Source organism: Methylobacterium sp. WL8 (assembly GCF_008040045.1).
Lineage (GTDB): Bacteria > Pseudomonadota > Alphaproteobacteria > Rhizobiales > Beijerinckiaceae > Methylobacterium > Methylobacterium cerastii.
Genome location: NZ_VRVF01000002.1, coordinates 113,486 through 163,775, shown reverse-complemented (window position 1 = coordinate 163,775; position 50,290 = coordinate 113,486). Strand labels below are relative to the sequence as shown.

At 71.9% G+C, this 50,290-nt stretch carries 48 protein-coding genes (1 of these 48 only partly in view); 31 read left to right on the top strand and 17 right to left on the bottom strand.

Features of this window, described 5'->3' with window-relative positions:
- Positions 1–31 precede the first annotated feature (31 nt).
- The 5 genes from lptF to rsmA all read left to right on the top strand — a co-directional run bounded on the left by lptF (position 32) and on the right by rsmA (position 7,330).
- The gene (lptF, locus tag FV234_RS01585; RefSeq protein WP_147765304.1) at positions 32–1,189 is read left to right on the top strand and encodes an LPS export ABC transporter permease LptF; all 1,158 of its coding nucleotides are present in this window, start codon (positions 32–34) and stop codon (positions 1,187–1,189) included.
- A gap of 6 nt (positions 1,190–1,195) precedes the next feature.
- Entirely contained in the window at positions 1,196–2,284 is a 1,089-nt protein-coding gene (gene lptG, locus FV234_RS01580; protein WP_147765305.1) for an LPS export ABC transporter permease LptG, read from the top strand.
- Between the two features lie 94 nt (positions 2,285–2,378).
- The gene (locus FV234_RS01575) at positions 2,379–4,982 is read left to right on the top strand and encodes an LPS-assembly protein LptD (RefSeq protein WP_147827905.1); all 2,604 of its coding nucleotides are present in this window, start codon (positions 2,379–2,381) and stop codon (positions 4,980–4,982) included.
- Positions 4,983–5,061: 79 nt separating this feature from the next.
- A complete protein-coding gene (gene pdxA, locus FV234_RS01570; RefSeq protein ID WP_147827904.1) occupies positions 5,062–6,180 on the top strand; it encodes a 4-hydroxythreonine-4-phosphate dehydrogenase PdxA in 1,119 nt (372 codons plus the stop codon).
- 286 nt (positions 6,181–6,466) lie between these two features.
- Complete coding sequence (rsmA, locus tag FV234_RS01565) at positions 6,467–7,330, top strand: 16S rRNA (adenine(1518)-N(6)/adenine(1519)-N(6))-dimethyltransferase RsmA (RefSeq protein WP_147827903.1); 864 nt, start codon at positions 6,467–6,469, stop codon at positions 7,328–7,330.
- Positions 7,331–7,364: 34 nt separating this feature from the next.
- Here the strand turns inward: rsmA and FV234_RS01560 are convergent, their stop codons facing one another.
- The 3 genes from FV234_RS01560 to FV234_RS01550 all read right to left on the bottom strand — a co-directional run bounded on the left by FV234_RS01560 (position 7,365) and on the right by FV234_RS01550 (position 10,576).
- On the bottom strand, positions 7,365–8,348 hold the full coding sequence (locus tag FV234_RS01560) for a TIM44-like domain-containing protein (protein ID WP_147827921.1): 984 nt from the start codon (positions 8,346–8,348) through the stop codon (positions 7,365–7,367).
- A 160-nt stretch (positions 8,349–8,508) separates the two neighbouring features.
- On the bottom strand, positions 8,509–9,600 hold the full coding sequence (locus tag FV234_RS01555; protein WP_147827902.1) for an ATP-binding protein: 1,092 nt from the start codon (positions 9,598–9,600) through the stop codon (positions 8,509–8,511).
- A 343-nt stretch (positions 9,601–9,943) separates the two neighbouring features.
- Positions 9,944–10,576 carry a helix-turn-helix transcriptional regulator gene (locus FV234_RS01550; protein WP_147764353.1) on the bottom strand — a complete coding sequence of 211 codons (633 nt, stop codon included), beginning with the start codon at positions 10,574–10,576 and terminating at the stop codon, positions 9,944–9,946.
- A 199-nt stretch (positions 10,577–10,775) separates the two neighbouring features.
- Between FV234_RS01550 and FV234_RS01545 the strand changes: the two genes are divergently transcribed.
- Entirely contained in the window at positions 10,776–11,123 is a 348-nt protein-coding gene (locus FV234_RS01545; RefSeq protein ID WP_147750332.1) for a DUF952 domain-containing protein, read from the top strand.
- Positions 11,120–12,211 carry a quinone-dependent dihydroorotate dehydrogenase gene (locus FV234_RS01540; RefSeq protein ID WP_147827901.1) on the top strand — a complete coding sequence of 364 codons (1,092 nt, stop codon included), beginning with the start codon at positions 11,120–11,122 and terminating at the stop codon, positions 12,209–12,211. The genes FV234_RS01545 and FV234_RS01540 overlap by 4 nt, the downstream gene beginning before the upstream one ends.
- Positions 12,212–12,282: 71 nt before the next feature.
- Here the strand turns inward: FV234_RS01540 and FV234_RS01535 are convergent, their stop codons facing one another.
- Complete coding sequence (locus FV234_RS01535) at positions 12,283–12,564, bottom strand: hypothetical protein (protein ID WP_147827900.1); 282 nt, start codon at positions 12,562–12,564, stop codon at positions 12,283–12,285.
- Positions 12,565–12,725: 161 nt separating this feature from the next.
- On the opposite strand from FV234_RS01535, the gene FV234_RS01530 reads away from it, so the two are divergent.
- Genes FV234_RS01530 through FV234_RS01520 form a run of 3 tightly spaced genes read left to right on the top strand, consistent with a single transcriptional unit; the run spans position 12,726 to position 16,200 of the window.
- Complete coding sequence (locus tag FV234_RS01530; RefSeq protein WP_147827899.1) at positions 12,726–15,035, top strand: FdhF/YdeP family oxidoreductase; 2,310 nt, start codon at positions 12,726–12,728, stop codon at positions 15,033–15,035.
- Positions 15,032–15,355: a hypothetical protein gene (locus FV234_RS01525; protein ID WP_246686098.1), complete on the top strand. Its 324-nt coding sequence runs from the start codon at positions 15,032–15,034 to the stop codon at positions 15,353–15,355. The genes FV234_RS01530 and FV234_RS01525 overlap by 4 nt, the downstream gene beginning before the upstream one ends.
- Positions 15,356–15,414: 59 nt before the next feature.
- Entirely contained in the window at positions 15,415–16,200 is a 786-nt protein-coding gene (locus FV234_RS01520) for a class I SAM-dependent methyltransferase (protein WP_147827898.1), read from the top strand.
- A 28-nt stretch (positions 16,201–16,228) separates the two neighbouring features.
- On the opposite strand, the gene FV234_RS01515 is transcribed toward FV234_RS01520, so the two are convergent.
- The 3 genes from FV234_RS01515 to FV234_RS01505 all read right to left on the bottom strand — a co-directional run bounded on the left by FV234_RS01515 (position 16,229) and on the right by FV234_RS01505 (position 19,952).
- The gene (locus tag FV234_RS01515) at positions 16,229–16,762 is read right to left on the bottom strand and encodes a hypothetical protein (RefSeq protein WP_238270208.1); all 534 of its coding nucleotides are present in this window, start codon (positions 16,760–16,762) and stop codon (positions 16,229–16,231) included.
- A gap of 6 nt (positions 16,763–16,768) precedes the next feature.
- A complete protein-coding gene (locus FV234_RS01510; RefSeq protein ID WP_147827918.1) occupies positions 16,769–18,865 on the bottom strand; it encodes a M48 family metallopeptidase in 2,097 nt (698 codons plus the stop codon).
- Positions 18,866–19,067: 202 nt separating this feature from the next.
- Positions 19,068–19,952, bottom strand: coding sequence for a CoA ester lyase (locus tag FV234_RS01505; protein WP_147750328.1), 885 nt, complete (start codon positions 19,950–19,952; stop codon positions 19,068–19,070).
- A gap of 200 nt (positions 19,953–20,152) precedes the next feature.
- Here FV234_RS01505 and FV234_RS01500 point away from each other — a divergent pair, with 200 nt between their 5' ends.
- Entirely contained in the window at positions 20,153–20,482 is a 330-nt protein-coding gene (locus FV234_RS01500) for a hypothetical protein (protein ID WP_187273544.1), read from the top strand.
- Positions 20,483–20,504: 22 nt separating this feature from the next.
- Here the strand turns inward: FV234_RS01500 and FV234_RS01495 are convergent, their stop codons facing one another.
- The gene (locus tag FV234_RS01495; protein ID WP_147827916.1) at positions 20,505–21,782 is read right to left on the bottom strand and encodes an MATE family efflux transporter; all 1,278 of its coding nucleotides are present in this window, start codon (positions 21,780–21,782) and stop codon (positions 20,505–20,507) included.
- A gap of 77 nt (positions 21,783–21,859) precedes the next feature.
- Complete coding sequence (locus FV234_RS01490; RefSeq protein WP_147754779.1) at positions 21,860–22,201, bottom strand: DUF6460 domain-containing protein; 342 nt, start codon at positions 22,199–22,201, stop codon at positions 21,860–21,862.
- A gap of 232 nt (positions 22,202–22,433) precedes the next feature.
- Between FV234_RS01490 and FV234_RS01485 the strand changes: the two genes are divergently transcribed.
- The 4 genes from FV234_RS01485 to FV234_RS01470 are packed head-to-tail and all read left to right on the top strand — an operon-like array spanning position 22,434 to position 27,143.
- Positions 22,434–23,390 (top strand): alpha/beta hydrolase, encoded by a 957-nt coding sequence (locus FV234_RS01485; protein WP_147764359.1) that lies wholly within the window; start codon positions 22,434–22,436, stop codon positions 23,388–23,390.
- A gap of 41 nt (positions 23,391–23,431) precedes the next feature.
- Positions 23,432–26,047: a ligase-associated DNA damage response DEXH box helicase gene (locus FV234_RS01480; RefSeq protein ID WP_187273546.1), complete on the top strand. Its 2,616-nt coding sequence runs from the start codon at positions 23,432–23,434 to the stop codon at positions 26,045–26,047.
- 32 nt (positions 26,048–26,079) lie between these two features.
- Positions 26,080–26,793, top strand: coding sequence for a ligase-associated DNA damage response endonuclease PdeM (gene pdeM / locus FV234_RS01475; RefSeq protein ID WP_147827914.1), 714 nt, complete (start codon positions 26,080–26,082; stop codon positions 26,791–26,793).
- Between the two features lie 50 nt (positions 26,794–26,843).
- On the top strand, positions 26,844–27,143 hold the full coding sequence (locus tag FV234_RS01470) for a GIY-YIG nuclease family protein (protein ID WP_147754047.1): 300 nt from the start codon (positions 26,844–26,846) through the stop codon (positions 27,141–27,143).
- A gap of 62 nt (positions 27,144–27,205) precedes the next feature.
- Here FV234_RS01470 and FV234_RS01465 read toward each other — a convergent pair whose 3' ends face one another.
- Both FV234_RS01465 and FV234_RS01460 read right to left on the bottom strand, forming a co-directional pair.
- On the bottom strand, positions 27,206–27,880 hold the full coding sequence (locus FV234_RS01465) for an aldolase (RefSeq protein WP_147827897.1): 675 nt from the start codon (positions 27,878–27,880) through the stop codon (positions 27,206–27,208).
- A 24-nt stretch (positions 27,881–27,904) separates the two neighbouring features.
- Entirely contained in the window at positions 27,905–28,912 is a 1,008-nt protein-coding gene (locus FV234_RS01460) for a LacI family DNA-binding transcriptional regulator (RefSeq protein WP_147827896.1), read from the bottom strand.
- A 168-nt stretch (positions 28,913–29,080) separates the two neighbouring features.
- Between FV234_RS01460 and FV234_RS01455 the strand changes: the two genes are divergently transcribed.
- The 6 genes from FV234_RS01455 (at position 29,081) to FV234_RS01425 (ending at position 36,687) form a co-directional block, all read left to right on the top strand.
- Positions 29,081–30,397, top strand: coding sequence for an MFS transporter (locus tag FV234_RS01455; protein ID WP_147754050.1), 1,317 nt, complete (start codon positions 29,081–29,083; stop codon positions 30,395–30,397).
- A gap of 42 nt (positions 30,398–30,439) precedes the next feature.
- Complete coding sequence (ltnD, locus tag FV234_RS01450; protein WP_147827895.1) at positions 30,440–31,357, top strand: L-threonate dehydrogenase; 918 nt, start codon at positions 30,440–30,442, stop codon at positions 31,355–31,357.
- 218 nt (positions 31,358–31,575) lie between these two features.
- Positions 31,576–32,370: a 2-oxo-tetronate isomerase gene (gene otnI, locus FV234_RS01440; RefSeq protein ID WP_147827894.1), complete on the top strand. Its 795-nt coding sequence runs from the start codon at positions 31,576–31,578 to the stop codon at positions 32,368–32,370.
- Positions 32,367–33,659 carry a 3-oxo-tetronate kinase gene (gene otnK, locus FV234_RS01435; RefSeq protein WP_147827893.1) on the top strand — a complete coding sequence of 431 codons (1,293 nt, stop codon included), beginning with the start codon at positions 32,367–32,369 and terminating at the stop codon, positions 33,657–33,659. The genes otnI and otnK overlap by 4 nt, the downstream gene beginning before the upstream one ends.
- An 88-nt stretch (positions 33,660–33,747) precedes the next feature.
- Positions 33,748–34,728 (top strand): D-erythronate dehydrogenase, encoded by a 981-nt coding sequence (gene denD / locus FV234_RS01430; RefSeq protein ID WP_147827892.1) that lies wholly within the window; start codon positions 33,748–33,750, stop codon positions 34,726–34,728.
- A gap of 93 nt (positions 34,729–34,821) precedes the next feature.
- Positions 34,822–36,687, top strand: coding sequence for a glycoside hydrolase family 15 protein (locus FV234_RS01425; protein WP_147827891.1), 1,866 nt, complete (start codon positions 34,822–34,824; stop codon positions 36,685–36,687).
- 74 nt (positions 36,688–36,761) lie between these two features.
- Here FV234_RS01425 and dut read toward each other — a convergent pair whose 3' ends face one another.
- Positions 36,762–37,235 carry a dUTP diphosphatase gene (dut, locus tag FV234_RS01420; RefSeq protein ID WP_147827890.1) on the bottom strand — a complete coding sequence of 158 codons (474 nt, stop codon included), beginning with the start codon at positions 37,233–37,235 and terminating at the stop codon, positions 36,762–36,764.
- A gap of 99 nt (positions 37,236–37,334) precedes the next feature.
- Between dut and FV234_RS01415 the strand changes: the two genes are divergently transcribed.
- The 3 genes from FV234_RS01415 to FV234_RS01405 all read left to right on the top strand — a co-directional run bounded on the left by FV234_RS01415 (position 37,335) and on the right by FV234_RS01405 (position 39,365).
- Complete coding sequence (locus tag FV234_RS01415; protein WP_147827889.1) at positions 37,335–38,099, top strand: DUF429 domain-containing protein; 765 nt, start codon at positions 37,335–37,337, stop codon at positions 38,097–38,099.
- Positions 38,100–38,110: 11 nt separating this feature from the next.
- The gene (locus FV234_RS01410; protein WP_147827888.1) at positions 38,111–38,635 is read left to right on the top strand and encodes an NUDIX domain-containing protein; all 525 of its coding nucleotides are present in this window, start codon (positions 38,111–38,113) and stop codon (positions 38,633–38,635) included.
- 64 nt (positions 38,636–38,699) lie between these two features.
- Complete coding sequence (locus tag FV234_RS01405; protein ID WP_147754358.1) at positions 38,700–39,365, top strand: carbonic anhydrase; 666 nt, start codon at positions 38,700–38,702, stop codon at positions 39,363–39,365.
- Between the two features lie 136 nt (positions 39,366–39,501).
- Here FV234_RS01405 and FV234_RS01400 read toward each other — a convergent pair whose 3' ends face one another.
- Positions 39,502–40,227 (bottom strand): DUF4142 domain-containing protein, encoded by a 726-nt coding sequence (locus tag FV234_RS01400; protein ID WP_147827887.1) that lies wholly within the window; start codon positions 40,225–40,227, stop codon positions 39,502–39,504.
- Between the two features lie 235 nt (positions 40,228–40,462).
- On the opposite strand from FV234_RS01400, the gene FV234_RS01395 reads away from it, so the two are divergent.
- The 5 genes from FV234_RS01395 to nudC all read left to right on the top strand — a co-directional run bounded on the left by FV234_RS01395 (position 40,463) and on the right by nudC (position 44,670).
- Positions 40,463–41,557: an acyltransferase gene (locus tag FV234_RS01395; protein ID WP_238270198.1), complete on the top strand. Its 1,095-nt coding sequence runs from the start codon at positions 40,463–40,465 to the stop codon at positions 41,555–41,557.
- A gap of 84 nt (positions 41,558–41,641) precedes the next feature.
- A complete protein-coding gene (locus FV234_RS01390) occupies positions 41,642–42,505 on the top strand; it encodes a universal stress protein (RefSeq protein WP_147827886.1) in 864 nt (287 codons plus the stop codon).
- Positions 42,506–42,596: 91 nt separating this feature from the next.
- Positions 42,597–43,229 carry a hypothetical protein gene (locus tag FV234_RS01385; protein ID WP_238270194.1) on the top strand — a complete coding sequence of 211 codons (633 nt, stop codon included), beginning with the start codon at positions 42,597–42,599 and terminating at the stop codon, positions 43,227–43,229.
- Positions 43,230–43,337: 108 nt separating this feature from the next.
- Complete coding sequence (locus FV234_RS01380; protein ID WP_147827911.1) at positions 43,338–43,751, top strand: HIT domain-containing protein; 414 nt, start codon at positions 43,338–43,340, stop codon at positions 43,749–43,751.
- Positions 43,752–43,758: 7 nt separating this feature from the next.
- Positions 43,759–44,670, top strand: a complete 912-nt coding sequence (gene nudC, locus FV234_RS01375) for an NAD(+) diphosphatase (RefSeq protein WP_147827885.1) — start codon at positions 43,759–43,761, stop codon at positions 44,668–44,670.
- A gap of 83 nt (positions 44,671–44,753) precedes the next feature.
- On the opposite strand, the gene FV234_RS01370 is transcribed toward nudC, so the two are convergent.
- Together FV234_RS01370 and modC are read right to left on the bottom strand one after the other, a co-directional pair.
- The gene (locus FV234_RS01370; protein WP_147827884.1) at positions 44,754–46,496 is read right to left on the bottom strand and encodes a GGDEF and EAL domain-containing protein; all 1,743 of its coding nucleotides are present in this window, start codon (positions 46,494–46,496) and stop codon (positions 44,754–44,756) included.
- A 370-nt stretch (positions 46,497–46,866) separates the two neighbouring features.
- Positions 46,867–47,967, bottom strand: coding sequence for a molybdenum ABC transporter ATP-binding protein (gene modC / locus FV234_RS01365; protein ID WP_147827883.1), 1,101 nt, complete (start codon positions 47,965–47,967; stop codon positions 46,867–46,869).
- 62 nt (positions 47,968–48,029) lie between these two features.
- Here modC and FV234_RS01360 point away from each other — a divergent pair, with 62 nt between their 5' ends.
- Positions 48,030–48,686 (top strand): glutathione S-transferase, encoded by a 657-nt coding sequence (locus tag FV234_RS01360; RefSeq protein ID WP_147827882.1) that lies wholly within the window; start codon positions 48,030–48,032, stop codon positions 48,684–48,686.
- A 26-nt stretch (positions 48,687–48,712) separates the two neighbouring features.
- Here the strand turns inward: FV234_RS01360 and modB are convergent, their stop codons facing one another.
- On the bottom strand, positions 48,713–49,405 hold the full coding sequence (gene modB, locus FV234_RS01355; RefSeq protein ID WP_147827881.1) for a molybdate ABC transporter permease subunit: 693 nt from the start codon (positions 49,403–49,405) through the stop codon (positions 48,713–48,715).
- Positions 49,406–49,495: 90 nt separating this feature from the next.
- The gene (locus tag FV234_RS01350) at positions 49,496–49,702 is read right to left on the bottom strand and encodes a hypothetical protein (RefSeq protein WP_147752447.1); all 207 of its coding nucleotides are present in this window, start codon (positions 49,700–49,702) and stop codon (positions 49,496–49,498) included.
- Positions 49,703–49,904: 202 nt separating this feature from the next.
- Between FV234_RS01350 and FV234_RS01345 the strand changes: the two genes are divergently transcribed.
- Positions 49,905–50,290, top strand: the 5' end (the start) of a protein-coding gene (locus tag FV234_RS01345; protein ID WP_147752448.1) for a 50S ribosomal protein L11 methyltransferase. 550 nt of this gene lie beyond the right edge of the window; 386 of the gene's 936 nt are visible here — the first part of the coding sequence; its start codon is at positions 49,905–49,907; its stop codon lies beyond the right edge, outside the window.

Here is a 50,290-nt window from a genome sequence, read left to right as displayed (position 1 = left end):
GCGCTGTGATGAGGGCGGCGGGGATGATTCGATGACGCAGATCGCGCGCTACATCTTCCGCATCGCGCTCGCGGCGTTCCTCGCCTGCCTGGTCGGCCTCGTCGGCACGATCTGGGTAACGCAGGCGCTGCGCGAGCTCGACCTGATCACGGCCAAGGGCCAGACCGTGCTGGTCTTCCTGTTCATCACCGGCCTGTCGCTGCCGACGCTGGTGGTGGTGATCGCGCCGGTCGCGTTGTTCATCGCCGTCGTCTACGCGCTGAACCGCCTCAACGGCGATTCGGAGCTGATCGTGATGTCGGCGGCCGGGATGAAGCCGAGGGCGATCCTGCGGCCCTTCCTCACGCTGGCCTTCGCGGTGAGCGCGCTCGTCGGCTTCATCACCATCGTCGTGATGCCGGCGAGCTTCCAGGAGCTGCGCGACGTGATCACCCGCGTGCGCGGCGACTTCATCGCCAACGTCGTCAAGGAAGGGCAGTTCACCCAGCTCGACAACGGCATCACCTTCCACTTCCGCGAGCGCGGCCCCGGCGGCGCCCTGCTCGGGCTGTTCATCCAGGACCGGCGCGAGGCCGGCAAGACCAAGGTCTACCTCGCCGAGCGCGGCAACGCGATCGACGTGGACGGCGGCAGCTACCTCGCCCTGCAGAACGGCAGCGTGCACCAGCAGCAGAAGGACAGCCGGGATTCTTCGATCCTGACCTTCGAGCGCTACACGATCGACCTCGCGGCCTTCGCGCCGCCGGACGCCGACACGGTGTACAAGCCGCGCGAGCGCTCGACCGCGCAGCTGCTCTTCCCCGACAAGAGCGAGGGCTATTTCAAGCTGCAGAAGGGCCGCTTCCGGGCCGAGCTGCACGACCGGCTCTCGGCCTGGCTCTATCCGCTGGCACTGGTCTTCATCGCCTTCGCCGCGCTCGGCGACCCGCGCACCACGCGCCAGGGCCGGGCCGGCGCGATGGCCGGCGCGGTGCTGGCGGTGGTCGCGCTGCGCATCGCCGGCTTCACCGCAACCAGCGCGGCGACCCGCAGCGCCGGCGCGGTGGTGGCGATCTACGCGGTGCCGCTGCTGGCGATCGCGCTGTCGTCGCTCGTGATCTTCCAGGGGCCCGCGGTGCGCGGCCTCAACGCCCGGATCGTATCCGCCCTGCGGGGGCGCTTCCGCGCACCCCGGCTCGCCGCCGGCTGAGCCGTCATGCTGATCGGCTTCACCCTCGGGCGCTACTTCGCCGCCCGCTTCGCGCGCACCGTGCTCGGCGTGTTCATCACCGTCTTCGCGCTCGTCTACACCCTGGATTTCGTCGAGCTGCTGCGCCGCGCCGGCGACGCGGAGGGCGCGTCCACAGGTTTGATGGCCCAGCTCTCGCTCTACCGCACGCCGGCGGTGGCCGAGGGCGTGCTGCCCTTCGCGGTGCTGTTCGGCTCGATGGCGGCCCTGCTCCAGCTCTCGCGCAAGCTCGAGCTCGTGGTGGCGCGCGCCGCCGGGATCTCGGCCTGGCAGTTCCTGCAGCCGGGCTTCTTCGTGGCGCTGGCGCTCGGCGCCTTCACGGTCGGGGTCTACAACCCGGTCTCGGCGATGATGAAGCAGCGCTCCACCGAGATCGAGGCGAAGATCTTCGCCAAGTCGACCAAGGCCTCCTCGGGCAAGGACCTGTGGATCCGCCAGAAGAGCCTCGACGGCGGCGCCATCATCCGCGCCGAGACCGCGATCGAGGGCACGACGACGCTGGCCGGCGTCCAGGTCTTCACCTTCGACGCGGAAGGCCGCTTCGTCTCCCAGATCGTCGCCGCGCGGGCGAGCCTGCACGACGGCTACTGGGAGCTCACGGACACCCGGGTGCTGACGCCAGGCGCCCCGCCGGATTCGTTCGGCACCTACCTCATCGCATCGACCCTCGACCCGAGCCAGGTGCGGCAGCGCTTCACCCCCCCGGAATCCGTGCCATTCTGGCAACTACCCGACACCATCGCACGCACCGAGCGGGCGGGGTTGGATGCCACCCGCTACCGTCTCCAGTATGATGTGCTCTGGGCCAGGCCGATCCTCTTCCTGGCCATGGTGCTGGTGGCGGCAACCGTTTCCTTACGGTTCTTCCGCTTTGGTGGTGTGGGAAAGCTGGTGCTCGGCGGGGTCGCGGCGGGGTTCGCCCTGTACGTCGCCCGCCAAGTGATGGAAGGCCTCGGAGCCTCCGGGATCGTCGCGGCGCCGGTGGCGGCGTGGTTCCCGGCCGTGGTAGGAAGCCTTCTCGGTACGCTCACGCTTCTGTACCAGGAAGACGGCTGACGCCCGCGCCTCGGATGCGGGTATCGGACGTGGGCGCGGGAGGCGGACGTGGACGGAAACGTGGCGGCGGTCGTCACCGGAGTTGGGACAGGCGTTGCGTAAGGTCGCCGACATCGCGAAGGTCCTCGGGCTGCTGACGCTCCTCTGCGCCGCGGCGCCGATCGGCGGCACCGTGCCCGCCGACGCCCAGGGCCTGCCGGGCGCAGCCAAGCCTTCGGCCGGCAAACCCGTGGCCGGAAAGCCCGGCGACAAGCTCCTCGTCGAGGCCGACGAGTTGATCTACGACAACGACAAGAACACCGTCACCGCCCGCGGCAACGCCGAGTTGCATTACGGCCCGCGCACGCTGCAGGCCGACCGCGTCCGCTACGACCGAGCGTCGAGCCGCGTCTTCGCCGAGGGCAACGTTCGCCTGACCGACCAAGACGGCGCGGTCGTCACCGGCGAGAAGATGGAGCTGACCGACGACTTCAAGAGCGGCTTCATCGACAGCCTGCGCATCCAGCAGACGGTGGTGAAGAAGGGCGAGACCATCCGCACGCGGTTCTCGTCCCCGCGCGGCGAGCGCCTCGAAGGCGAACAGACCAGCTTCGACTACGGCACCTACACCGCCTGCGAGCCCTGCCGCGACCACCCGGAGAAGCCGCCGCTGTGGCAGGTGCGCGCCGCCAAGATCATTCACAACAACGAGACGCACACGATCTACTTCGAGGATTCGACGGTCGAGATCGCCGGCATCCCGGTGGCGTACCTGCCGTACTTCGAGTCCGCCGACCCGACGGTGAAGCGCAAGAGCGGCTTCCTCACCCCGCGCTTCATCAACTCGACGGCGCTCGGCACAGGCCTGACGGTGCCGTACTTCTTCAACCTCGCGCCGGACTACGACCTGACCCTGTCGCCGTCCTTCCTGAGCCGCCAGGGCGTGCTCGGGCAGGGCGAGTTCCGCCAGCGCCTCGACAACGGCAGCTACAACCTGCGCGTCTCCGGCATCTTCCAGACGACACCCTCGGCCTTCCTGCCGGGGCCGCTGGGCGCCGGCGACCGCGACTTCCGCGGCTCGATCGAATCCAAGGGTCGGTTCTACATCAACGAGAATTGGCGCACCGGCTGGGACCTCGTCGGCGTGACCGACAAGTGGTTCCTCGACAACTACCGGATCCGCAACCAGTCGATCACGACGGACTACTTCCGTGAGGCGGTGTCGACCGCGTACCTGATCGGTCAGGGCGACCGCTCGTACTTCGAGATGCGCGGCTACTACTTCAAGGGCCTGTCGAGTTTCGACTGGCAGAAGGAGCAGCCCCTCGTCCTGCCGGTGATCGACTACGACAAGCGCATCAACGGCCCGGGCGAGCTCGGCGGCGAGGTCCGCTTCCAGGCCAACATCACCAGCCTGACCCGCGAGGCGACCGACTTCCAGGGCCTGCCGCGCACCGGCACCTACCTGTTCAGCCCGAGCGTCAACGGCATTAGCTATCCGCTCTACGAGACCTGCACGACCTTCAACCGCAACACCTGCCTGGTGCGGGGCCTGGCAGGCACGGACACCCGCGCCTCGGCCCAGCTCTCCTGGCGCCGGACCTTCATCGACGACCTCGGCCAGGCGATCACGCCGTTCGCGTACCTGCGCACCGACGCGTTCTTCGTGAACCCGAGCCTGTCGGGCTACCAGAACGCCCTGGTGCCGCAGATCGCCTCGGTCGACGACGGCTTCACCGGCCGCGTGATGCCGGCGGTCGGCATCGACTATCGCTATCCCTTCGTCAGCGACTTCGGGCCGCTCGGCGTCCACACCCTCGAGCCGATCGCCCAGGTCATCGCCCGGCCGTCCGAGAACCGGATCGGCCACCTGCCGAACGAGGACGCGCAGAGCCTCGTCTTCGACGACACCTCGCTGTTCCAGTGGGACAAGTTCTCCGGCTACGACCGGGTCGAGGGCGGCGTGCGCACCAACCTGGGCGCGCAGTACTCGGTGGTCACCGCCTCGGGCTGGTACGCGAACGCGATGTTCGGCGAGTCGATCCAGATCGCGGGCGTCAACTCGTTCCGCCGCGGCGACATCGCCAACGTCGGCCTGAACTCAGGCCTGGAAACCGCGGCCTCCGACTTCGTCGGCCGCGTCCAGGTCTCGCCGAACCAGAACATCAGCCTGATCACGCGCGCCCGCTTCGACCAGGCGGACTTCAAGGTGAACCGCTTCGAGACCGGCATCACCGCCCGGTTCGCGCCGTTCCTGCCGCTGTCGCTCTCGGCGTTCTACTCGTACTACGAGGCGCAGCCGCTGCTCGGCTTCAGCCATCGCCGCGAGGGCATCACCGCGACGGCGACCTACAACATCACCCCGAACTGGTTCGTCACCGGCTCGGCGCTCGTCGACCTGACCCACTACCTCGACACCCGGACGCTCTATTCCGAGGCGCTGACGAGCTACATCGCCAACCCCGTCGGCAACCTGCCGACCTACCAGAACCCGGGCCGGTTCTACCTCTCCGGCATGAGCGTCGGCGCCGGCTACCAGGACGAGTGCACCACGGTCTCGCTCAACTACATCGTCTCGCCGATCGCCACGGTGACCGGCGTCTCCGAGCGCAACCAGACCGTGCTGCTGCGCGTCGAGCTCAAGACCCTGGGCGAGGCGGACCTGCGCCAGAACGTCGGCACCGCCACCACGGCGGACGGCATCGCCTCGGCGCATTGACGGCTAAGACGCACGGGCTCGCGGCGATGGGAGGCTCCTGCTAAGGCAGGCCTCCCGCCGCGAAACCCCGCCGACCCCGATGCTCCCCCTCGCCTTGACGCTCGGAGACCCTGCCGGGATCGGACCGGAACTGGTGCTTGCGGCCTGGCTCGCCAGCACGCCCGCCGACCCACTCCCCGCCTTCTTCCTCGTGGCAGACCCGGCCTTCGTCGAGCGGACCGCGAACCGCCTTGGCCTCGCCGTGCCGATCGCCGAGATCGACCCCGAGACCGCGACCGAGGTGTTCCCCCGCGCGCTCCCCGTGGTGGCGCTGCCGAGCGGGAACGAGACCTTCGCCGAGCCCGGCGTCCCGGATTCGGTTACGGCCGGCGCGACGATCGAGTCCATCACCGCCGCCGTCGGCTTCGTCCGCACGGGCCGGGCGGCGGCGGTCGTCACCAACCCGATCGCCAAGTTCGTGCTGACCTGGGCGGGGTTCGCCCATCCCGGCCACACCGAGTTCCTGGCGGCGCTCGCGGTCGCCCCCGGCCGGTCGCCGCCGCGCCCGGTGATGATGATCTGGAGCGAGACGCTCGCAGTGGTGCCGGTGACGATCCACGTGCCGCTGCGCGACGTGCCCGGGCTGCTGACGCAGGACCTCGTGGTCGAGACCGCCCGCATCGTCGCCCGAGACCTCGCCGAGCGCTTCGGCCTCGAAGCGCCCCGGCTGGTGCTCGCCGGCCTCAACCCGCATGCGGGTGAATCCGGGACGATCGGCCACGAGGACCGCGACGTGCTGGCGCCGGCGGTGGCGCGGTTGCGCGCCGAGGGCATCGACATCCGCGGGCCGCTTCCCGCCGACACGCTGTTCCACGAGCGGGCGCGACGGACCTACGACGTGGCGCTGTGCCCGACCCACGACCAGGCGCTGATCCCGGTGAAGACCATCGCCTTCGACGACGGCGTCAACGTCACCCTCGGGCTGCCCTTCGTGCGCACCTCGCCGGACCACGGCACCGCCTTCGACATCGCCGGCAAGGGCCTCGCCCGCCCCGACAGCCTGATCGCCGCGATCCGGCTCGCCGACCGCCTCGCCCGCACCGCGGCGGCGCGGGCCGGCGGCGCGGGCCGCACCGCCGACATCATTCCGCTGAACGCCTACGTCGGCCGCCCGCGCTCGATGCCGGCCGCGCATTTCGATGCGGAGGACGAGTTGTGAGCTGGTCCTTGCCAGGCGGTGCGCCCGCTTCCGCGCGCATCCCCTCTCCCCGCGCGCGGGGAGAGGGCTTTGCCGACCTCGTCGTCGGCAAAGCGAGGCGGCAGCCGATGGTGAGGGGGCGACGCCGGTTGAGGCTCTTCCGGAAGCGCCCCCTCACCGCCGCTAAGGCTTCGCCTCCTCTTCCCGGCCGCACGGCAAGGTGCGGCCGGGCCTCTCCCCCCGCGCGGGGAGAGGGGACGCGCGCACCTTCCAACGCCTTCGCGATCTTTGACAAGCGAACCGCCCGATGACCGCCTCCGACGGCTTGCCCCCCCTGCGCGAGGTGGTGGCGCGGCATGGGCTGGAGCCGAAGAAGGCGCTCGGGCAGAACTTCCTCTACGACCTCAACCTCACCGGGCGCATCGCCCGCGCGGCCGGGCCGCTCGCGGGCGTCACCGTGCTCGAGGTCGGGCCGGGACCCGGCGGGCTGACGCGGGCGCTGCTCGCGGAGGGGGCCGCGCGGGTGATCGCCGTCGAGCGCGATCCCCGCGCGCTGCCGGCGTTGGCCGAGATCGCGGCGCATTACCCGGGTCGGCTGACGGTCGTCGACGCCGACGCCCTCGCCTTCGACCCCCGGCCCCTCGTCTGCGACGGGCCGGCGCGGATCGTGGCGAACCTGCCCTACAACGTCGGCACCGCCCTGCTCACCGGCTGGCTCGACGACGCGGCCTGGCCGCCGTGGTGGGATAGCGCTACGCTGATGTTCCAGCGCGAGGTCGCCGAGCGCATCGTCGCCGACGAGACCGAGCGCGCCGATTACGGCCGCCTCGGCGTGCTCTGCGGCTGGCGCACGCAGAGCGACATCCTGTTCGACGTGGCGCCCTCCGCCTTCGTGCCGCCGCCGAAGGTGACGTCGAGCGTCGTCCGAATCGTCCCGCGCGCCGTCCCCCTGCCCTGCCGGGCGCGGGCGCTGGAAACGGTGACGCGGGCGGCCTTCGGGCAACGCCGAAAGATGCTGCGCCAGAGCTTGAAGAGCCTGACGCCGGAGCCGACCGCGCTGCTGGCCGAGGCCGGCATCGCAGAGACCGCGCGGGCCGAGGAGGTGCCGGTGGCGGGCTTCGTGCGGCTCGCCAACCTGTGGGACGCGCAGAAGAAAGCCGGCGCCCCGTGAGGGACGCCGGCCCGTTTCTCCGATTCGTGCCGCGTTAGCGGGTCTGCTGGATCGCCGAGAGGATCCACGGACGGCCCGGGTTGCGCGCGAAGGTCCAGAGCTCGGTCGCCTCGCCCGGCTCGGTCTCGACGACGCGGTTGGTGTTCCGGTCGATCGTCTCGTCCTTGAGCGTGTAGCGCATCGCCACCGTGGCGAATTCCTGCGCGCCCTCGCCCCAGGCCTCCGACAGGTCGCCCTGCTGGAGCTTCACGTCCGTAATGCGGTTGACGACGCCGCGGGCCTTGTTTCCGCGCAGCTCCTCCTCGAAGTAGCCGGCCATCTCCGGCGTCGCGAGGTTGCGCAGGCCGACCATGTTCTCGTGGGAATAGGCGTCCTGCACCTCGCCGAGCAGGCGCTCGAACGACTGGAAGTCGTTCGGGCCGATCTGCACCGGGCGCTGCTGCGGCGGGCGCTGGGCGCCGCCGAGCATGCCACCGGCGCCCGCAGCACCGCCGGGGCCAGCGTTGCTGCCCCCCGCTGCGTTCGGGTCGAGGCCCGAGCGCGCATAGGGCGCGCCCGCCGTCGCCGGCTCGCCGTTGCGGCGGCGGAACCAGCGCACGGCAAAGGACACCAGCAGCACGACGAGGCCGACCTGCAGCAGCAGGCCGAGCATCGAGGCGATGCCGCCGAGCCCGCCGAAGAAGCCGCCGCCGAGCAGCGCGCCGAGAAGGCCGGCCCCGAGCAGGCCCGCCATGAAGCCGCCGCCGAAGCGGGGGCGCGCGGCCGGCGCCTGCATCCCCGGGTTGCTCATGCCCGGGTTGTTCATGCCGGGCGTGGGCTGCGTCTGCGTGCGCTGCATCGGCGCGGCGGTCGGCGCCGTCGTGGTGGCCGACGGCGCGTTGAAGGTGCGCGAGCCGCGCGACCCCATGCTGCCGCCGCCGCCAGGACGGGCCTCGACGGCGGGCGCTGCGACCGTCAACGCGGCAGCCAGCGCCAGAAAGGTCGCCGCACGCTTGCGGCGCGTGGTGGAGGTGAGCATCGATCGGCCCCTGGTCATCTCGAAACGTCCCGGACGTCGTCGGACGCCTTTGCGTCGTCGAACGTCTTGGCGCGAACGCCGACGCATAAGATGGTGACGCCGGGCGGCGTGTTTTAGTCCGTCGCCTCGCGATGTTTTTCGCGTCATCCCTGACAATTCGTCAGCGCAGGGGGGCCGCAGGCCGCTCGGGCGCCGCCGGGAAGACCAGACGCACCTGCGTGCCCTCCCCCGGCCGGCTGTCGAGGGCGATGGTGCCGTTCTGCCGCTTCATCAGCCCGTGCACGATGGCGAGCCCGGCCCCGCGCCCGGCCTCGCGGCTGGTGGCGAAGGGCGCGAGCGCCCGGGCCAGCATCTCCGGCGACATGCCGGCGCCGGTATCCGTGATGCGGATGCCGACGGCGCCGTCCTCCGGACGCTGCACCGAGCGGTCGCCCGGCGCGATGCGGAAACTCTCGATCCGGATGGTGCCGCCGTCCGGCATCGCCTCGCACGCGTTGGTGACCACGTGGCCGAGCGCCAGCTCGACCTGCAGCGGGTTGCTGATCGCCCGCGGCAGGCCGGGCGTGCCGGCAAGCTCCAAGCGCACCCCCACGGGCAGGCCGGGCCGCAGGCGCTCCACGGTGGCGGCCACGAGCGCGTCGAGGTCGATCGGGCGCACGTCGGGGGCGATCTTGCGCGAATAGGCCAGCAGCTGGCGCGTGAGCACGGCGGCGCGTTCGGTCGCGTCGGTGGAGCGGCTCATCGCCCGCTGGATGAACGGCTCCTGGCTGTCGCCGAGCCGGCGCTTCAGCCCGTCGATGTAGCCGATCAGGATCTGGAGGAAGTTGTTGAACTCGTGCGCGACGCTGTTGGTGAGCAACCCCAGGGCCTCGCGCTGGCGCGAGAGCACGAGGGCGCTCTCGGCGTCGCGCCGCCGGGTCACGTCGAAGACCTGGCCCAACCGATAGGGGCTGCCGGCGACAGGGCACAGCGTCACGCGCGCCCAGAAGGTGGTGCCGTCGCCCCGCGCCGCCAGGAACTCGGCGCCGTCGTCGAGGGCGCGCCGGTCGGCCGCCAGCAGCCGGACGTTGCGCCCGACCAGGGCCGCGGCCTCCAGGCCGGCGAGGTCCAGCAGGGCCGGGTTGGCGTGGACGATCGGCTCGTCCGGCCGGCGCGGGTCGGCGAGGAAGGCGGGCGCGGCGGCATCGAGCAGCGCGATCCAGCCGGCGTCCGGCGCCGGTTCGTTCAAGCCGTCCGCGTCGGGCTCTGCCATGCTCTCGTCCGGCCTCGCGAAGCCGCGGCTCCGACCGCTCAGCGATAGCGACATCGGCCCGGACGGCCAAGCCTGAAGCGGCGCCCCGGGGGTGAGGCGGTCACCGGATGGGTTCGTGTGCCGGCCTTCCACCTAGGTTGAATGAAAGAAGGCCTATCGACACGATCGCGTGATCCCGGGGCGCCGCAGGCGAGCCCGGAACCCAGACCGCAGGTTGCGCTCGGTTGGGCGCCGTCGGCGCCTCTCGATCCCGGGCTCCGCTGCGCAGCCCCGGGCGACGGGGCGCGGGTGCGAGACGACGGAGCGAGGGTGGAAGCGAAACGCGAGAGCGCCCCCGACCCCCCTACTGCCGGATCCACATCACCCGGCCGATCCAGGCGATCTCGCCGACGTTCAGGGTGCGGTCGTCGTGCTCGGGGTTGAGCGAGGCGAGCTCGACGGTGCGTGCCGTGCGGCGGCGCAGCTCCTTGGCGATGACCTCGCCGGAATGCAGCCGCACCACCACGCGGTCGCCCTTGCGGACGCCGGCCGAGGGCGAGACGATCAGCACGTCGCCGTCGCGGAACAGCGGCAGCATCGACTCGCCCTGCACCTCCAGGGCGAAGGCGCGCTCCTCGCCGAGATCGGGAAACTCGATCTCCTCCCAGCCGGGGCCGCCGGTCGGCATGCCCTCGTCGGTGAACTGGCGGCCGGCGCCGGCCTGGGTCAGGCCGATCAGCGGCACGGTGGCGCGCGGCGGACCCTCGCGGGCCTCGATCAACCTGAGGAAGTCGTCGAGGCTGGCGCCGGTGGCGGCTAGGACCTTGGACACCGACTCGGTGGAGGGCCAGCGCTTGCGTCCGTCGACGCCGACGCGCTTGGACCGGTTGAAACTGGTGGCGTCGAGCCCGGAACGTCGGGCGAGGCCGGATGGGGAGAAGCCGTGCCGCTCGGCCAGACGGTCGATGGCATTCCAAATCTGCTCGTGGGACAGCATGCGAGACCAAGGCGAAGACGACCGCAGAGACGCACGGCCTAGTTGTAGGAAAGTAGAACTACGGATCGAGAAAGGCAATCGGCCGAATGGCTAATCCACGCCTCCCGGAGGTCGTTACAACCGTCGGGATGGTTGCCGGACGGTTGCCAGGGAACCGCCCGTCGCCCTATCGACGGCGCATCGAAAAGCGGGTGCGCCGATGACGTCGATCTACAAGATCTGTCCCGAGAGGCTGTGGCGCGAGGCGGAAGCCCTCGGTCGCTTCGTCGGCGCCGAGATCGACCGGGCCGACGGTTTCATCCACTTTTCCACAGCCGAGCAGGTGGCCGAGACCGCGCGGCGGCATTTTTCCGGTCGCGACGGGCTCCTGCTCGTCGCCGTCGACGCCGAAGCGCTCGGTCCGGCGCTGCGCTACGAGCCTTCGCGCGGCGGCGACTTGTTTCCGCATCTCTACGGCGACCTGCCCCTCGACGCGGTGCGCCGCGTGAGCCCGATGCCGCTCGGGCCGGACGGCGCGCACGTGCTGCCGGCGGAGATCCCGGCATGATCGGCGCCCTATTTCCGCTGCTGCGCCCGGCGCTGCACGGCCTCGACGCCGAGCACGCGCACAACCTGACCGTTCGCGCGCTCAGCCTGATGCCGCCGCGCACGCCGCCCGCCGACGATTCCCGCCTCGCGGTCGAGGCGTTCGGCCGCCGGTTCCCGAACCCGGTCGGCCTGGCGGCGGGCTTCGACAAGGGCGCGCAGGCGGCCGACGCGCTGCTTGGCTTCGGCTTCGGCTTCGTCGAAGTCGGCGGCGTGGTGCCCAAGCCCCAGCCCGGCAACCCGCGCCCGCGGGTGTTCCGGCTTCCGCGGGACCGGGCGGTGATCAACCGCTTCGGCCTCAACAGCGCCGGCCTCGACGTGGTCGCCGACCGCCTGCGCGCGCGGGCCGGGCGGCCGGGGATCGTCGGGGTCAACATCGGCGCCAACAAGGAGGCCGTCGACCGGCTCGCCGACTACGTCGCCTGCACCGGGCGGCTCGCGCCGCTCGTGGACTTCGTCACCGTCAACGTCTCGTCGCCCAACACGCCGGGCCTGCGCGACCTGCAAGGCGAGGCCTTCCTCGACGACCTGCTCGCCCGGGTGGTCGCGACCCGCGACGCGGCCTCCGCCCGGATCGGATCGGAGAAGGCCGCGATCCTTCTGAAGATCGCCCCCGACATCACCCTCGACGCCCTGGACGCGATCTGCGCCACGGCGGTTCGCCGCCGGGTGCAGGCGCTCGTCGTCTCGAACACCACGGTGGCGCGGCCGGCCTTCCTCGCCGAGACGGCGCTCGCGGGCGAGACCGGGGGCCTGTCCGGCCGGCCGCTATTCTCGGCCTCGACGCGGATGCTGGCCGAGACCTACCTGCGCGTCGGCGACCGGCTGCCCCTGGTCGGCGTCGGCGGCGTCGACTCGGCCGAGACCGCCTGGACCAAGATCCGCGCCGGCGCGAGCCTTCTCCAGCTCTACTCGGCCCTCGTCTACGAAGGCCCCGGCCTCGTCGGCACGATCAAGCGCGGCCTGGTCGAGCGGATGCGATCGGAGGGGCTGACGAGCCTCGCCGGCGTGGTCGGGCGCGACGCGAAGGCGCTGGCGCGGGAGGCGTGACGCGCTCTTTCCTCCCCCCTCTGCAGGGAATGAAAGAGGCGCGAGGTCGGGGGCCGCGGCGGAAAGTCAGCTCACCCCCGCCGTCGCGTTCCGACGAACACCGCGGCGGCGGCGGCGGCACCGAGCAGCAGCCACTTCACCGGCAGCAAAGCGGCGTGCTCGCTCGGGAGCGGCTCGGACACGAAGCGGCCTGGGGCAATCTCGACCCCCGGCTTCCCATACGCCCGCGCGTCGGCGATCTGGTTCGCGGTGACGGCCCAGCCAGCGTCGCGGGCATGATCGTTGGCCATCATCGCGACCCCGACGGCGCATCCGGCCGCCAACGCCGCGAGAACCCGAACCCGTGCCTGCATCGCGCGTCCTTTGCCGCCCCCGGGAAACGAGAACCGTTAAAAATGCGCGCGTGCCGGACGCATGAGGGGGGTGCGTCGAGACACGATTGAGAAGCACCCGCGCGGTCTCTTATCTCGCAAGTGCGTGATCGCCACGCGCGAACCTCGATCCAGGCCTCGTCATGACCGACCCCGTCAGCACGCCCAAGCGTTCCTCGGCCGCCGGTGGCTGGGGCGCGCTGAAGAGCTGCGGCAAGCACCTCCTCGGCAGCCGCTCCCCGCTCTCGGGCGCCCGCGCCCTGCTGAAGGCGAACCAGCCGGACGGGTTCGACTGCCCCGGCTGCGCTTGGGGCGACCCGGAACACGGGTCGTCGTTCGAGTTCTGCGAGAACGGCGTGAAGGCGGTCTCGTGGGAGGCCACCGACAAGCGCACCCCGCCGAAGTTCTTCGCCCGCCACACCGTGAGCGAGCTGCGCGGCTGGAGCGACTACGCCCTCGAGGGCGAGGGCCGCCTCACCCATCCGATGCGCTACGACGCAGCCAGCGACCGCTACGTCGCGGTGTCGTGGGACGCGGCCTTCGCCGAGATCGGCGCGACGCTCCGCGGCCTCGACCACCCGGACCAGGCCGAGTTCTACACCTCCGGCCGCGCCTCGAACGAGGCGGCCTACCTCTACCAGCTGTTCGCCCGGGCCTACGGCACCAACAACTTCCCCGACTGCTCGAACATGTGCCACGAGGCCAGCGGCATCGGGCTCGCGCACGCCATCGGCGTCGGCAAGGGCACGGTGCTGCTGGAGGATTTCGAGAAGGCGGACGCGATCTTCGTCGTCGGGCAGAACCCCGGAACCAACCACCCGCGCATGCTCGCCGACCTGCGCAAGGCCGCCGAGCGCGGCGCCAAGGTGGTGGTGTTCAACCCCGTGCGCGAGCGCGGGCTGGAGCGCTTCGCCGACCCGCAGAACACCGTCGAGATGCTGCGCGGCGCGAGCCGGCCGATCGCGAGCCACTACCTGCAGCCGCGGCTCGGCGGCGACATGGCCGCCTTCCGCGGCATCGCCAAGGCGGTCTTCGCCGCCGACGACGCGGCCCTCGTCGCCGGCCGTCCCTCGGTGCTCGACCGCGCCTTCCTGGCCAGCCACACCGAAGGGCTCGCCGCCTACCGCGCGGCGGCCGACGCGACCGGCTGGGACGCGATCGAGGACCAGTCCGGCCTGTCGCGCGCCATCCTCGAAGAGGTGGCGGAGATCTACATCACCTCGTCGAAGTCGATCGCGACCTGGGCGATGGGCGTGACGCAGCACCGCCACTCGGTGGCGACGGTGCGCGAGATCGCCAACCTGATGTTCTTGCGCGGCAACATCGGCCGCCCGGGCGCCGGCCTCTGCCCGGTGCGCGGCCACTCGAACGTCCAGGGCGACCGCACGGTCGGCATCAACGAGAAGCCGCCGGCCGCCTTCCTCGACGCGCTGGAGCGGGAGTTCGGCTTCGCCGCCCCGCGCCGGCACGGTCACAACGTGCTGGCCGCCATCGGCGCGATGCTCGACGGCACGGCGAAGGCCTTCATCGGGCTGGGCGGCAACTTCGCCCGCGCCACGCCGGACACGGCCCTGGTGGCCAAGGCGCTGGCCTCCTGCGAGCTCACCGTCCACATCGCGACGAAGCTGAACCACTCGCACCTCGTGCCGGGCCGGGTCGGCTACGTGCTGCCCTGCCTCGGGCGCACCGAGATCGACCGGAACGCCGCCGGCAAGACCCAGATCGTGACCGTCGAGGATTCGATGAGCATGGTCCACGGCTCGGGCGGCATCAACAAGCCGGCCTCGAAGGAGCTGCGCTCGGAGATCGCGATCATCGCGGGCATGGCGGCGGCCACCGTCGGCTCAGACCGGATCGACTGGGCGGCGATGGCCGAGGATTACGACCGCATCCGCGACCGGATCGAGCGCACGGTACCGGGGTTTGCCGGCTACAACGTCCGAGTCCGGCGCCCGCGCGGCTTCATGCTGCGCAACCTCGCCGCCGAGCGCGTGTTCGAGACCGCCACCGGCCGCGCGAACTTCTCGGCGGACGCGCTGCCCGCGGCCACCGAGCACCAAGTCGCAGCGGGGGCCGACAACACCTTCGTGCTGCAGACCTTCCGCAGCCACGACCAGTACAACACCACGATCTACGGCCTCGACGACCGCTACCGCGGCGTCTACGGCGAGCGCCGGGTGATCTTCTGCCACCCCGACGACCTCGTCGCCCTGCGCCAAAGCTTCGGTGAGCGGGTCGACGTGGTCGGCCTGCACGCGGACGGTACGTCGCGCATCGCCGAGGATTTCCGCCTGGTGCCGTTCGACATGCCGCGCGGGAGCCTGGCCGGCTACTACCCCGAGCTCAACGTGCTGGTGCCGCTCTCGACCTTCGGCGCCGAGAGCGACACGCCGACCTCGAAGTCGGTTCTGGTCACCGTGTGCCCGCGGACGGTGGCGGCCGCGGCGGCTTGAGCACGGCCGACGACGTGAGCGCGGCCGACGAGACGGCGTTCCTCACGCTGGTCGAGGCGGTCGCGCGGCGGCGGCCCGGCCTCGAACCGATCGAGGCGGTCTTACTGGCGGCGGCCTTCGTCGGCGCGGTCGCCGACAGCCGCAGCCTCGCCAAGGCCTTCGACGTCGCCCACGCCCACGCCCTGCGCGCCGTCGCCGCCCTGGACGAGGCGGGCCTCGTCGCGGTCGGCCGGCGCGACGCCCGGTCGAGCCGCGCCCACTATGCGCTGACCGAGGACGGCGCCGCCTTGGTCGCCGCCGCGGAGGCCGACCCGGCTTGACGCACGCTCCCGGGGCGACACGTCCGGTGGGCTGTGTTCGAAGAATTCGAGGGCTCGGGATGGAGACGATCCACCGCTCGGCCGCGGCCGGCTATGCCGCCCAGGCCGACACCTACGTCAGCGGCCGACCGGATTATCCGCCGGCGCTGGACGGCTGGCTGCGCGGCGACCTTCGGCTCGGTCCCGGGCGCACCGTGCTCGACCTCGGCGCGGGGACCGGCAAGTTCACCCCGCGCCTGACGGAGACCGGCGCCCGCGTCGTCGCCGCCGAGCCGGTCGCCGCCATGCGGGCGCGACTCGTCCAGTGCAATCCCGGCGTCGAAGCGCATCCCGGCCATGCGGAGGCGATCCCGCTCGCCGACGGCGCGGTCGACGCGGTGGTCTGCGCGCAGTCCTTCCACTGGTTCGCCACAGCGGCGGCGCTCGCCGAGATCCGCCGCGTGCTGCGCCCCGGCGGCACGCTCGGGCTGGTCTGGAACGTGCGCGACGAATCCGTGCCCTGGGTCGCGGACCTGACGCGGATCGTCGACGCCTACGAGGACGACACGCCGCGCTATCGTACGGGAGCCTGGCGCGCGGCGTTCCCGGCCGCGGGCTTCGGGCCCCTGCACGAGCGGCGCCTGCCCCACCACCACGAAGGGCCGGCCGAGGACGTGGTCGTCGGCCGCGCGCTCTCGGTAAGCTTCATCGCCGCCCTGCCCACCGACGAAAGGGCGGCCGTGGCCGCCGCGGTGCGGGCGCTGATCGCCGCCACGCCGGAGCTGGCCGGGCGTGACAGCGTCCGCTACCCCTACGAGACGGTGGCGTTCCACTGCACGGCAGCGGACCGGCCGGCGGCCGCGTGAACGGACGGGCCGTCGCCGGCCGTCGCCGTCAGGCCCCCGCGCGCCGGTTGCGGACGAGCGCGGCGAGCGCCGCCACGATGGTGGCGAACGTCGCCAGGAGCACGACCACGAGGGTGATGGTGCGGTTCACCAGGCGGTCGAGGCCGAGATCGGTGGTGACGAGGTCGGGGCGGGCCGGGTCGGCCATGACGCTGATGCTGTCATCGCCGAGGTGCACGCCCGTGAACACGTAGTTCACCCGGCGCGTCACCGCGCCCTTGGGCGTGGACAGGCTCAGGGTCGCGTCGCAGATGTGGACGACCAGCTTGGTGCTGCACCGCCCGTCGCTCACCCGCGCGTCGGGGACGGGTTGGGCCGCCTCGCGCACCTGCCAATCCGACAGCACCGCCGGCGCCGTATAGAGGGCGCAGGCCACCAGGACGCCGCACAAGCCGGCGACGCCGAGCAGGACCCAAAGGGTCTGTCGCCAGCCGCCGCTGGCCGGCGGCAGCCGCAGGGGGGCCTGCGAAGCGTTCGTGGCAGGGCCGGTCGAGGGGCCGGTGCGGTCGGGCGATGCGGTCATCGAGCCTCAAAGGGTCCGGGTTTCGGATCGGGCGGCTTCGGCCTGGGCCAGGAGGTGACGCGCCTGCGCCGCGACCTGGTAGCGGCCGAGCAGGTCGGCGAAGTCCTGCGGCGTCGTCCGGCGGGGCAGGCCGAGGGCGAAGGTGACGATGCGGCGCTTGGCGTCGAGCTTCACGCCGCGCCCGCCGGGCACGCGGACCGGGAACGGCGCCTCCGGCGGCAGCAGCAGGCGCGTGGCGATGCCGGTCTGGTTCACGCTGATGTCGAGGTCGGCGATCGCCTCCCAGGCGATAGACCGATCGAGCCCCGGCACCTCCAGCCCGTCGGGGCGCAGGATCAGGGTGACCCGCTCGCCGCGCCAGAGCCGGTAGCCGCCCAAAGCCCCGAGGATCGCGCCGAGCACGAGCACGACGACCGCGAAGTAGCCGGCCTCCCGCGCCGAGAGACTCGGGAAGCCGAAGATCGCGAGGCCGAGCGCCGCGAGGCCGAACAGGACGGCCGCGCCGACGAGCACGAAGGCGCCGGGGCGGCTGTTGTCGCGCAGCACCTGGTCCTCGGCGGCGACGCCTGCCGCCGCCGTCTCCAGGTCGGCCCGCACGGCCGCCTCGTGCTCGCGGACCACGCCGAGGAAGTCGGCCGTCGCCGCCCGGCACAGGCCGGCCGGGTCGGCGAAGTAGGCGCCGAGCTGACCGAGGGCGTGCGCGGGCGGCGCCGTCGCGGCCAGGGCGAGCAGGTCGGGCCCGAGCGGCACGCCGAGCGCCGCCACGCGCTCGCGGGTCGGCGGGTGGGTGTCGGTCGGGTGGGCCTGCTCCGCCTCCAGGTGGGCGGCCGGGTCGTCGAGCCCCTGCGCGACCGCGCGGTCGAGCACGGCGGCGACGAGGTTTGAGGGCGCGTAAGCCGGCGCCTCGGCGGCGGCGTCCAGGGTCTCGGCGATGCGCGGCTGCACGGCACCGGTGCGCAGCAGCGCCCGCGCCGAGGCCTCGGCCGTGGTCAAGCCGGCGCCGGCAGCGTCCGCCGCGAACTCGCGCGCCCGGCTCCAATGGCGCACGGCGAGGTGGAAGCGCTCCATCACGAACACGCCGAGGCGCAGGGACGGGCCGAGCAGGCCGAGCGAGCCCTGGTGGCCGGCCGCGACCGCGTCGAGGGAGCGCCCGACGCCGGCATAGATCGGCAGGAAGCGCTGGCTGTAGGCGGTGTCGCCGCCGGCATAGTGGGCGAGCTCGTGGCCGATGATCGCCGCGACCTCGTCGCCCCGCATCAGGGCGAGGTAGGGCAGCGGCAGGTAGAGGATCCGGCCGGCCAGGCGCTCGCCGCCGGGCTGCAGCAGGGCGGGGCCGGCGCTGACGAAGAATCCACCGGTGAGGCCGACCACGACGGCTTCGGGCTTGAGCGCGCCGAGGCGGTCGGCGAGCCCCTCGGTGAGGCGCCACAGCCCCGGCGCCTCCGCGGCCGAGACCGGGCGGCCGAGGATCGGCAGCGGGTCGGGCTCGAAGGCGGCGAGCGCGCGGCGCAGGCCCCACAGGGTGCTCGCCGCCGCGATCACGGTCGCGCCGACCGCCACGGCGGCGACGCCGAGCAGCTTCAGCGCGCCGCCGTCGAAGCCGGACTGGGCGAGCATCCCCGCCTCGAAGATCACGGCGGCGACGAACCCGGCGGTGGCCGCCACGATCTGCAGCGCCAGCGCCGCCGGCAGGAGTTTGCGCACCAGGGAGAACCCGCCCACGAGCGCGTCGCGCGAGGTGCGCCCCACCAGCCCGAGGACGGCTCCGGCGAGCAGCACCAGGATCGAGAGCGCCGCCGCGAGCCCGCCGCCCACGACCACAACCGGCGGCAGGCTGCGGCGCCAATCCATTAGCGTGGTCATGGTCGCGACCTCGCCGCGCGCGTCGCGCGCCTTGTCCAGGGCGAGGGGGCCGCCGTAGGTCTGGCCGCCCTTGCGGAACTGCAGGGTGTAGTCGACGCGCCCGTCGCGCGGCGTCCGCGCCTCCAGGTCGGCGACGATCGCGGAGAGGTGGCGATGCTCGGCCGCGAACGCGGCCCAGTCGTCGTCGGCGCGCCTGCCCTCCCAGAGGCCGAGCAGCATCACGAGGAACGGCAGCAGCACCGTGGCCGCCACGAGGCCCACCAGCGCGCGCAGGCGCCGTGGCGGGGGCGTGATCGTCGTCTGAGCGATGAGAACCTCCTTGTGGGAGACGAGGGACGAGGGCGCGCGCCGCAGCCGACGGCCATGACGGGACGAGGCCGAACGGCGCCCCCGCGCGACGCGCTTCCGACCGACCGGCCCTCGGCGCTACTGGCCCTTGTTGCTATTGCCCCTTGGCCTTGATCGCCTCGGACCACGTCACCGCGCGCTTGGCCATGCCGACGTGCTGGCGCTCGTACATGCGGTTCTCGACCTTGATCGCCGCGCGCTTGGCGTTCTCGGGCCGGTCGAAGGCTTCGAGCACGAGGCGGGCGCGGCGCACCTCCTCCTCGGTCGGGGCGAAGGAGGTGTTGGCCGGCTCGAGCTGGTTCGGGTGGATCAGCGTCTTGCCGTCGAAGCCGAGGTCGCGCGCCTGGCGGCACTCGGCGCGGCAGCCCTCGACGTCGCCGATGTCGTTCCAGACGCCGTCGAGGATCGCGAGCCCGGAGGCGCGGGCGGCGGCGAGGGTGAACATCATCCACGGCAGCATCGGCACGCGGCCGGGAACGAGCTGGGCCCAGGTGTCCTTGGCGAGGTCGTTGGTGCCGAGCACGAAACAGGTGAGCCGGGTACGCCGGTCGCGGCTGGCGCGGGCGATGTCCTGGATGTTCAGGATCGCGGCCGGCGTCTCGATCATCGCCCAGACGGCGATGCCGTCCGGCGCGTCGAGGGCCTCGAGGTGGTCGGCGATGCTCTCCAGCACGGCCGGCGAGGACACCTTCGGCATCAGGATCGCATCGGGCCGCGCCTCGATCGCGGCGCGCAGGTCCTTCTCGCCCCACGGCGTCTGGGGGGCGTTGACGCGGATGATCAGCTCGCGGTCGCCGTATTCGCCGCTCTTGACCGCGGCGCAGACCTGCTCGCGGGCGAGGTCCTTCTCCTCCATGGAGACCGCATCCTCCAGGTCGAGGATCAGGCAGTCGGCCGGCAGGGTCTTGGCCTTGTCGAGCGCACGCTGGTTCGAGCCCGGCATGTAGAGGACGCTGCGGCGGAGGCGGAGATCGGACATTCGGCGAGTCACCCCGTAGAAAAGTGCGCGACCCTACCGCAATGCACTCGCCTTGCCAGGGGCCGCGGCGACGAAACTCCGAGAATCCGCCGCGATCGAAACCGGAGGCACCGTGCCGTCCGCGCAACGTCGGAGCCCCGCTTTGGTCACCTTCCGCGGCCAAGGGCGGGGAAACGCCACGGATTTCGAAGGTCATCCCCATGCTGCGACGCACGCTTTTCGGACTGATGCTGGCCTCCAGCCTCGCCCTGCCCGGCGCCGCCTCTGCCGCCAGCAACACGGTGGTCGGCGTCGGCTCCGGCGCGGTTGCGGGCGCCCTCGTCGGCGGCCCGATCGGGGCGGTGGCGGGCGCGGTGATCGGGGGCGTCGTCGGCTCCTCGACCGAGAGCGCCCGGCGCCCGCGGATGCGGCGCGCCCGCCTCGTCCGCCACCGGCGCGCGGAGGCGCCGGCCCGGCGCAGCGTTCAGCGCCGGGTCGAGGCGCTGCCGCCGGCCCCCGCCGCGCCGACCACGTGGAAGGACCCACGCTGAGGCGGTAAGCTCAGACGCAGTTTCAGGCGCGGTCGGGCGAAAACGTCCGCCGGGCGAGGCCCGGATAGGCCAGGGCCTGCCCGATGCCGCGCGCGCCGAGGAAGCTCAGGAAGGCCAGCCACAGGCCGGCATTGCCGAGCTGCAGCCCCTGGACGAGGACCAGGGTGGCGCAATAGGCGGCGAGCGCGGCCAGCATCAGGTTGCGCATCGCCCGCGTCCAGGTCGCGCCGATGTAGATGCCGTCGTAGGCGAAGGGCAGCGCCGCGACGAAGGGGGCGGCCGCCGCCAGCGGCAGGTAGCGCCGCGCCACCGCGCGCACCGGCTCGCTCGTGGTGACGAAGTCGATGAAGGCGTGGCCGCCGACCAGCGCCAGCAGGCTCACGCCGAGGCCGAAGCCGAGGCACCAGCCCAGCGACAGCGCCGACGCCTTGCGGAACCCGCCGGCGTCGCGCCCGCCCACCGCCTGCCCGCACAGGGCCTCGGCGGCCGTGGCGAAGCCGTCGAGGAAGAACCCGCCGATCAGAAAGAGATTCCACAACACCGCGTTGGCCGCGAGCACCGCGTCGCCCTGGCGTGCGCCGAGCGCCGAGAACAGCACGATGCCCGACACGAGCGCCAGCGTCCGCACGATCACGTCGCCGTTGACCGCGAGCGTCCGCTTCAGGGCGACGGGGTCTCGGATCTCGGACCACGGCACCCGCCAGGGCTTCGAGCCGAGGCGCACCAGGATCACGAGGCCGAGAGCCAGGCCGGCGGCTTCCGCGATCACCGTGGCGAGGGCGGCGCCGGCCAGGCTCAGGTCGAGGCCGAGCACCAGGGCCAGCGTCAGGCCGATGTTCACGACGTTGATCGCCACCTGCAGCAGCAGGCCGAGATCGGTGCGCCCGCGGCCGAGCACCGAGCCGAGCACGGCGTAGTTCGCCAGCGCGAACGGCGCCGAGAGGATGCGGATGTGGACGTAGGTGGCGAGCCCGGCGATCACCGCGGGGCTCGCGCCGGTGATCCGGAAGGCCGCCGCCGCGATCGGCCCCTGCAGGACGACGAGGACGATCCCCGCGACGAGGCCGGCCGCGAGGGCGCGCGCCAGCGTCCGGTCAACCTCCGCGGCGTCGCGGGCGCCGACCGCCTGCGCGGTGAGGCCGGCGGTCGCCATCCGCAGGGCGCCGAACGACCAGAACAGCGCGTCGAAGATGACGGCGCCGAGCGCGATCGCCCCGAGCAGGGCGGCGTCGCCCAACCGCCCGATCACCGTGGCGCCGACGAAGCCCAGCATCGGCGTCGTGACGTTGGCGATGGTCATCGGCAGGGCGAGCGCGAGGACGCGCCGCCCGGTGATGGGAAGGGGTGGGGTCACGCGGGCTCCCGATCGCGGTGGGGTTACCGCGAGACCGCGAACAGACGCGAGATCAGCCAGAGCGGAACCACCACGATGGCGCCGGCCAGGATCCACCCGCCGAAATCGTGGAACGTGGCGAGGCCGAGGTCGACGAGCGCGCGGGCCGAGTCGTAGACCTGCCAGAACAGGCGCGCGGGCGTGAGCCCGAGCATCGCCATGAAGGCGCCGACGAGCACCGACAGGAACAGCAGCCGCAGGAACACCGCGGCCGGCGACCCGCCGAGGAAGCGGCGCAAAGCCGAGGCGCGATAACCCGGCGCCTCGCGGTAGGACGCACCCGTATGGTTCTGACCCTGGCGGCGGGGGTCGTGCTCGACGATCATCGACATTCCTCGGAGGACGACGCCCTTCCAACCGCCCGAAGCCGGCGGAACCGTGACGGATGCACCACACCGGCGGCGAAACCGGATGGTGGTTCGGGCGTTAGGCGGTTTCGCTGCCCGGGACGAGATGGCAATGCGGCCCCGGCGCGCCAAGATGCGCGCGGGATTCGCCGACGCCCTCCGCCCGCGCGCCGCGTTGCCCCAAGAGACGCGTAAAGAGACGAAACGCCCCATGATCGACCACGCCTTGTTCGACCCGGCGACGATCGATCCGGAGACCAAGCGGCTCAACGCCGAGATCGTCGCCGCGCACGCGGCGCAGGCCGACCCGTGGTCGCTGCCGATCGCCGAGGTGCGCGCCCGGCGCCGCGCCGGCACGCCCGCCTCGCCGGCGATGCCGCGCAGCACCCGCGCCGAGACGATGACGATCGAGGGCCCCGGCGGCCCTCTCGACCTGCGGGTGATCCGCCCGCGGGCCGGCGTGAAGCTGCGCGGGGCCTACCTGCACATCCATCGCGGCGGCTGGGTCTGGGGCTCGGCCGACGAGCAGGACCCGTGGCTGGAGCGGATCGCCGACACCTGCGGCTTCATCTGCCTCTCGGTCGATTACCGCCTCGCCCCCGAGCATCCTTATCCAGCCGCCCTCCTCGATTGCGAGGCGGCCGCGCTCTGGCTCGCGGGGCCGGGCAAGGCCGAGTTCGGCGTCACGGCGCTGACGATCGGCGGCGAATCGGTCGGGGCGCACCTCGCGGTGATGGTGCTGCTGCGCCTGCGCGACCGGCACGCGCTGCCGCGCGCGTTCCGCGGCGCGAACCTCAACGCCGGCTTCTTCGACCTCGGGCTGACCCCGTCGGTGCGCAACTGGGGCGACGAGCGTCTTGTCTGCAACACCACCGACCTGACCGCCTTCGCCAACGGCTACGTCCGCGACGGCATCGACCGGCGCCGGCCGGACGTCTCGCCGATCTACGCCGACCTCAAGGGCCTGCCGCCGGCGCTATTCACCGTCGGCACCTGCGACCCGCTGCTCGACGACACGCTCTACATGTCCGGCCGCTGGGCCGCGGCCGGCAACGGCGGCCACACGGCGGTCTATGCCGGTGGCTGCCACGTCTTCATCCGCTACCCCGGCGCGATGTCCGAGCGGGCGCTGGAGCTGATCGACCGCTTCCTGATGGCGCTCGCCTGAGCGGGCGCAAGGGGCCTGGGAAAACGGACGACACGGGCGTCCTGCCGCCGGCCTTCGCCGCGTGGTTTTCCGCGCGGGGCTGGACGCCGCGGCCGCACCAGCTCGAGCTGCTGCGCATCGCGGGCGCCGGCCGCTCGGCGCTGCTCGTGGCCCCGACCGGCGCCGGCAAGACGCTCGCCGGCTTCCTGCCGAGCCTCGTCGCCCTGTCGGAGAGCCGGGCGAAGCCGTCCGAGCGAAAACTCCACACGCTCTACATCTCGCCGCTGAAGGCGCTTGCGGTCGACATCGCGCGCAACCTCGAGGCACCGGTGGAGGGCATCGGCCTGTCGCTGCGGATCGAGACCCGCACCGGCGACACCCCGGCGCACAAGCGCACCCGCCAGATCGAGCGCCCGCCGGACATCCTGCTCACCACGCCGGAGCAGCTCGCCCTCCTCATCGCGCACCGGGAGGCGGCGGACTTCTTCTCCCAGCTGCGCTGCGTGGTGCTGGACGAGCTCCACGCCCTGGTCACCTCGAAGCGCGGCGACCTGCTGTCGCTCGCGCTGGCCCGCTTGCACCGGCTCAGCCCCGGCCTCGCCGCGATCGGCCTGTCGGCGACGGTGCGCGAGCCGGACGCGCTGCGGCAGTATCTCGTGCCGCAGAACGCGCTCTCCGAATCGGACCCGGATACCGGTGACGGCGCAGGTCCCTTCTCCCAGGGGGAGAAGGCAAGGATGAGGGGCGTGGCCCCTCCGGATACGGCACGCCCCTCACCCCAACCCTCTCCTCCTGGGAGAGGGAGCGCGTCGAGCCCCATGGCCGACCTCGTCGTCGTGCGCGGCGGGGCCGCGCCGAACCTGCACCTGCTCGACATCGGCAAGACCCTGCCGCTCGCCGGGCACACGGCCTGGCATTCCATGCCGGCGATCTACGACCTGATCCGGGCGCACCGCACGGTGCTTGTCTTCGTCAACACCCGTCTCCAGGCGGAGTACACCTTCCAGGAGCTGTGGCGCCTCAACGACGACGTGCTGCCGATCGCCCTCCACCACGGCTCGCTCGACGCCACCCAGCGCCGCCGCGTCGAGGCGGCGATGGCGGCGGGCTCGCTTCGCGCCATCGTCTGCACCGCGACGCTCGACCTCGGCATCGACTGGGGCGACGTCGACCTCGTGATCAACGTCGGCGCGCCGAAGGGCGCGAGCCGGATCATGCAGCGGATCGGGCGCGCCAACCACCGCATGGACGAGCCGTCGAAGGCCTACCTCGTCCCCGGCAACCGCTTCGAGATCCTCGAATGCCGGGCGGCGCTCGATGCCGTCGAGGAGGCGGCGCAGGACACGCCCGACGCCCGCCTCGGCGCGCCGGACGTGCTCGCCCAGCATGTGCTCGGCATGGCCTGCGCCGACGCGTTCGACCCGGTGGCGCTCTACGACGAGGTGATCTCGGCCGCCCCCTACGCGACCCTGTCCTGGGAGGATTTCGAGGCGGTCGTCGACTACGTCGCCACCGGCGGCTACGCGCTGCGCGCCTACGAGCGCTTCGCCAAGATCCTGCGCGGGCCGGACGGCCTGTGGCGGGTGCGCGACGCGCGCGTCGCGCAAGCTTACCGGATGAACGTCGGCACCATCGTCGAGGCGGCGAAGGTGAAGGTCCGGCTCGCCCGCTCGCTGCGCGGCAAGCCCGGCACGGTGCTGCCGAAGACCGGCCGGGTGCTCGGCGAGATCGAGGAGGATTTCGCCGACACCCTCACGCCGGGCGACACCTTCCTGTTCGCCGGCGAGGTCCTGCGCTTCGAGGGCTTGGCCGAGGACGAGGCGATGGCCACCCGCGCCGGGCCCGGCACCGACCCGGCGATCCCCTCCTATGCCGGCTCGAAGTTCCCGCTCTCGACCTACCTCGCTGCGCGCGTGCGCGCGATCATCGCCGACCCGTTCGAGTGGGACCGGCTGCCGCGGCAGGTCGCCGACTACCTGCTGCTCCAGCGCAGCCGGTCGCTGCTGCCGGGCGAGCGCGACCTCCTGGTCGAGACCTTCCCGCGGGCGGGGCGCCACTACCTCACGGCCTTCCCGTTCGAGGGCCGGCTCGCGCACCAGACGCTCGGCATGCTGCTGACGCGGCGGCTGGAGCGCGCCCGCCTGCGGCCGCTGGGCTTCGCCGCCAACGATTACGGCATCGCGATCTTCATGACCCGCGACCTCTCCGAGCGGATCGCGCTGGAGCCCCGCTTCCTCGAAGACCTGTTCGCGCAGGACATGCTCGGCGACGACCTCGAAGCGTGGCTCGACGAATCCTCGATGATGAAGCGCACCTTCCGCCAATGCGCGGTCATCGCCGGGCTGATCGAGCGCCGCCATCCCGGGCTGAAGAAGACCGGGCGGCAGGTGACGATCTCCACCGACCTGATCTACGACGTGCTGCGCAAGCACCAGCCCGACCACCTGCTGATGCGCGCCGCGCGCCAGGATGCGGCAACCGGACTCCTCGACGTGAGGCGGCTCGGCATGATGTTGGAGCGCATCCAGGGGCGAATCACCCACAAGGCCCTCGACCGCGTCTCGCCGCTTTCGGTCTCCGTGATGCTGGAGATCGGGCGGGAACGGGTCTACGGCGAGGGCGCCGACGAGATCCTGGCCGAGGCCGAGGCCCAGCTTCTCGAAGAGGCGCTGGGGTGACGGCCCCCTTCCCCACCGACGAGGACACCATCTTGGCGCTCGGCCTGAGACTCGAGAAGACTCAAAAATCCCCCGGCCTGACGCTCGCCGGCGAGGTTCTCACCCTCGACCTGTGCGGCGGCCTGTGGGCGCCCGCGCACCGCACCCTGATCGTGTCCGATCTCCACCTGGAGAAGGGCTCGGCGTATGCGGCCCGCACCGGCCAGTTCTTGCCGCCTTACGACACCCGCGAGACCCTGGCCTGCCTGCACGAGGCCGTGGCCCGCTTCGACCCGGCCTGCATCGTGGCCTTGGGGGACAGCTTCCACGACGCGCGCGGGCCGGAGCGGATGGAGCCGGGCGACCGGGCGATGGTCGCGGCGCTGCAGCAGGGCCGCGACTGGGTCTGGATCGCCGGCAACCACGACGCCGCGGTGAGCGAGGGCGTCGGCGGGCGCTACGCCGACGTGCTGCGGCTCGGCGGCCTGACGCTGCGCCACGAGCCGACCCCGGGCGCGGCGCCCGGCGAGGTCGCCGGCCACCTCCACCCGTGCGGCAAGGTCGCGATGCGCGGCCGGGCGGTGCGCCGCCGCTGCTTCGTCACCGACGGAACCCGCCTGGTGATGCCGGCCTTCGGCGCCTACGCCGGCGGCCTCAACGTCCGCGACGCGGCGTTCGAGCCGCTGTTTTCCAAGGACTTCACCGCGCACTTGCTGGGCGAAGGGCGGGTGTTCTCCATCGGGCGCGGGATGCTCTCGAAGGATTGAGATGTTCGCGATACTGCTCTTGAGCATCGAAACCGATACCGTCGTCGGACCTGCCGAGTGCCGTATACCTGCTTGCCAGCCGTCGGCATGGCACCCTCTACCTGGGCGTGACAAACGACCTTGCGCGTCGTGTTCATGAGCACAGGACGAAGAGATATCGCGGGTTCACTGCGACCTACGACGTGAATCGCCTCGTTTGGTACGAATTCTACGATCGGATCGTCGACGCGATCGACCGCGAGAAGGCGCTCAAGAAGTGGCGGCGCGACTGGAAGGTCCGACTCATCGAGGACTTCAATCCCGAATGGTCGGAGCTCTATCCGACGCTTACGGGCTGGACGGGGCTTTGAAACACCACCCCGCCATTCCGGGGCCGCGCAGCGGAGCCGGAATGACGGGGATGGCGTGAAAATCATGAACAGCCGTGCGCGTGCCCATCATGCTCCGGCAGCGTCAGCCCGAAATGCGAGACCAGGTCGGCGACCTGGGCCGGGCTGAGCTGGCGCGGATTGAGGTTGCGCAGGAGCAGGTAGAGCTTGGCCGTCTCCTCCAGCTCCTCGGTGGCGAAGACGGCGGCCTCCAGGCTCTCGCCGGCCACCACCGGGCCGTGGTTGGCGAGCAGCACGGAGGCGTACTTCCCCGCCAGACCCCGGATCGCATCGGCCACCGCCGGATCGCCGGGGCGGTAGTACGGCACGAGGGCCGTGCCGCCGGTGCGCATCAGGTAGTACGGCGTCAGCGGCGGCAGCACCGCCTTCGGGTCGATCTCGGGCAGCATCGACACCGCCACCGCGTGGGTCGAGTGCAGGTGGACGATGGCGCGAGCCTCGGCGCGGCTCTCGTAGAGCGCGGTGTGCAGCGGGATCTCCTTGGTCGGCTTGTCGCCGGAGACCACCCGACCCGCGGCGTCGAGGCGCGAGATCCGGGCCGGGTCGAGGAAGCCGAGCGAGACGTTGGTCGGCGTCACCAGCCAGCCGCCGTCGGGCAGGCGCAGGGAGATGTTGCCCGAGGAGCCGGGCGTCAGGCCGCGCTCGAACAGCGAGCGCCCGTGGCGGCAGATGTCCTCGCGCTGCTTCGACTCGCTCATGCCCGATCCCTCATGCCCGATCCCTCATGCGGTCGCGCCCGCGACCAGCGCGAAGCCGAGGTCGATCGTCTCGGCCGGTCCGCCCGCCGCCAGACGCTCGGCGGCGATTTCGCCGATCCGCAGCCGCGGCGTGCGGATCGTCGAGAGCGGCTGCGGCATCGCCGCGGTGATGTCGAGGCCGTTGTAGCCGAACAGCGCGAGCCGGTGCGGGATCGACCACCCGCGCGCCAGGCAGCAGAAGTAGCCGCCGAGCGCCATGTCGTCGTTGGAGAAGTACACGGCGTCGAGGTCCGGCGTGCGGTCGAGCAGCCGGTCGAGCGCCGCCCGCCCCGCCGTAGCGGAGGACGGTTCGGCGACGATCTCGCGGTCGATCAGCCCGTACCCCGTGCCTTGCAGGGCCGCCTCGAACCCCGCGAGCCGCTTCCCCGCCCTGAGATCCCGAAGGATGTCGTGGCCGACATAGCCGATGCGGCGGTAGCCCCGCGCCACCAGATGCGCGGCGCTGGCCTCGCCGACCGCCCGGTTGGAGAAGCCGACGACGAGGTCGAGGCCCGGCCCGTCCGTGTCGATCATCTCGACGACGCGGATGCCGGCGGCGCGCAGCAGCGCCACGGTGTCGGGATTGTGCTCCAGGCCGGTGAGGACGAGCCCGGCCGGGCGCCACGACAGCAGGGCGGCGACCAGCGCCTCCTCGCGGTCGGGATCGTAGTCGGAGACGCCGATCACGCTCTGGAAGCCGGTGCGGTCGAGCGCCCCCGTCAGCCCGCGCAGCAGGTCGGGGAAGACGATGTTGGCGAGCGACGGGATCACGATGCCGACGAGCTGCGAGCCGGCCGACGCCGCGTTGCCGGCCAGCGACCCGGCCAGGCGGTTCGGCACGTAGCCGAGCTTGGCCACCGCCTCGGCCACGCGGTCGGCGGTGCGCTTCGAGAACGAGCCCTGGTTGCGCAGCACCCGCGAGACGGTGCTCTCGCCGAACCCCGATTCCCGGGCGACGTCCGCCAGCGTCACGAGGCGCCGATGCAGGTTCATGGTGGCCCTTCGCGCGGCGAGATCAGAAGCGACATATCGAGCATCGCTGTCACCCGCAACTCGATTGGCAGCGCTGCCAAAATACTTTAGGCAGAATCCAAGCGCCGCATCACGGCGCAGAATCAATCATGACGCCGACGCGCCAAGACGTCGGCCTTGGAGGACGCCATGAGTTCACCAGCCGCCGTGCTGCCGGGCAGCGCCGTGCCGTCGAAGGACTTGGTCGAGCAGACCTATACGAAGGTGTTCTGGCGCCTCGTGCCGTTCCTGATGCTCTGCTACGTCGTCGCCTACCTCGACCGGGTGAACGTCGGCTTCGCCAAGCTGCAAATGTCCCAGGACCTCGGCTTCAGCGAGACGGTCTACGGCTTCGGCGCGGGCGTGTTCTTCATCGGATACTTCCTGTTCGAGGTGCCCTCGAACGTGATCCTCCACAAGGTCGGCGCACGGATCTGGATCGCCCGGATCATGGTCACGTGGGGGATCATCTCGGGCGCGTTCCTGTTCGTGAACTCGGCGACCACCTTCTACATCATGCGCTTCCTGCTCGGGCTCGCCGAGGCCGGCTTCTACCCGGGCGTGATCCTCTACACGACGGCCTGGTTCCCGGCCCATCGCCGCGCCAAGGTCATCGCCGTGTTCATGGCGGCGATCCCCGTCTCGGGCATCTTCGGCAACCCGCTCTCGGGCTGGATCATGGACGCGTTCAACGGCGCACACGGCCTGGCCGGCTGGCAGTGGATGTTCGTGATCGAGGCGGTGCCGGCGGTGCTGGTCGGCGTCGCGGTGTTCTTCTACCTCGACAACCGCGCCTCCGAGGCCAAGTGGCTGAACGACGCCGAGAAGGCGGTGATCGAGCGCGACATCGCCGCCGACAACGTCGGCAAGGAGACGAGCCCGCACTCGATCGCGACCGTGTTCAAGAACGGCCGCGTCTGGTTCATGAGCTTCATCTACTTCTGCTTCGTCACCGGCCAGTACGGCCTGACCTTCTGGATGCCGACCCTGGTGAAATCCACCGGCGTGCAGGGCAACCTCAACATCGGCCTCATCAGCGCGATCCCGTTCCTGTTCGCGGTGTTCGTGATGATCCTGCTCGGACGCAGCGCCGACCGGATGCGCGAGCGGCGCTGGCACTTGATCGTGCCGGCGCTCTGCGGCGCCGTCGGCTTCGTGGTCGCGGCCACCGCCGGCAGCACCACGATCGCGATCATGGCGCTCTCGGTGGCGGCCGGCGGGGTGCTCACCTGCGCGCCGCTGTTCTGGTCGCTGCCCACCGCCTTCCTCTCGGGTGCGGGCGCCGCCGCCGGCATCGCGCTGATCAACTCGGTCGGCAACCTCGCGGGCTTCGCCAGCCCCTACGTGATCGGCGCCCTGAAGGACTACAGCGGCAACACCGCCACCGGCATGTACGCGCTCGCCGCGATGCTGGTGCTCGGTTCGATCGCGACCTTCGTGACGCCCAAGGGCCTGGTGAACCGCTAGACCCCGGCACCCGCCGCCCAAGGCTTCAACCGGACATCCGCGATGACAGCAACCTCCTCCGCCCGCCACGCCGCGGTGATCGGGCTCGGCTCGATGGGCTTCGGCATGGCGGCCTCGCTGCTGCGCGCCGGCTTCACGGTCGCGGCCTGCGACGTGAACCACGAGGCCGTCGCCCGCTTCTCGGCGGCCGGCGGGCGCGGCGTGACGAGCCCGGCGGAGGCGGCCGAGGGCGCGGGCGTGGTCATCTGCGTCGTCGTCAACGCCGCACAGACCGAGACCGTGCTGTTCGGCGAGGACGGCGCCGCGGCGGCGATGCCGGAGGGCGCGGTGTTCGTCTCCTCCGCGACCATGGACCCGGCGGTCGCCCGGCGCCTCGCCGCCCGCCTCGAGGCGACCGGCCGCCACTACCTCGACGCGCCGATGAGCGGGGGCGCGGCGCGCGCCGCCAACGGGGCGCTGACCTTCCTGGCCTCGGGCACGCAAGCCGCCTTCGACGCGGCCCGTCCCGCCCTCGATGCGATGGCCGGCACGCTCTACGAGCTCGGCGACGCCGCCGGCCAGGGCGCGGCGTTCAAGATGATCAACCAGCTGCTGGCCGGCGTGCACATCGCCGCGGCGTGCGAGGCGATGAGCTTCGCCGCCAAGCAGGGCCTCGACCTCGCGCGCGTCTACGAGGTCATCACCAAGTCGGCCGGCAATTCGTGGATGTTCGAGAACCGGATGCCGCACGTGCTCGACGGCGACTACGGCCCGAAGAGCGCGGTCGACATCTTCGTCAAGGACCTCGGCATCGTGCAGGACATGGCCCGCGTCGAGAAGTACCCCGTGCCGGTGGCGGCCGCCGCCCTGCAGATGTTCCTGATGGCCTCGGGCTCGGGCATGGGGCGCGACGACGATTCCTCCGTCGCGCGGCTCTACGCCCAGGTCTCGGGCGCGACCCTGCCGGGGGCGAAGAGCTGAGCATCCGTCGGCGTTCGATCGTCCGATCCACCACCTCATCCTGAGGTGCCCGCCTCGGCGGGCCTCGAAGGAGCCCTCCAGAACCCGCCGTCATCCCTGCAGGGCTCCTTCGAGGCCTCCGCTTCGCTCCGGCACCTCAGGATGAGGGGCAAGGGTGGGACGACCGGGGATCTAACGCTCGGTCTCGTCGGGGACCGGCGCAGAAAGAGTTCGAAACCATGCCGCGCTTTGCCGCCAACCTCACCTTGATGTTCACCGAGCTGCCCTTCCTCGACCGCTTCGCCGCGGCCGCGGACCAGGGTTTCGGGGCCGTCGAGTTCCTGTTCCCCTACGCGCATCCGGCCGACGCGATCGCCGAGCGGCTCGCGCGCCACGGCCTGACCCAGGCGCTGTTCAACCTGCCGCCGGGCGACTTCGAGGCTGGCGAGCGCGGGCTCGCGGCCCTACCCGAGCGCTTCGACGAGCTGAAGCAAGGCGTCGCCACAGCGCTCCGCTACGCCGAGGCCACCGGCGTCGGGCGCCTCCACCTGATGGCGGGCTTGGCCGACCCGAACGATTCGACCGCGCGCGACGCCTACCGCCGCGCCGTCGCCTGGGCGGCGGAGGCCGTCGGCAGCACCGGACGGGATTTGGTGCTGGAGCCGATCAACGGCCGCAACATGCCGGGCTACTTCCTGAACGACTTCGGGGCGGCGGCGGCGCTGATCCGCGACCTCGGGTTGCCGAACCTGAAGCTGCAATTCGACCTGTATCACTGCCAGATCATGCACGGCGACGTCACGATGCGCCTGCGCGAGCTGATGCCGATCGTCGGGCACGTGCAGACCGCCTCGGTGCCGGCGCGCCACGAGCCCGGCACCGGCGAGATCGACGACGCCTTCCTGTTCGCGGAGCTCGACCGGCTCGGCTACGACGGGTTCGTCGGCTGCGAGTACAACCCGGCCGCCGGCAGCGTCGAGGGCTTAAGCTGGTTCGCGCCCTATCGCGCCGGCCAGCGGGGAAACGCCCGATGAGCGCTTCGCAGTCTCCTTCCCGAGCCCTCGCCCTCGGCTGCGTCGCCGACGACTATACCGGCGCCTCCGACCTCGCCAACACCCTGACCAAGGCGGGCCTGCGCACGGTGCAGACCATCGGCGTGCCGGCCGACGACCTCGTCCTGCCGGAGGTCGACGCCGTGGTGGTGGCGCTCAAGAGCCGGTCCGTCGCGCCGGGCGAGGCGGTGGCGCGGTCGCGCGAGGCCGACGCCTGGCTCCGCCGCCGCGGCGCGAACCACGTGCTATTCAAGGTCTGCTCGACGTTCGACTCGACCGACGCCGGCAACATCGGCCCGGTGCTCGACGCCCTTCGGGCGGATGCGGCCGAGCCGATCGCGCTGGTCACGCCCGCCTTCCCCGAGACCGGGCGCAGCGTCTGCCAGGGCCACCTCTTCGTCGGCGCGACCCTGCTGGCCGAGAGCCCGCTGAAGGACCATCCCCTCAACCCGATGCGCGATTCGAATCTCGTGCGGGTGCTCGCCCGCCAGAGCGCCGGCACGGTCGGGCTCGTCGACATCGCCACCGTGGCAAAGGGGCCTGAGGCCGTCGCCGCCCGCCTCGACGCCCTGGCGGCGGACGGCCACGGCGCGGCGATCGCCGACGCGATCTTCGAGTCAGACCTCGAGATCCTGGGCCGCGCCGCCCTCGGGCACCGGGTCTCCTGCGGCGCCTCGGGCCTCGGCCTCGGCCTCGCCCGCGCGCTCGTCGCCGACGGCCGCGGCGCGCCCGCCGCCGACGCCATGGCGGGCGAGCCGGTCGGCGGCCACGCCGCGTGCCTCGCCGGCAGCTGCTCGCAGGCGACGCTGGCGCAGATCGAAGCCGCGGCCGCGCACATGGCCGTGCTGCACCTCGACATCGAAAAACTCATGGCCGGCCCCGCCGAACGCGAGGCGGCCCTCGCCTGGGCCGCCTCGCGCCTCGCCGACGGCCCGGTCCTGATCGCCAGCAGCGCCGCGCCGGACGCCGTGCGCGCATTGCAGGCAAAGCACGGCGTCGCCGCGGTCGGCCACGCCGTCGAGGCGGCCCTGGCGCAGCTCGCCGCGGACCTCTTCGCCCGCGGCGTCCGCCGCCTCGTCGTCGCCGGCGGCGAGACCTCCGGGGCGGTGGTCGACCACCTCGGGCTGAAGGCCTTCCTGCTCGGGCCCGAGATCGCCGCCGGCGTCCCGGTTCTGCGCACCGCCGGCGGCGACCCGATGCTGCTGGCGCTGAAGTCCGGCAACTTCGGCGGCCGCGACTTCTTCCTGCGCGCCCTCGACCTGATGCGGTGAGGGCGCCACGCCCGTCCCACAGGTCCCCTTCAGGATGAGGTCGGCGGGTGGGCGAGCCGAACCGTTCTCGCAAGCCAAGGAGCTTCCCATGCACGCCCTGATCCTCGGCGCCGCCGGCATGATCGGCCGCCGCCTCACCAAGGCCCTGGTCGCATCGGGCACCGTCGGCGACCACCCGCTCGACGCGCTCACCCTGATCGACGTGGTCCAGCCCGACGCGCCCGCGGGCTGTGCCGGCACCGTCCGCACCGAGGCCGCCGACCTCACAGCTCCGGGGGCGGCGGACACCGCCATCGCCGGGCGCCCGGGCATCGTGTTCCACCTTGCAGCGGTGGTCTCGGGCGAGGCGGAGGCGAACCTCGAACTCGGCTACCGGGTCAACCTCGACGGCACCCGCCTGCTGCTCGACGCGATCCGCCGCGCGCACGCGGCGGACGGCTACCGGCCGAAGGTGGTGTTCACCTCCTCGCTCGCGGTGTTCGGGCCGCCGCTGCCGCCGGTGATCGGCGACGACTGGATCGTCACGCCGGCCTCCTCCTACGGCACCCAGAAGGCGATGGGCGAATTGCTGCTCGCCGACTATTCCCGCCGCGGCTTCCTCGACGGCATCTCCTTACGGCTGCCGACGATCTGCGTGCGCCCGGGCAAACCGAACAAGGCGGTGTCCGGCTTCTTCTCCGGCATCATCCGCGAGCCGCTGGCCGGCCGGCCGGCGATCCTGCCGGTGCCGGACACCGTGCGGCACTGGTTCGCCAGCCCCTCAGCCGCCACCGGCTTCCTGCTCCACGCGGCCGGGCTCGACTTCGGCCGCCTCGGCCTGCGCCGGTCGCTGACGCTGCCGGGCGTGTCGGCCACCGTGGCGGAGGAGATCGAGGCCTTGCGCAAGGTCGGCGGCGACAAGGCGGTCGCCCTGATCCGCCGCGACCCCGACGACGCGGTCGCGCGCATCATCGAGACCTGGCCCGAAGCCTTCGCCACCGACCGCGCGCGCGCGCTCGGCTTCACCGCCGACGCCTCGTTCGACGCGATCGTCGCCGAGCACGTCGCGGAATTCCAAGCCGGGGCGTGAGCCCGCATTATAAACCTATGTGACATTTCGTCGGGCGCGGTCGAACCGGGCGGGCGGCGCGTTAGAACGGGTCGAGCCCCCGGGAAACGCATCTTGTATAAACCCATCGAAGACTACGCCGTCATCGGCGACACCCACTCGACCGCGCTGATCGCCCGCGACGGCTCGGTCGACTGGCTGTGCTGGCCGCGGCACGACTCCCCGGCCCTGTTCCTCGCGCTGCTGGACGACGACAAGGGCGGCTCCTGCCGGATCGCGTTCGAGGGCCTGCGCTCGACCTCGCGGCGCTACCTGCCCGAGACCAACGTGCTGGAGACGACCTTCGTCACCGAGACCGGCAGTGCCCGGCTCGTCGACGTGATGCCGGTCAACCCGCCGACCCCCGAGCCCGAGGAGGGCCCCGATGGCGAGAGCGAGAGCCGGCTCGTCCGCCTGCTCACCTGCCTCGACGGCCACGTCGCCGGGCGCTTCACCGTGCGCCCGACCTTCGACTACGCACGCTGCGACGGCATCCCCATCGCCGACGGCGCGACGGTGCTGTTCGAGGCGGGCAAGCAGCGGCTGCGCGTCAACGCCGCGCCGGAGCCGAGCCTCGACGGCGCGATCGCCGAGAGCCGGTTCGCCCTCGGTGCGGGGGAGACCGCCTACCTCGTGCTCACCCACGGCGAGGACGGCGAGCGCGCCGCGATCGACGACTTCGCCGGCGCCGAGAGCCGCGCCGAGGCCACCATCGACTACTGGCGGCGCTGGAGCGACCGCTGCACCTATCACGGCCCCTATCGCGACGCGGTCCTGCGCTCGGCGCTCTGCCTCAAGCTGCTGACCTACTCGCCGACCGGCGCCATCGTCGCAGCCGCCACCGCCGGCCTGCCCGAGGCGGTGCCGGGCAACCGCAACTACGACTACCGCTTCACCTGGATGCGGGACGCGACCTTCACGGTCACCGCCTTCGTCATGCTCGGCTACGTACGCGAAGCCTCCGAGTTCCTGCGCTTCCTGCGCGAGGCGGACGGCAGCTTCGGCCGCGACACGAAGCTGCTCTACGGCATCGCCGAGGCGATGCCGCCGGAGGAGGAGCTCGACCACCTCTCGGGCTGGCGCGACGTCGGCCCGCCGCTCGTCGGCAACGCCGCCGAGGGCCAGGACCAGCACGACATCTACGGCGAGCTGATCCGGGCGCTGTGCGTCTTCCTCGAAGCGGTCGACTACGACCCGCCGGAGAAGGTCAACGATCGCCTGCCGGAGGTGCTCGACAACCTCACCCGCCGCGCCATCGCCTGCCGCGACGCGGCCGACGACGGCATCTGGGAGCTGCGCACGGGCCCGCGCCAGCAGCTCCACACCAAGGCGATGCTGTGGGTGGCGCTGAACGACGCCGCCCGGATCGGCCGCAACATCGAGGGCGTGGCGCCGGAGAAGATCGAGACCTGGGAGCGGATCGCCGCCGAGATCCGCGCCGACTACCTGGAGAAGGCCTGGAACGAGGAGCGCCAGGCCTTCACCGGCGCCTACGGCTCGCACCACCTCGACGCGGCGGTGCTGCGCGCGGCCCTGTTCGGGGCGATCGACCCGAGCGACCCGCGCCTGCGCAAGACGCTCGCCGCGATCGAGGACGAGCTCGGCGTCGGCGACCTGATCTACCGCTATCGGATGGACGACGGGCTCGCCGGAGACGAGGGCACGTTCACGGCCTGCGCGTTCTGGCGCGTCGGATGCTTGGCGCTGGACGGCCGCACCGGCGAGGCCAAGGCCGCGTTCGAGCGCCTGCTGGCACGGGGCAACGACGTCGGCCTGTTCGCCGAGATGATCGACCCGAAGACCGGCGAGCAGCGCGGCAACACCCCCCAGGGCTTCTCGCACATGGCGCTGATCAACGCGGCCCTCCGCCTGCAGGACACGATCGGCCGTTTTGGGCTTCCCGAAGAGGGCTGCGCCGCGGTTAAGGCGGCGGCGGAATAGGCCTACAAACTGGGTTTGCGACCGGCGGCCCCCTCTTTCCTCCCCCTTTGCGGGGAGGGAAGCACGCATGTCCATCACCGCCCACTCGATCCGAACCCGCCACCACCCCGCCCGGACGCCGTCTCGTCCGCCTCGAAGACCACCAAGCGCGGCCGTGCGACGCGCGTAAAAACCAGTTGCGCGATGCGGTCCCCCGGCGCGATCTGGATCGGATCACCACTCGGGTTGCGGTTCCAGGCCGAGACCATCAGCGGGCCCTCGTAGTCGGCGTCGATCACCCCGGTGCCGTTGCCGAGCACCAGGCCGGCGCGATGGCCGAGGCCGGACCGGGGGACGACGAGTCCGCACCAGTCGGGATCGCGGATCAGCACGGCGAAGCCCGCGGGGATCAGCACCGGGGCGGCCTGCGGCGCGAGGTCGAGGGGCGCGTCGAGGCAGGCGTGGAGGTCGAGGCCGGCGGCCTGCGCCGAGCCCCAGCGGGGAAAGCCCCAGCCCGCCAGCCGCGGATCGAGCCCGCGGATGCCGACCTCGGGGAGCCCGGCGCTCACGGACGACACTCGGTCATGGCGGCCCTTTTCGTTTGCACGGCGGTCGGTCAGACGAACGCGCCGATACCGTTCCCCGGACGGCGAGACAAGGAGGCCGGCATGGCGCGCTGGATCGCGGGACTCGATGGCTGCCGCGGCGCCTGGGCGGGGGTGCTGCTCGACCTCGACGACCCAGGCCGTCACCGGGCGGCCCTGTTTAAGACCGTCGCCGCCTGCCTCGACGGACCGGAGGCGCCGGTCTCGGTCGGGATCGACGTGCCGATCGGCCTGCCCAACCGCGCGACGGCCGGGGGACGCGCCGCCGACCGGGCCGCGCGCGCCTACCTCGGCGCCAACCGGTCGAGCGTCTTCCCGGTGCCGCCGCGGGCGGCGATCTTCGCCGACGACTACACGGCGGCCAAGGCCCTGTCGCGGGCCAACAGCGCGCCACCCTTCGCGCCCTCGATCCAATGCTTCAACATCTTCCGCTACATCCGCGCGGTGGACGACCTGCTCCACTCGCGGTCCGCGCTGACGGCGCGCCTGCACGAGGTGCATCCCGAGATCGCCTTCCGCCGCCTCAACGGCGACCGGCCGCTCGGTGCGGGCAAGAAGGGGCCGCAGCGCCAAGCCGGACTGGACCTCCGCCGGGCGCTCCTCGTCGCCGCCGGTTTGCCGGAGACGCTGGTCCACGGCGCGCGGCCGCGCGGGGTCGGGGCGGACGACCACCTCGACGCGATGGCCGGCCTCGTCGTCGCCCGCGACATCCTCCTCGGACGCGCGAGCCCCCTGCCCGACCCGCCGGAGCGCGACGGGCACGGCCTGCCGGCGGTGATCTGGATGCCGGCGCCCCCTCGAAGAGGCACGCGGCCGGAATCCTGCTAACGACGTGGACCATGAGCGAACAGTCCAGCGCACAGCCCCTCGGAATCCGCCACGTCGCCCGCGCGCTGGTGTTCGATCCGGCCGACCGGCTTCTGCTGATCGAGTACGAATCGGTCCACGCGATCGAGCCGGACGGCAAGCCGCTGCGATTCTGGTTCATGCCCGGCGGCGGGCTGGAGCCCGGCGAGGACCACGTCACGGCCTGCCGGCGCGAGCTGTCGGAGGAGATCGGCCGCGCCGACTGCCCGATCGGCCCGCAGGTCGCGGCCTGCGACGGCCCGTTCCACCTGTTCCGGCAGTCCCGCGACGCGCGCGAGCGCTACTTCCTGGTGCGGCTCCCCGACGACCGCGTCGACACCAGCCGCCTGATGGAAACCGAGGACAACCCGCTTCACGGCACCCGCTGGTGGAGTGTCTCCGAACTGCTCTCAACCGAGGCGCGTATCGAGCCGGCCGGCCTCGGGGAACTCGCCGCGCGCTTGGTCGCCGGGCACGTTCTGGAGGCCCCGATCATCCTGAATTGGCGACAAACTTGAGCGTGGAACAGGGTGCTCAGGCTGTTCGTTCCGTGACGGAATCTTCCCTTTGTCAGGAGACATCATGTTCCCAACCGCGCTGACCGACGGCTACCGTTCCTTTCTGTCCGGCCGCTTCCCGACGGAGCGCAAGCGCTTCCAGGAACTCGCCTCGGCCCAGGAGCCAGAAACCCTGGTGATCAGCTGCTGTGACAGCCGGGTCGCGCCGGAGGCGATCTTCGACGTCGGGCCGGGCGAGCTGTTCGTGATCCGCAACGTCGCCGCGATCGTGCCGATCTACGAGACCGGCGGCGACTATCACGGCACCTCGGCGGCGATCGAGTTCGCGGTGCAAGGCCTCAAGGTGAAGAACATCGTCGTCCTCGGCCATGCCAGCTGCGGCGGCATCAAGGCCTATGCCGACAAGGCCAAGCCGCTCTCGAAGGGCAACTTCATCGGCAAGTGGGTCTCGCTGGTCGAGCCGGCCGAGGCCAAGGCGGGCGATTCGAGCGCGCCCGAATACCTCACCCGCCTGGAGCACGGGATGGTGAGCCAGAGCCTGGAGAACCTGATGACCTTCCCGTTCATCAAGGAGCGGGTCGAGGACGGCAGCCTGCAGCTCCACGGCGCGCATTTCGGCGTGGCCACCGGCGACCTGCTGGTGCGCGATCCGGAGACCGGCGACTTCAAGCCGGCGGCGGACCGGAACGGCGAGCCGCTGCGCCCGTCCGCGCTGATCAGCTGCAACTGAGGATAATCGAGCGGGCGCGTCCACCGGAGCGCCCGCGCAAGGGGTTTCGGACACGAAAAAGGGCGGCGGGCTCGATGGCCCGCCGCCCTTTTTCGTCAGCCCCGCCCGGCGTCGCCGCCGGGCGGAAGCGCTGTGATCACATCGCGTCGCGGGCGCCCGGCAGGCGCTGGGCCATGCCGTAATGGTGCTGCAGCACCGGCAGCGCCTGCTGCGCGTAGGTGCGGAGCGCCGGGTTCGGGCCGGACGAGGCGTAGGCCTCGGTCATGCCGATCGTCATCCGGTGCGCCTGGACCTGCTGGCTCACGTAGAGCCGGTCGAAGCGCGCGCCCGACGGGGTCGCGGAAAGCTCCGCCAGCATCGCCTGCTGCTCGGGGCTCGGCTGGACCACCGTGGTGCCGGCGGTCTGGTCGACGTCCACGCCGCCGAGGCGGCTGCCCGCCGCCGCGCCGCGCTGGGCGCCCGAGCCGAGACCCTCGAGCCCGCCCACCGGGCCGCCGCTCAACGTGCCGCCGACAACGCCCGCGGCCGCGCCGGTCGCGGCGCCGACGGCACCACCGGCCACCGCCAGCGGCGCGCCGATCAGGCCGTCGACCGGACCGCCCACGACACCGCCCTGCGCGGCGACGTAGCTGCGGTCACCGCCGACGAGGGCGACGTTAGCCGAGCGGTGGTCGCGGATCGCTTCCTGGGCATAGGTGCGGATCTGCGGGTTGCGAGACTTCGACAGCGCGATCTGGCTCGACTGGATCTCGAAGGCGTTCGCCTGCAGCGCCTGCAGGCGGAAATCGCTCAGGCCCTGGGCCATGGCGGGGGTCGAGACGGCGAAGGCGAGGGCGGACAGGACTGCGTAATTCTTCAGCATTGAAAACCTCTGGTCACGAATGGTGAGCGTGCAAGCCGTCATCGTTGCATCGCCCGGACCGGAATCAACCGATGCGGACGGCGGCAGCACTTCACTGGACCAACGATGACGATCGCCCATGGTTCCTCTGGTCTTGGCTGACCTTGCCGGGGCCGCGGCGCGCGAAGCCGCGCTTGATCGCCCTCGCGCCAGCGGCCATGCCTGCGCCGTCCCGTCCGCCGCGAGGCCGCCGCCCGTGAAGCTCATCGCGATCCAGATCCTGCGCGCGGCGGCGGCCCTGCTCGTGGTGATGCACCATGCGCAATCCGAGGCGGCCGCGCTGGCGCAGCGGACCGGCCAGGCCTTCGCGCCGAGCGCGCTGCTGCCCTGGGCCGGCGGCGTCGACGTGTTCTTCGTGATCTCTGGCTTCATCATCGTCCACGCGGCGACGGCCCACGCCGCCGGGCCGCACGGCCGGCGGCGCTTCCTCGCCCACCGGATCGCGCGGGTGGTGCCGCTCTACTGGCTGGTCACCGCCCTCTACCTCGCGGTCGGGCTGGCGGCGCCGGCCGCCCTCAGCGGCGCCGGCGGCCCGCTCGACGCCGGATCGGTCGTCGCCGCGTTCCTGTTCTGGCCGGCCGCGCGGGCGGACGGCGCGGTACAGCCGGTCTACGGCCTCGGCTGGACGCTGAACTGCGAGATGGCTTTCTACGCACTCTTCGCGGTCGGGCTCGGCTGGGGCCGACGGTCGCGTGTGGCGTGGCTCGTGGCGGCGCTCGCAGGAATCGTTCTGGCGGGGGCATGGCTGCGGCCCGCTTCGGTGCCGCTCGCCTTCTGGTCGAACCCGGTGATGCTGGAATTCGCCCTCGGTGCCCTGATCGCGCTGACCCGTGACGAGGGGCTGAGGCTGAGGGAGCCGGCGCGGGCGGCGCTCGCGCTCCTCGGGCTCGGCCTGCTCTGGCGCGCCGCGCAAGGAAGCGCAGACCTCGACGGATTCTGGCGCCCGCTCGCCCTCGGCATCCCGGCGGCCTGCCTGGTCGCCGCAGCCGCGCTCGGCCATGCGCGGGCGGAAGGCGGGCGGCGATCGTCGATCGTGTCGGCGCTCGCCGCATTGGGCGACGCCTCCTACGCGCTGTACCTCGTCCACCCCTTCGCCCTGCGCGCCTTGCGCGAGGTCTTGGTGCGCGCGAACCTCGCGGCCCTGCTCGACCCCTGGGCCGCGCTCGCCCTGATGCTGGCGGCCAGCGTCGCGGCGGCGCTCCTCGTCCACGCCTTCGTCGAGCGCCCGATGACGCGGCTGGCCCGCGCGCGCCTCGATCCGGCGCCCGATCCGAGTCCGAAAACCGTGTGAGCGCCGGGGGACGGCGAGTTTCCCGCCGCCGCGATCCGCATTAGCGTCGCCCCAACGATGGCGAACCCCAAGCGAGGCGACGCGATGAAGACCCTTCTGGTGCCGATCGCGCTCCACGACGCCCTGCCCTCGGTGCTGGAGACGACGCGCCTCGTGGCGCAGCGCTTCGGCAGCCTGATCGAGGGCGTGTCCCTGCGGCCGGCACTCGCCGAGTACGTGCCCGTCGACATGGTCGGCGGCATGACCTGGCTGCGCGACGAGGAGGCCGACCGGGCCGAGGCCGAGGAGGCCGGCGGGCGCTTCGTCGCCTTCATGGATGCGGCCGGCATCCCGCGCCACGCCCGCGACGGCCTGTGCGTTCCCGAGAACGTCGCCGGCGCCGGCGCCCGCTACCGCTGGCGCCAGGACGTGCCCGCGGGCGACGCCTTCCTCGGGCAATACGCGCGCCTGTTCTCGGCCACCGTCGTCGGCCGCCCGGGCGCCGCCGACGGCACGCCGCGCATGACCACCTTGGAGACGGCCCTGTTCGAGGGCGGGCGCCCGATCCTGGTGGCGCCGCCCACCCCGCCGACGCGGTTCGGCGACGCCATCGTCGTCGCCTGGAACGGCTCGACCGAGACCGCGCGGGCGGTCGCCTTCGCGATGCCGCTGCTGCGGGCGGCCTCCCGCGTGCTGGTGCTCAGCGTCGAGGGCGGCACGGTGCCGGGTCCGAGCGCGGAGGACCTTGCCCGCTCGCTCGCCTGCGAGGGCGTGTCGGCCGAGCACAGGGCGCTCCCCGCCGGGCGCCGGACGCCGGGCGAGACCTTCCTCGCCGAGGCCAAGGCCTTCGGCTCCGACCTGCTGATCAAGGGCGCCTACACCCAGAGCCGCTTGCGGCAGATGATCTTCGGCGGGCCGACGAGCCACCTCCTCGCCCACGCCGACCTGCCGATGCTGATGGCGCACTGAGCGGCGCCGCGGCGTCATGGCCGGAACCTCGGCCGTACGCCCGGCGTTCGCGCCTCGCCGGGCCGTGCCGGTCGATCGAGGGCTGACCACAGTGATCCGAGCTTGTCTGATCGCGCTCGCGCTGAGCGCGACCTCCGTCGCGGCGCAGGCCCAGGCCCCGCAGGCCCCGACCTCCGCCCCGCAACCGAAGGAATCGGTCGCCCGCTACCACGGCACCGTCGAGGCCCGCGACGCGGAGTCTGTGCGGATCCGGCGCCCGGACGGCGAGACGGTCACCGTGCTGATGAACGTGAAGACGCGCCTGTTCATCGCCACCGCCGGGCGGCTGCGCGACATCAAGCCGGAGAGCTACGTCAGCATCGTGTCGGTGCCCGGCCCCGACGGGAAGCCGAAGCCGATCAAGGTCGCGATCTACTCGCCGTCGGAGCGCGGCTTCGAAGCCGGCACCAAGCCCTGGGACGCCGCCCCCGACGCGCGGCTCACCGCGGGCTGGATCGGCGGGCTCTCGCTCGATGCGCCGCGCGAGGTCGAGCTGGTCTACGAGGGCGGCAGCAAGACCTTCACCATCCCGCCCGGCACGCCGACCGCGCAGATCGCGCCGGGCGAGAAGGCCCTGCTGGTCCCCGGGGCCGACGTGGTCGTGCTCGCCCGCAAGGATGCCGAGGGCGTCGTCAACGCCGACCTCGTCGCCGTCGGCCGGTCGGGGACCGAGCCGACCTTGTGACATCCCGCACGACGCGACGCCGGCCGCCCTCCCCGACCGGCGACCTCTGATCGCAGGCCAGCGATGAAGGCATGGCGCCGGGCGGGTCGCCCGCGCTACATCGCCCGCATGACCGACTTCACCCTCGATCCCCGGCTCGCCGCCGACACCGTGCCGGTCGGCGACCTCGGCCTCTGCTCCGTCCTGCTGATGGACGACGCACGCTTCCCGTGGCTGATCCTGGTGCCGCGCCGGCCCGGGCTGAGCGAACTCACCGACCTCGCCGCCGACGACGCGGCCGCACTGTGGCGCGAGGTGCACCTCGCCACGAGCGTGATGCAGGCGCTGGCCAAGCCCGACAAGGTCAACGTCGCGACGCTGGGCAACGTGGTGGCGCAGCTCCACGTCCACGTGGTCGGGCGCTTCCTGTCCGATCCGGCCTGGCCCGGCCCGGTCTGGGGCTTCGAGACGCGCAAGCCCTATCCGCATCACGCCCGCGCGCAGCTCGCCGAGCGCGCCGGCGCCCAGTTCGCAGCAGCCTGAGGTGGCGATGCCCGATCCGTTCGCGACGCTCGGCTTCACGCAGAGCCGGCTCGTCCGCCATTCCTCGGAGCAGCCGGAGGGCGCGGTGCCGGCCTCCGACACACCGGACACCGGCCTCGTGCTGATGGCCGGCGACGCGCTCGTGCTGCGCGGCGGCAGCGCGATCCTCTCCGCCGAGGACGGCGCGCGGGCGAACCCGCTGATCACCCAGGAGCGGATCTTCCTCGGGCACGTCGAGGGGCGACCGATCTTCGCGGCGGTCGCGGCTCCCGAGGCGGCCGAGGCCTATGCCGACGACACCTTCCGGACGCTGGACCTGCGCACCATCGCCACCGAGGGCGCGGTGCCGCAGCAGGAGCTCGGCCTGCTCGCCACCGCCAAGTCGATGCTCGGCTGGCACGGGCGCAATCGCTTCTGCGCCAATTGCGGCACGCAGACCCTGTTCCGCGCCGGCGGCTTCCGGCGGGAATGCCCGACCTGCGCCGCCCACCACTTTCCGCGTACCGACCCGGTGGTGATCATGCTGATCCGTCGCGGCGAACGCTGCCTGCTCGGGCGCGGCCCGCACTTCAAGGAGGGGATGTACTCGTGCCTCGCCGGCTTCCTCGAGCCGGGCGAGACGATCGAGGCCGCGGTCGCGCGCGAATCCTACGAGGAGACGCGGGTGCGGGTGTCCTCGGTCGCCTACCACACCTCGCAGCCCTGGCCGTTCCCGTCCTCGCTGATGATCGGCTGCACGGCGGAGGCCCTCGACGAGACCATCGTCACCGACCCCACCGAACTCGCCGACGCCCGCTGGTTCGACCGCGCCGAGGTGCTGGCGATGCTGGAGCGCCGCCACCCGGACGACCTGTTCGCCCCGCCGCCGATGGCGATCGCCCACGTGTTGATGCGCGCCTTCGTCGACGGGCGGGCGTGAGGGTCGAAACCCGTCGTTCGCCACCGACTGCAAACGCTCGGAATCCGTGAACGCCGAGCAGCTTGCCGGTTTCCCCCCGTCAATCAGCTCGCGATCTTCTGGCGGGGACCGAAACCCTGGAGGAGATCCTCGAACTGCGCCGCCGGCAGCGCCTTTGCGTACAGGAATCCCTGACCCTGCTTGCAGCCCATTTCGAGCAGCCGCGCCTCCTGGTCCGCGGTCTCGATCCCTTCCGCGATGATGTCCAACCCGATGTCGTTCCCGATCTGGATGATGGAGCGCACGATCGCCGCATCGTGCTGATCGGTCATCAGGTCCCGGACGAATCCCCGATCGATCTTGAGGCGCGTCAGCGGGAAACGCTTGAGCGAACTCAACGAGGCGTAGCCGGTCCCGAAATCGTCGAACGAGATGCCGACTCCGCGACGATGCAGGTCGCGAAACGGGCGAAGGACAGGTTCGTCGACCTTCAGGAAGATCGTTTCGGTGATTTCCAGCTCCAGCATCTCCGGGCTCAACCGGTGCCGCTGGAGCGCGTCGGCGACGTCCAAGGTCAGCGTCCCCGACCGGACCTGGGCGGTGAACAGGTTGACGCCCATTTTCCGGATCGGGAGCCCGGCGTCGCGCCAGGCCGCCGCCTGCCGACAGGCTTCGTCGAGGATCCAGCGTCCGACCTCGAGGGCCAGGGGGGGCTCCTCGAGCTGCGGCAGGAAGGCGCCCGGATACAGCGATCCGCGTTCGGGATGCCGCCACCGCAGGAGGGCCTCGGCCCCGTTGATGCACCGGTTCTCGAGCGCCACCTGCGGTTGGTAGTGGAGCACGAACTCGCCGGCCGCGACCGCCCTGCGCAACTCCGACTGCATCGCCAGCCGCGAAAGCAGCGCGCTCCGCATCTCGGGCTGAAACAAGCGGAAGACACGCTTGCCGTCCTGCTTCGCGCGAAACAGCGCCAAGTCCGCGTTGCCGACGAGTTCGCCCGCCGACAGGCCCTGCGTCGGGCTGATGGCCCCTCCGACGCTGACGCCCAGATGGAAGGTATGACCTAAGACGCAGAACGGTGCCGCGAAGGCTTCGAGAAGCGCGGCGGCACCGGCTGCGACCTTCAGTGGATCGGTGGCGCCCGGCAGCATCACGGCGAACTCGTCGCCGCCGAACCTGGCGAGGATCGCATCCGCACCGAGCCAGGCCGGCAGACGGATGGCGAGGGTTTGGAGGACGGCGTCGCCGGTGCCGTGCCCGCAACTGTCGTTCACCTCCTTGAACCCGTCGAGGTCGAGCATGAGGACGCACGTGGCCTGACCGGCGACGAGCCGCGCGTCGAGCGTCTCTTCGAAGGAGGCGCGGTTGGGCAACCCGGTGAGGGTGTCGTGATGCGCAAGCCTGACCAGATGCGCGTCGCGGGCGCGCCATTCCGAGATGTCGCGCATGATCGCCCCGAAGCCGAGGCCGAAGCGGTCTCTCCAAATCGACAACGTGAATTCGGCCGGAAACTCGCTGCCGTCGCAACGTCTCGCCGTGACCTCGATCGTTCGGCCGGCCATCCGGGAGGGCTCGTTACGGACCATGCGGGCCAAACCTGCCGCGTGGCTGGCGCGAAACCGTTCGGGAACGACGACATCGATGTTTTGGCCGAGCATCGCGCCGGGTCCGTATCCGAAGAGCGCCTCGGCCGCATCGTTCACGAAGGTGATACGACCGCTGCTGTCGTTGGTGATGAAAGCATAGGTGGCGGCCTGTACCAGTCCCAAAGCGCCCGCCACTCTGGTGTCTGAAGAGGCCGGGCCTTGAAGACCGAATGCTTGTTCGTTCGCGTCGATGCCAGTCATCACTTCAGCTCAATGGAATCCACGCATTGCGAAGAAGCAACATGTCACGGTAATCAAATCGAATTAAACATTTGTTACAGTCATTTCGACTGATCGGGTTCACTAAATATGACTTTTATCCTATAAAGATTGTCGGTTCCGGCGCGGAAACCGGGCCGAAAACACGTGAACTGACATCCCGTGAACGCTCGCTTCCAACCGAACGAAGCGATTTCTGCGGCTGCGTCGGGTCGAGGACGAACGACATCGCGGGTTGATCCGCCGCCACGAGAGCCTGTTCCGCGATCTTCGGATCATGGAAGACGATCGAACCCGCCGTGCAGCCGTATGACCTTCGCGCGAGCCTGCGTCCGTCTCGCGCGAAAGTGCCTCAGATCTCGATCGCCCGGCGCCCGCCCATCCCGGCGGGATCGAGGGCGACGCTCTTGATCACCGCGTGGACCGGGCGGCCGACCGCGAGGTCGAGGTCTCGGACGGCGGCGCCGGTGAGGCGGGCGGCGAGCACCGCGCCGCCGCAGGCGACCTCCACCATCACCGCGTGCCCGTCCGGGATCAGCGCCGCGACCCGGCCGGACAGCACGTTGCGGGCGCTGAGGCCGATCGGCACCGCGGTGGCGACCAGCACGTCGCGGGCCGGCACCCGCACCCGCAACGCACTGCCGACGGCGCGCGGCAGCAGCGGTACGAGGAGCCGCCCGGCCGCGCCTTCGAGGCGGGTCAGGCCGGCCTCCGGGTCGTGCCCGGCAACGGTCATGTCGAGGAGCGCGCCGGCCTCGGCCTCGTGGACCGGAACGAGGTCGGCCCGGCGCAGGATCGCCTCGGCCGGGCCGCAGGCGGCGACGCGGCCGGCCTCCAGCACCACCACGGTGTTGGCGAGCCGGGCCACCTCGCCGACCGCGTGGCTGACGTAGACGATCGGGATGCCGGCCTCGTCGCGCAGCCGCTCGATGTAGGGGAGGATCTCGCCTTTGCGCGCCTCGTCCAGCGCCGCCAGCGGCTCGTCCATCAGCAGCAGGCGGGGCTTGGCCAGCAACGCACGGCCGATGGCGACGCGCTGGCGCTCGCCGCCGGAGAGGCCCGCCGGCCGCCGGTCGAGCAGGTGGCCGACGCCGAGCATGTCGACCACCGCGTCGTGCTCGGCCCGGTCCGCCCTTTGGCCGGAGAAGAGCCGACCGTAGCCGAGGTTGCCCCGCACGCTGAGGTGCGGGAACAGGCGCGCGTCCTGGAACACCAGCCCGATCCGGCGCCGATGCACCGGCAGGGCGATGCGCCGCTCCGTGTCGACCAACGTCTCGCCGGCGACGACGATGCGGCCGCGATCGGGGCGGCTCAGCCCGGCGATCAGGTCGATCAGCGTGGTCTTGCCCGAGCCCGAGCGGCCGAACAGGGCGGTGAGCCCGGCCCCGGCCTCGAAGGCGGCGTCCAGCGTGAACGCGCCCCGGCGCAGGGCGACGGCGACGGCGATCGTCATGCCGGCCGGCTCCTTCGCGGCGTCCCCGCGTTGTGCGACGACACCCTCACGGAAGGCCGCGCATGATCACCGTCCACCACCTGGAGAACAGCCGCTCGCAACGGGTGCTCTGGCTGCTCGAGGAGCTCGGCCTGGACTACGACGTGAAGCGCTACGCCCGCGACCGCGAGACCATGCTGGCGCCGCAGGAACTCAGGGCGATCCACCCGCTCGGCAAGTCGCCGGTGATCACCGACGGCGACGTGACGGTGGCGGAATCCGGCGCCATCGTCGAATACCTCACCGCCCGCTGCGGCGGCGCCCTGGTGCCTGCCCCCGGCACCGAAGAGCATCGCCGCTACACCTACTGGCTCCACTACGCCGAAGGCTCGGCGATGCCGCCGCTCCTGCTGAAGCTGGTCTTTTCGCGCCTCGCGCCGGGCAGCCCGGCGCTGGTGCGCCCCCTGGTGCGGGGGATCGCCAAGGCGGTCACGGCCAAGTTCGTCGACCCGGAGCTGCGCCGCCACGCCGCCTACTGGGAGGGTGAGCTGGCCGACCGACCGTGGTTTGGCGGCGACGCCTTCACCGCCGCCGACATCCAGATGAGCTTCCCGCTCGAAGCCTTCGCCGCGCGCGGCACCGGCGCCGGCGCGCGCCTGACCGACTGGCTCGCCCGCATCCACGCCCGCCCGGCCTACCGGCGCGCGCTGGAGCGCGGCGGGCCGTATGCCTATGCATGAGGCGCGGTGGGATCGCAGCCTCCCCGTCATCCCGCCCCCAGCCGCCGCCCGATGCGGCGGGCCAGAAGTTCGGACAGCAGCAGGGCGGCCATCGACAGGGCGACCGAGATCAGCGTGAGGCGCAGCGCCGCGGCCTCGCCGCCGGGCACCTGCGTCAGCGTGTAGATCGCCGCGGGCAGGGTCTGTGTCTCGCCGGGGATGTTCGAGACGAAGGTGATGGTGGCGCCGAACTCGCCCATCGCCTTGGCGAAGGCCAGCACCGCGCCGGCGAGGATGCCGGGCAGGCTGAGCGGCAGGGTCACCGTGAGGAACACCGCCAGCGGCCGGGCGCCGAGCGTCGCGGCCGCCTGTTCGAGGCGGGCGTCCACGGCCTCGATCGACAGGCGCATCGCCCGCACCATCAGGGGAAAGCCCATGACCGCGCAGGCGAGCGCCGCCCCGGTCCAGCGGAACGCGAACACGATCCCCACCTCGGCGAGCCACCCGCCGACGAGCCCGCGCCGGCCGAGCGCCAGGAGCAGCAGGTAGCCGGTGACGACGGGGGGCAGGATCAGCGGCAGGTGGACCAGCCCGTCGAGCAGGGCGCGCCCGGGAAACCGCCGCCGGGCGAGAAGCCACGCCACGGCGATCCCCGGCAGCAGGCTCGCGAACGTCGCGACGGCGGCCACCTTCAGGCTCAGCGCCACGGCGGTCCACTCGTCGGGCGTCAGGTCGAGCAAGGATGGGTCGTCCGGTCCGGGAGGCGCCGCGGACCGTCGCGGCCGCTCGATAAGCAGCCTTGGACGGGGGATGCGCGGCGCGCAAGCGGCTCAGGCGCCGGTCTCGTCCTTCGTGCCGGGCTTCGCCTCCTCGGCGCGGTGCAGGCGGCTCAGCAGCACGAGGAGCCGGCCCGGCAGCGGCGTCTCGAGGGCCTCGGCCCCGAGCAGGGCGTCGCGCGGCCGGGCCGGCTGGCGCCGGCGCCGGGCGAGGCCGTTGAGGACGACCGGCCGGGCAACGGAAGGTCTCGACTTGGTCACGCGGACGCACCCTCGATGAACGAACGACTCGGACGACAATGCGGAGTGCCGACGTGGTGGCCTGACCGAAACCGTTGCACGCCGAAGCCGGTTCCGGGGGTCGATATGATGAACGCGTGAACAATCTGCCGCATTCCCAGGCGGTTTTGCCGCGGTTCGATCCGCTTGTGGCGGCTCCGATCCGAGGGTGGTAGAGGCGGCCATGCTCGAAGGCCTGCACCCGAACCGCCCGACCCACGTCCTGCAGCTGATGACCGACGAGCGGTCGGCGCGCACGATGACCGACCTGCTGGGCGAGATGTTCGACCCGACGGAGACGGCGGTGGCCGCCTTCGAGTCCGAGGACGGGGTGACGTGGCGGCTCGAGGCCTACTTCGCCGACGCGCCGGACGAAGATTACATCCGCGACCTGATCCGCCCCGTGGTCGGCGCGAAGGCGGACGCCGCCGAGTTCCGCACCGTCGACCAGAAGGACTGGGTCCGCGCCTCGCTCGAAGGCCTCGTGCCCGTGCGCGCCGGACGCTTCCGAATCCACGGCTCGCACGACCGCGACACCGTGCGGCCGAACGAGCTCGCCATCGAGATCGA

Excerpts from the sequence above, each read along its gene's own strand:
- pdxA (WP_147827904.1), top strand. The coding sequence starts at position 5,062 with ATGCTCCCCCTCGCCTTGACGCTCGGAGACCCTGCCGGGATCGGACCG.
- FV234_RS01455 (WP_147754050.1), top strand. The coding sequence starts at position 29,081 with ATGAGTTCACCAGCCGCCGTGCTGCCGGGCAGCGCCGTGCCGTCGAAG.
- FV234_RS01530 (WP_147827899.1), top strand. The coding sequence starts at position 12,726 with ATGACCGACCCCGTCAGCACGCCCAAGCGTTCCTCGGCCGCCGGTGGC.
- FV234_RS01465 (WP_147827897.1), bottom strand. The coding sequence starts at position 27,880 with ATGAGCGAGTCGAAGCAGCGCGAGGACATCTGCCGCCACGGGCGCTCG.
- modC (WP_147827883.1), bottom strand. The coding sequence starts at position 47,967 with ATGACGATCGCCGTCGCCGTCGCCCTGCGCCGGGGCGCGTTCACGCTG.
- FV234_RS01500 (WP_187273544.1), top strand. The coding sequence starts at position 20,153 with ATGCTGCGACGCACGCTTTTCGGACTGATGCTGGCCTCCAGCCTCGCC.
- FV234_RS01485 (WP_147764359.1), top strand. The coding sequence starts at position 22,434 with ATGATCGACCACGCCTTGTTCGACCCGGCGACGATCGATCCGGAGACC.
- FV234_RS01405 (WP_147754358.1), top strand. The coding sequence starts at position 38,700 with ATGTTCCCAACCGCGCTGACCGACGGCTACCGTTCCTTTCTGTCCGGC.
- FV234_RS01550 (WP_147764353.1), bottom strand. The coding sequence starts at position 10,576 with ATGCTGTCCCACGAGCAGATTTGGAATGCCATCGACCGTCTGGCCGAG.
- lptF (WP_147765304.1), top strand. The coding sequence starts at position 32 with ATGACGCAGATCGCGCGCTACATCTTCCGCATCGCGCTCGCGGCGTTC.
- FV234_RS01390 (WP_147827886.1), top strand. The coding sequence starts at position 41,642 with ATGAAGACCCTTCTGGTGCCGATCGCGCTCCACGACGCCCTGCCCTCG.
- FV234_RS01495 (WP_147827916.1), bottom strand. The coding sequence starts at position 21,782 with ATGACCATCGCCAACGTCACGACGCCGATGCTGGGCTTCGTCGGCGCC.
- FV234_RS01400 (WP_147827887.1), bottom strand. The coding sequence starts at position 40,227 with ATGCTGAAGAATTACGCAGTCCTGTCCGCCCTCGCCTTCGCCGTCTCG.
- FV234_RS01360 (WP_147827882.1), top strand. The coding sequence starts at position 48,030 with ATGATCACCGTCCACCACCTGGAGAACAGCCGCTCGCAACGGGTGCTC.
- FV234_RS01545 (WP_147750332.1), top strand. The coding sequence starts at position 10,776 with ATGACGTCGATCTACAAGATCTGTCCCGAGAGGCTGTGGCGCGAGGCG.
- FV234_RS01535 (WP_147827900.1), bottom strand. The coding sequence starts at position 12,564 with ATGCAGGCACGGGTTCGGGTTCTCGCGGCGTTGGCGGCCGGATGCGCC.
- otnK (WP_147827893.1), top strand. The coding sequence starts at position 32,367 with ATGAGCGCTTCGCAGTCTCCTTCCCGAGCCCTCGCCCTCGGCTGCGTC.
- rsmA (WP_147827903.1), top strand. The coding sequence starts at position 6,467 with ATGACCGCCTCCGACGGCTTGCCCCCCCTGCGCGAGGTGGTGGCGCGG.
- denD (WP_147827892.1), top strand. The coding sequence starts at position 33,748 with ATGCACGCCCTGATCCTCGGCGCCGCCGGCATGATCGGCCGCCGCCTC.
- FV234_RS01505 (WP_147750328.1), bottom strand. The coding sequence starts at position 19,952 with ATGTCCGATCTCCGCCTCCGCCGCAGCGTCCTCTACATGCCGGGCTCG.
- otnI (WP_147827894.1), top strand. The coding sequence starts at position 31,576 with ATGCCGCGCTTTGCCGCCAACCTCACCTTGATGTTCACCGAGCTGCCC.
- FV234_RS01560 (WP_147827921.1), bottom strand. The coding sequence starts at position 8,348 with ATGCTCACCTCCACCACGCGCCGCAAGCGTGCGGCGACCTTTCTGGCG.
- FV234_RS01520 (WP_147827898.1), top strand. The coding sequence starts at position 15,415 with ATGGAGACGATCCACCGCTCGGCCGCGGCCGGCTATGCCGCCCAGGCC.
- nudC (WP_147827885.1), top strand. The coding sequence starts at position 43,759 with ATGCCCGATCCGTTCGCGACGCTCGGCTTCACGCAGAGCCGGCTCGTC.
- FV234_RS01540 (WP_147827901.1), top strand. The coding sequence starts at position 11,120 with ATGATCGGCGCCCTATTTCCGCTGCTGCGCCCGGCGCTGCACGGCCTC.
- lptG (WP_147765305.1), top strand. The coding sequence starts at position 1,196 with ATGCTGATCGGCTTCACCCTCGGGCGCTACTTCGCCGCCCGCTTCGCG.
- FV234_RS01460 (WP_147827896.1), bottom strand. The coding sequence starts at position 28,912 with ATGAACCTGCATCGGCGCCTCGTGACGCTGGCGGACGTCGCCCGGGAA.
- FV234_RS01370 (WP_147827884.1), bottom strand. The coding sequence starts at position 46,496 with ATGACTGGCATCGACGCGAACGAACAAGCATTCGGTCTTCAAGGCCCG.
- FV234_RS01490 (WP_147754779.1), bottom strand. The coding sequence starts at position 22,201 with ATGATCGTCGAGCACGACCCCCGCCGCCAGGGTCAGAACCATACGGGT.
- FV234_RS01415 (WP_147827889.1), top strand. The coding sequence starts at position 37,335 with ATGGCGCGCTGGATCGCGGGACTCGATGGCTGCCGCGGCGCCTGGGCG.
- FV234_RS01380 (WP_147827911.1), top strand. The coding sequence starts at position 43,338 with ATGACCGACTTCACCCTCGATCCCCGGCTCGCCGCCGACACCGTGCCG.
- FV234_RS01410 (WP_147827888.1), top strand. The coding sequence starts at position 38,111 with ATGAGCGAACAGTCCAGCGCACAGCCCCTCGGAATCCGCCACGTCGCC.
- ltnD (WP_147827895.1), top strand. The coding sequence starts at position 30,440 with ATGACAGCAACCTCCTCCGCCCGCCACGCCGCGGTGATCGGGCTCGGC.
- FV234_RS01515 (WP_238270208.1), bottom strand. The coding sequence starts at position 16,762 with ATGACCGCATCGCCCGACCGCACCGGCCCCTCGACCGGCCCTGCCACG.
- FV234_RS01555 (WP_147827902.1), bottom strand. The coding sequence starts at position 9,600 with ATGGCAGAGCCCGACGCGGACGGCTTGAACGAACCGGCGCCGGACGCC.